This is a genomic window from Nakamurella sp. UYEF19 (genome assembly GCF_040546275.1).
Classification (GTDB): domain Bacteria; phylum Actinomycetota; class Actinomycetes; order Mycobacteriales; family Nakamurellaceae; genus Nakamurella.
Map to the genome: position 1 here is coordinate 1 of NZ_JBEPNO010000009.1, position 57,671 is coordinate 57,671.

Annotated in this window: 49 protein-coding genes, 1 tRNA gene and 2 pseudogenes (1 of these 52 running past the window's edge); 18 read left to right on the forward strand and 34 right to left on the reverse strand. The window is 68.2% G+C overall.

From position 1 onward, the window contains the following. From ABIB25_RS13905 to ABIB25_RS13920, 4 genes are all read right to left on the reverse strand, one after another. Positions 1-1,197 (reverse strand): DUF222 domain-containing protein (locus tag ABIB25_RS13905; protein ID WP_354529060.1); only part of this gene is annotated, 1,197 nt, incomplete at its 3' end. A gap of 491 nt (positions 1,198-1,688) precedes the next feature. Then, positions 1,689-2,663: a hypothetical protein gene (locus tag ABIB25_RS13910; RefSeq protein WP_354529061.1), complete on the reverse strand. Its 975-nt coding sequence runs from the start codon at positions 2,661-2,663 to the stop codon at positions 1,689-1,691. An 80-nt stretch (positions 2,664-2,743) separates the two neighbouring features. After that, positions 2,744-3,409 carry a MerR family transcriptional regulator gene (locus ABIB25_RS13915; protein ID WP_354529062.1) on the reverse strand — a complete coding sequence of 222 codons (666 nt, stop codon included), beginning with the start codon at positions 3,407-3,409 and terminating at the stop codon, positions 2,744-2,746. Positions 3,410-3,500: 91 nt separating this feature from the next. Continuing rightward, complete coding sequence (locus ABIB25_RS13920) at positions 3,501-5,471, reverse strand: M13 family metallopeptidase (RefSeq protein WP_354529063.1); 1,971 nt, start codon at positions 5,469-5,471, stop codon at positions 3,501-3,503. 64 nt (positions 5,472-5,535) lie between these two features. Between ABIB25_RS13920 and ABIB25_RS13925 the strand changes: the two genes are divergently transcribed. From ABIB25_RS13925 to ABIB25_RS13945, 5 genes are all read left to right on the forward strand, one after another. Continuing rightward, positions 5,536-6,396: an NAD-dependent epimerase/dehydratase family protein gene (locus ABIB25_RS13925; protein WP_354529064.1), complete on the forward strand. Its 861-nt coding sequence runs from the start codon at positions 5,536-5,538 to the stop codon at positions 6,394-6,396. A 50-nt stretch (positions 6,397-6,446) separates the two neighbouring features. Then, positions 6,447-7,541 carry a glutathione S-transferase family protein gene (locus ABIB25_RS13930; RefSeq protein WP_354529065.1) on the forward strand — a complete coding sequence of 365 codons (1,095 nt, stop codon included), beginning with the start codon at positions 6,447-6,449 and terminating at the stop codon, positions 7,539-7,541. Between the two features lie 9 nt (positions 7,542-7,550). Next, a complete protein-coding gene (locus tag ABIB25_RS13935; RefSeq protein ID WP_354529066.1) occupies positions 7,551-7,958 on the forward strand; it encodes a hypothetical protein in 408 nt (135 codons plus the stop codon). Continuing rightward, complete coding sequence (locus ABIB25_RS13940; RefSeq protein ID WP_354529067.1) at positions 7,959-9,260, forward strand: hypothetical protein; 1,302 nt, start codon at positions 7,959-7,961, stop codon at positions 9,258-9,260. Between the two features lie 162 nt (positions 9,261-9,422). After that, entirely contained in the window at positions 9,423-12,077 is a 2,655-nt protein-coding gene (locus ABIB25_RS13945) for an MGH1-like glycoside hydrolase domain-containing protein (protein WP_354529243.1), read from the forward strand. Between the two features lies 1 nt (position 12,078). On the opposite strand, the gene ABIB25_RS13950 is transcribed toward ABIB25_RS13945, so the two are convergent. The 4 genes from ABIB25_RS13950 to ABIB25_RS13965 all read right to left on the reverse strand — a co-directional run bounded on the left by ABIB25_RS13950 (position 12,079) and on the right by ABIB25_RS13965 (position 16,521). Beyond that, the gene (locus ABIB25_RS13950) at positions 12,079-13,575 is read right to left on the reverse strand and encodes a dihydrolipoyl dehydrogenase family protein (protein WP_354529068.1); all 1,497 of its coding nucleotides are present in this window, start codon (positions 13,573-13,575) and stop codon (positions 12,079-12,081) included. A 73-nt stretch (positions 13,576-13,648) separates the two neighbouring features. After that, positions 13,649-14,563 (reverse strand): NADP-dependent oxidoreductase, encoded by a 915-nt coding sequence (locus tag ABIB25_RS13955; protein WP_354529069.1) that lies wholly within the window; start codon positions 14,561-14,563, stop codon positions 13,649-13,651. Then, the gene (locus ABIB25_RS13960; RefSeq protein WP_354529070.1) at positions 14,563-15,573 is read right to left on the reverse strand and encodes an aldo/keto reductase family protein; all 1,011 of its coding nucleotides are present in this window, start codon (positions 15,571-15,573) and stop codon (positions 14,563-14,565) included. The genes ABIB25_RS13955 and ABIB25_RS13960 overlap by 1 nt, the downstream gene beginning before the upstream one ends. 45 nt (positions 15,574-15,618) lie before the next feature. Continuing rightward, on the reverse strand, positions 15,619-16,521 hold the full coding sequence (locus tag ABIB25_RS13965) for an LLM class F420-dependent oxidoreductase (protein ID WP_354529071.1): 903 nt from the start codon (positions 16,519-16,521) through the stop codon (positions 15,619-15,621). 140 nt (positions 16,522-16,661) lie between these two features. On the opposite strand from ABIB25_RS13965, the gene ABIB25_RS13970 reads away from it, so the two are divergent. After that, positions 16,662-17,918 carry a YncE family protein gene (locus ABIB25_RS13970; protein WP_354529072.1) on the forward strand — a complete coding sequence of 419 codons (1,257 nt, stop codon included), beginning with the start codon at positions 16,662-16,664 and terminating at the stop codon, positions 17,916-17,918. Here ABIB25_RS13970 and ABIB25_RS13975 read toward each other — a convergent pair. The 17 genes from ABIB25_RS13975 to ABIB25_RS14055 form a co-directional block, all read right to left on the reverse strand. Next, positions 17,884-18,753, reverse strand: a complete 870-nt coding sequence (locus tag ABIB25_RS13975) for an LLM class flavin-dependent oxidoreductase (protein WP_354529073.1) — start codon at positions 18,751-18,753, stop codon at positions 17,884-17,886. The genes ABIB25_RS13970 and ABIB25_RS13975 overlap by 35 nt on opposite strands. Then, positions 18,750-19,628, reverse strand: a complete 879-nt coding sequence (locus ABIB25_RS13980; protein WP_354529074.1) for a DUF4438 family protein — start codon at positions 19,626-19,628, stop codon at positions 18,750-18,752. Before ABIB25_RS13980 ends, ABIB25_RS13975 begins: the two co-directional genes overlap by 4 nt. Beyond that, positions 19,625-20,500 carry a DUF4438 family protein gene (locus tag ABIB25_RS13985; RefSeq protein ID WP_354529075.1) on the reverse strand — a complete coding sequence of 292 codons (876 nt, stop codon included), beginning with the start codon at positions 20,498-20,500 and terminating at the stop codon, positions 19,625-19,627. The genes ABIB25_RS13980 and ABIB25_RS13985 overlap by 4 nt, the downstream gene beginning before the upstream one ends. After that, positions 20,497-21,936, reverse strand: a complete 1,440-nt coding sequence (locus tag ABIB25_RS13990) for a TldD/PmbA family protein (protein WP_354529076.1) — start codon at positions 21,934-21,936, stop codon at positions 20,497-20,499. Before ABIB25_RS13990 ends, ABIB25_RS13985 begins: the two co-directional genes overlap by 4 nt. Further along, positions 21,936-23,465, reverse strand: a complete 1,530-nt coding sequence (locus ABIB25_RS13995) for a TldD/PmbA family protein (RefSeq protein WP_354529077.1) — start codon at positions 23,463-23,465, stop codon at positions 21,936-21,938. Before ABIB25_RS13995 ends, ABIB25_RS13990 begins: the two co-directional genes overlap by 1 nt. Further along, positions 23,462-24,646: a pyridoxal phosphate-dependent aminotransferase gene (locus ABIB25_RS14000; protein ID WP_354529078.1), complete on the reverse strand. Its 1,185-nt coding sequence runs from the start codon at positions 24,644-24,646 to the stop codon at positions 23,462-23,464. The genes ABIB25_RS13995 and ABIB25_RS14000 overlap by 4 nt, the downstream gene beginning before the upstream one ends. Continuing rightward, positions 24,643-25,419, reverse strand: coding sequence for an SDR family oxidoreductase (locus tag ABIB25_RS14005; protein WP_354529079.1), 777 nt, complete (start codon positions 25,417-25,419; stop codon positions 24,643-24,645). The genes ABIB25_RS14000 and ABIB25_RS14005 overlap by 4 nt, the downstream gene beginning before the upstream one ends. Then, a complete protein-coding gene (locus ABIB25_RS14010; protein WP_354529080.1) occupies positions 25,416-26,408 on the reverse strand; it encodes a dihydrodipicolinate synthase family protein in 993 nt (330 codons plus the stop codon). The genes ABIB25_RS14005 and ABIB25_RS14010 overlap by 4 nt, the downstream gene beginning before the upstream one ends. Positions 26,409-26,451: 43 nt before the next feature. Further along, positions 26,452-27,480, reverse strand: coding sequence for a D-2-hydroxyacid dehydrogenase (locus ABIB25_RS14015; RefSeq protein WP_354529081.1), 1,029 nt, complete (start codon positions 27,478-27,480; stop codon positions 26,452-26,454). Next, positions 27,477-28,463, reverse strand: a complete 987-nt coding sequence (locus tag ABIB25_RS14020; RefSeq protein ID WP_354529082.1) for a Gfo/Idh/MocA family protein — start codon at positions 28,461-28,463, stop codon at positions 27,477-27,479. Before ABIB25_RS14020 ends, ABIB25_RS14015 begins: the two co-directional genes overlap by 4 nt. Continuing rightward, positions 28,456-29,103 carry a GntR family transcriptional regulator gene (locus ABIB25_RS14025; protein WP_354529083.1) on the reverse strand — a complete coding sequence of 216 codons (648 nt, stop codon included), beginning with the start codon at positions 29,101-29,103 and terminating at the stop codon, positions 28,456-28,458. The genes ABIB25_RS14020 and ABIB25_RS14025 overlap by 8 nt, the downstream gene beginning before the upstream one ends. A 64-nt stretch (positions 29,104-29,167) precedes the next feature. Further along, positions 29,168-30,295: a Gfo/Idh/MocA family protein gene (locus tag ABIB25_RS14030; protein ID WP_354529084.1), complete on the reverse strand. Its 1,128-nt coding sequence runs from the start codon at positions 30,293-30,295 to the stop codon at positions 29,168-29,170. Between the two features lie 71 nt (positions 30,296-30,366). Continuing rightward, the gene (locus tag ABIB25_RS14035; protein WP_354529085.1) at positions 30,367-31,452 is read right to left on the reverse strand and encodes an ABC transporter ATP-binding protein; all 1,086 of its coding nucleotides are present in this window, start codon (positions 31,450-31,452) and stop codon (positions 30,367-30,369) included. Further along, positions 31,449-32,330, reverse strand: coding sequence for an ABC transporter permease (locus tag ABIB25_RS14040; RefSeq protein ID WP_354529086.1), 882 nt, complete (start codon positions 32,328-32,330; stop codon positions 31,449-31,451). The genes ABIB25_RS14035 and ABIB25_RS14040 overlap by 4 nt, the downstream gene beginning before the upstream one ends. Positions 32,331-32,344: 14 nt before the next feature. Then, positions 32,345-33,286, reverse strand: a complete 942-nt coding sequence (locus ABIB25_RS14045) for an ABC transporter permease (RefSeq protein ID WP_354529087.1) — start codon at positions 33,284-33,286, stop codon at positions 32,345-32,347. Between the two features lie 70 nt (positions 33,287-33,356). Beyond that, positions 33,357-35,069: an ABC transporter substrate-binding protein gene (locus tag ABIB25_RS14050; protein WP_354529088.1), complete on the reverse strand. Its 1,713-nt coding sequence runs from the start codon at positions 35,067-35,069 to the stop codon at positions 33,357-33,359. Continuing rightward, the gene (locus ABIB25_RS14055; protein ID WP_354529089.1) at positions 35,066-36,079 is read right to left on the reverse strand and encodes an ABC transporter ATP-binding protein; all 1,014 of its coding nucleotides are present in this window, start codon (positions 36,077-36,079) and stop codon (positions 35,066-35,068) included. The genes ABIB25_RS14050 and ABIB25_RS14055 overlap by 4 nt, the downstream gene beginning before the upstream one ends. A 432-nt stretch (positions 36,080-36,511) precedes the next feature. Between ABIB25_RS14055 and ABIB25_RS14060 the strand changes: the two genes are divergently transcribed. Beyond that, a complete protein-coding gene (locus ABIB25_RS14060; RefSeq protein ID WP_354529090.1) occupies positions 36,512-37,333 on the forward strand; it encodes an SDR family NAD(P)-dependent oxidoreductase in 822 nt (273 codons plus the stop codon). Between the two features lie 129 nt (positions 37,334-37,462). Here ABIB25_RS14060 and ABIB25_RS14065 read toward each other — a convergent pair whose 3' ends face one another. Then, complete coding sequence (locus ABIB25_RS14065) at positions 37,463-38,266, reverse strand: SDR family NAD(P)-dependent oxidoreductase (RefSeq protein WP_354529091.1); 804 nt, start codon at positions 38,264-38,266, stop codon at positions 37,463-37,465. 188 nt (positions 38,267-38,454) lie between these two features. Between ABIB25_RS14065 and ABIB25_RS14070 the strand changes: the two genes are divergently transcribed. The 3 genes from ABIB25_RS14070 to ABIB25_RS14080 all read left to right on the forward strand — a co-directional run bounded on the left by ABIB25_RS14070 (position 38,455) and on the right by ABIB25_RS14080 (position 41,465). After that, entirely contained in the window at positions 38,455-39,093 is a 639-nt protein-coding gene (locus tag ABIB25_RS14070) for a TetR/AcrR family transcriptional regulator (RefSeq protein ID WP_354529092.1), read from the forward strand. A gap of 10 nt (positions 39,094-39,103) precedes the next feature. Next, positions 39,104-40,555, forward strand: a complete 1,452-nt coding sequence (locus ABIB25_RS14075; RefSeq protein WP_354529093.1) for a DUF2079 domain-containing protein — start codon at positions 39,104-39,106, stop codon at positions 40,553-40,555. Between the two features lie 349 nt (positions 40,556-40,904). Next, positions 40,905-41,465 carry a hypothetical protein gene (locus tag ABIB25_RS14080; protein ID WP_354529094.1) on the forward strand — a complete coding sequence of 187 codons (561 nt, stop codon included), beginning with the start codon at positions 40,905-40,907 and terminating at the stop codon, positions 41,463-41,465. 29 nt (positions 41,466-41,494) lie between these two features. Here the strand turns inward: ABIB25_RS14080 and ABIB25_RS14085 are convergent, their stop codons facing one another. Then, entirely contained in the window at positions 41,495-41,986 is a 492-nt protein-coding gene (locus ABIB25_RS14085; RefSeq protein WP_354529095.1) for a MarR family winged helix-turn-helix transcriptional regulator, read from the reverse strand. A gap of 518 nt (positions 41,987-42,504) precedes the next feature. Here ABIB25_RS14085 and ABIB25_RS14090 point away from each other — a divergent pair. After that, positions 42,505-43,140 carry an RNase H family protein gene (locus ABIB25_RS14090; protein ID WP_354529096.1) on the forward strand — a complete coding sequence of 212 codons (636 nt, stop codon included), beginning with the start codon at positions 42,505-42,507 and terminating at the stop codon, positions 43,138-43,140. A gap of 231 nt (positions 43,141-43,371) precedes the next feature. Here the strand turns inward: ABIB25_RS14090 and ABIB25_RS14095 are convergent, their stop codons facing one another. From ABIB25_RS14095 to ABIB25_RS14125, 7 genes and pseudogenes are all read right to left on the reverse strand, one after another. Beyond that, positions 43,372-44,097 carry a DUF4232 domain-containing protein gene (locus ABIB25_RS14095; protein WP_354529097.1) on the reverse strand — a complete coding sequence of 242 codons (726 nt, stop codon included), beginning with the start codon at positions 44,095-44,097 and terminating at the stop codon, positions 43,372-43,374. A gap of 430 nt (positions 44,098-44,527) precedes the next feature. After that, a pseudogene (locus tag ABIB25_RS14100) lies at positions 44,528-45,649 on the reverse strand (alpha-L-arabinofuranosidase C-terminal domain-containing protein); the annotation flags it as partial. Continuing rightward, entirely contained in the window at positions 45,650-45,901 is a 252-nt protein-coding gene (locus ABIB25_RS14105) for a type 2 periplasmic-binding domain-containing protein (RefSeq protein ID WP_354529252.1), read from the reverse strand. Positions 45,902-45,981: 80 nt separating this feature from the next. Continuing rightward, a pseudogene (locus ABIB25_RS14110) lies at positions 45,982-46,089 on the reverse strand (hypothetical protein); the annotation flags it as partial. A 17-nt stretch (positions 46,090-46,106) separates the two neighbouring features. After that, positions 46,107-46,490, reverse strand: coding sequence for an extracellular solute-binding protein (locus ABIB25_RS14115; RefSeq protein WP_354529098.1), 384 nt, complete (start codon positions 46,488-46,490; stop codon positions 46,107-46,109). A 232-nt stretch (positions 46,491-46,722) separates the two neighbouring features. Beyond that, positions 46,723-47,757 (reverse strand): LacI family DNA-binding transcriptional regulator, encoded by a 1,035-nt coding sequence (locus ABIB25_RS14120; RefSeq protein WP_354529099.1) that lies wholly within the window; start codon positions 47,755-47,757, stop codon positions 46,723-46,725. Positions 47,758-48,051: 294 nt separating this feature from the next. Then, positions 48,052-48,134, reverse strand: a tRNA-Leu gene (locus tag ABIB25_RS14125). Between the two features lie 254 nt (positions 48,135-48,388). On the opposite strand from ABIB25_RS14125, the gene ABIB25_RS14130 reads away from it, so the two are divergent. The 7 genes from ABIB25_RS14130 to pknB all read left to right on the forward strand — a co-directional run. Further along, a complete protein-coding gene (locus ABIB25_RS14130; RefSeq protein WP_354529100.1) occupies positions 48,389-49,672 on the forward strand; it encodes an FhaA domain-containing protein in 1,284 nt (427 codons plus the stop codon). A 12-nt stretch (positions 49,673-49,684) separates the two neighbouring features. Next, positions 49,685-50,167, forward strand: coding sequence for an FHA domain-containing protein FhaB/FipA (locus tag ABIB25_RS14135; RefSeq protein WP_354529101.1), 483 nt, complete (start codon positions 49,685-49,687; stop codon positions 50,165-50,167). A gap of 193 nt (positions 50,168-50,360) precedes the next feature. Then, positions 50,361-52,577 (forward strand): PP2C family protein-serine/threonine phosphatase, encoded by a 2,217-nt coding sequence (locus ABIB25_RS14140; protein WP_354529102.1) that lies wholly within the window; start codon positions 50,361-50,363, stop codon positions 52,575-52,577. Then, complete coding sequence (locus ABIB25_RS14145; RefSeq protein ID WP_354529103.1) at positions 52,574-54,049, forward strand: FtsW/RodA/SpoVE family cell cycle protein; 1,476 nt, start codon at positions 52,574-52,576, stop codon at positions 54,047-54,049. Before ABIB25_RS14140 ends, ABIB25_RS14145 begins: the two co-directional genes overlap by 4 nt. Before the next feature lie 16 nt (positions 54,050-54,065). Continuing rightward, positions 54,066-55,550 carry a penicillin-binding transpeptidase domain-containing protein gene (locus ABIB25_RS14150; RefSeq protein ID WP_354529104.1) on the forward strand — a complete coding sequence of 495 codons (1,485 nt, stop codon included), beginning with the start codon at positions 54,066-54,068 and terminating at the stop codon, positions 55,548-55,550. A gap of 7 nt (positions 55,551-55,557) precedes the next feature. Next, a complete protein-coding gene (locus tag ABIB25_RS14155) occupies positions 55,558-56,940 on the forward strand; it encodes a serine/threonine-protein kinase (RefSeq protein ID WP_354529105.1) in 1,383 nt (460 codons plus the stop codon). Then, positions 56,937-57,671, forward strand: the beginning of a protein-coding gene (pknB, locus tag ABIB25_RS14160) for a Stk1 family PASTA domain-containing Ser/Thr kinase (protein WP_354529106.1). The gene runs 1,632 nt beyond the window's last position; only the first 735 of its 2,367 coding nucleotides appear in the window; its start codon is at positions 56,937-56,939; its stop codon lies beyond the right edge, outside the window. Before ABIB25_RS14155 ends, pknB begins: the two co-directional genes overlap by 4 nt.

Genomic DNA, 57,671 nt, shown 5'->3' on the forward strand with positions numbered 1-57,671 from the left:
CGCGGTCGGTGCCGCGGTCGGGGACGGGGCGAGTGTCACAGCTCCGGATGGCGCGGCGGGGATGGTCGGGGTGGTGGTGTCCCGAACGGCCAGGTCGGCTGCCACATCCCGGTCCACATCCTTCGCCGGTTCGGCTGTGTCTGCTCCGTCGCCGGTGTTGGTGTTCGTGTTCGGAGCGGCGGGGTCTGTGGCCTGGGTGTCGGGGACGCCGCGGTGGGTGTCGGGGTGGGTGTTGTCGGGGTGGTGGGGGTGGGTGCGGGCGATCAACCCGTCGAGGTCCAGGTAGCCGTGGGTGAGTAGTTCCTCGGCGATGTCGGCCAGGACGTCGGCGCGGCGTTGGTCGATGCTGCGGCCGTCCAAACCTTGGTGGGCTTGGGCGATCAAATCGATGAGGGTGAACACCAGGACGGCGGATTCGGCGGGCAGCAGCGCGGTGATGACGCCCATGCCGTCCTTGTCGGGGCGGTGCCCCACCGAGCGGCCTTTCACGGCGTGGATCCGCCGGTTCTCCGCCGCGGCGGGGTCGGCGGCGATCACTTCCCGGTCGACCAACGTTTCCAACTGTCCCAGGGACCGGCCCTTGGCCCAGTTGAGGATGCGCCGTTCCACCCGGCCGCACTGCGGCAAGGTCAGGACGGCGGTGCGGTCGGTGATCATCCGGGCCCGGCCCACATCCACGCGGCCCTGCCGAAGGGCGGCGGCGGTGGCGGGGAGTGCGGTGAGCATGCGGGTGGCCTGGTTGATGCGGATTTTCGCGGTGATCGGTGACCAGTCCAGCACGGCGGCCACTTCCGCGGCGGCGACCCGCACCGCGCAGTCGGCGGTGACTTCGGCGACCTCCGCGGCATCCACCTCCCCGTCCGCCGCCCCATCGCCGCGACGACCGCGGCCACCTTTGTCGACCAAAGCGTTGACGAGGTCCGACACGTCGCCGCAGCGGCCGGGCACACCCAGTTCGGCCAACAACGAAAGTTGCCGGGCGTGCAGGTGGGCCAGCAACCGTTCGGAGCAGATGATCGCATCGACCAACTCCGGCGGCGTCAGCGCGGCCAGGTCGTTGTCGGTGGTGGCGAGGAAGGTGAGGGTGTCGACGCCGGGCAGCGCTGCCGCCGCGGCCGCGGCCGGGGTCGCAGCGGCCGGGGCAGGGGCGAGGGCGACGTCGGCAGCTGATGGGACGTGACTATCGCTGGTGTCCATGCTGCCCTCCCCCTGATTCCGAACGTGTGTTCCTAGTGTATTGGCCCGGTTTGGTTGTGTCTGCCGCCGAATGGGGGGATTTGACAGGTGTTGGTGCGGGTCATCCGAGGCGGGGCCCGTCGAGGCGCCCATGCCCGCCCGCGCTCGGCTCGAGGGTGCTGTGGGTGGCTCACAGGTGACGCCAACGGCACCGGTATGACGGCGTCGACGACCGGTATGACGCAGGCTGCACCGGTATGACGGCGCGCGGTACTACCGGTGCGGGCTGCGTCATACCGGTGCACGCGAGAGGTCGGCCAGGTCATACCGGTGGACGCAAGGGGTCGGCCAGGTCATACCGGCCGCCACCGCACGTCGGCCAGGTTCTACCGCTGGACGCAAGGGGTCGGACAGGTCATACCGGTGGACGGGAGGGGTCGGCCAAGTCATACCGGTCGCCACCGCATGTCGGCCAGGTCACTTCATACAAGTCGCGCACGCGTGGACGCTGGTCACCGACCGGCGGCAACGCGGGCGGCAGGAGCATCACCGGCAGGACCGCGGAGCGACACCACAACACCGGCGAGCACGAGCAGCAGGAACACAGCAAGAGCCAAGCCGGTCAGGGCATCCCGGCGCACGACCGACTGGCCGCGCAGGGCCTGCCAGGTGAGAATCCCCAGCAGCGCGAGGTATCCGACAGCGAACGTCATCACCAGGCGCGAGCGCACGGCGACCGACCGCAGCAACACGAATCGGCGCGAGGCCAACTCCAGCAGGATCAGGAGAATCGGGATCGCCTGCAGCGCATGCATTCCGATGAAGTGCGGGATCCGAAGGTCCCCACCGACGGTGCTCCAGCCGAAGAACGGCAACCCGGGGCCGCCGTCGGCCAGGCCGACCGAATGCGACCCGACAATCGTCAGGCCGTCGGTGATCTGACGCGCACTGGGAATCGTCATCAGGAACCCGAGAGCCATTCCGATGACGGCCACCACGGCGCCCGAGCGGATGGCCAGGTTACGGGCCCGGTCAGCGACCGGATTCTTGAAGAGCAGCGCCGAGACCACCAGGGTGGCGATCCAGACCACACCGATCGAGCCCGCCATCACCGCCCACATCACCCTGTTGAAGGGTGTCGAGACATTGAAATGACTGGTGGTACCGCGGATCACGTCGCCCACGATGATCACCTGCTCGATGACGAGGCAGAACACCGAGACCGTCCCGGCCCACCACGCGAGCCGGCGGAATCGGGCGAGCTGGTTGATGAGCCACGCCCAGGTCACCGCATAGATGCCGATGGACAGCGAGAATTTCAGCGGCTTCAGCCAGATGGGTTGTCCCGTCAGCACTCTGGGGTCCAAGACGAGCCCGACCAGGCAGACCAGGGCACACAGGATCATCGCCCCGGCCAGCACCATCAGCGGTCGGTGCCACGAGAGAACAGGAACTTTCGGGCGCGCGGGAGCAACAATCGTCGTCATCGAAAATCTCCAGGCGAGTGGGTGGCAGCCACCAGGGAGGCGGCAAGAAGCACAACAGGGCAGAACAGCGGATGGAGCGCCTACAGCGAGACGCGGTCACAATCGTCGACGAAGCCCGGCTCCGTCGGGTACTGCTTGGTGGAAATGCTCTCCTGTGCCAGGCGGCGCAGGGCCATCAGCATCACATCGCCGAGAACGGTTCCCACGACCACTGTCTCGACCATGGCCGGTCGGTCACGGTCCCGGGCGACGGCCTCCAGATCACCCTCGGCTGCAACCTGGGCGGCCGCCGCCCAGGAATCGATCAATGCAGCGTCTGTCCGGCCCAGTGCACGAAACGTGGCCAGGACGTCCGCAGCGATGTGACGGCCGGGGTTGTCGACCGACACGGACCAGCCGTGCTTGACGATCAGATCGTCGATCTGCGCCAGACCGAGCTGGCGGTCCAGCGGACCGGCCCGGTCCGCCGCCACCGCAGTCACCGACTGCTGGCTGGTGCCCAGCAGGTAGTTCGGCGAAACCGCCGGATCATCCATCGCTGCAAGGACTTCCGCCGTCCTGGCGACCGAGAGTCCACCGATGTCGATCAGCGCACGGATCAAACCGAGTCGCCGCACGTGCGACTCGTCGTACTGCGACTGCGTGGCACTGGTCCGCTCCCCGGAATGGAGCAGACCTTCCCGCAGGTAGTACTTGATGGTGGCAACCGTCGTGCCCGACGTCTGACTGAGCTCGGCCATCCTCATCTGGATACTGTAACTATCGATAGTTGAGCTGTCTAGTCTTCATCCAAACCAGGATCGGGCACGACGATCCGTCCGGGAACAACCGCCGCCGCTACCAGATGCGCACGCGTTCCGAGGGGTCCAGCCACATCTCGTCGGACTCGGTCACGCCGAACGCCTCGTAGAACTCGTCGAGGTTGCGCACCACCTGGTTGCAGCGGAACTCCGGCGGCGAATGCGGGTCCAAGGTGAGCCGGCGCTGCACCTCGGCCGGCCGGGTCTGGGTCCGCCAGGCCCTGGCCCAATTCAGGAACAGCCGCTGCGCACCGGTCTCCCCGTCGATGGTCTCCGGCTCCCGACCGTTCAACGACAGCAACCACGCCTGGTAGGCGATGCCGAGACCACCTAGATCGCCGATGTTCTCGCCGATCGTCAGGGCCCCATTGACCGTCTTGCCGTCAGCGCCCTCGGGCGAGAGGGTGGAGTACTGGTCGATCAACCGGCCGGTCAGCGCCTCGAACGCCGCCTTGTCGTCCGCCGTCCACCAGTCCTTGAGAGACCCGGTGCCGTCGTACTTCGCTCCCTGATCGTCGAACCCGTGACCGATCTCGTGCCCGATGACCGCGCCGATGGCGCCGAAGTTCGTCGCATCGTCGACCGCCGGATCGAAGAAGGGCGGGCGCAAAATGGCTGCCGGGAAGACGATCTCGTTCATCCCGGGGTTGTAGTAGGCGTTGACGGTCTGGGGCGTCATGAACCACTCGTCACGGTCGACCGCTGCCCCGATCTTCGCGAATTCGCGGTCCAGTTCCAGGGCCGCGGATCGCCGGGCGTTGCCGACCAGGTCGTCGCGGGAGATCATCAGCCCGGCGTAGTCCCGGAACCTCGGCGGGTACCCCACCTTGGGCGAGAACGCCAAGAGCTTTTCCAGGGCACGGACTTTCGTGGCCTCCCCCATCCAGGACAGCTGGGAGATGTTGATCCGGTAGGCCTCCAGCAGGTAGGCGACCAGTTCGTCCATGCGCTGCTTGGACTCCGGCGGGAAGGTCCGCTCGATGTAGATCTGACCGAGCGCCTCGCCGACCGCCGACTCCACCATGCTGATGCCCCGCTTCCAGCGCGGCCGCAGCTCCGGCGTACCCGAGAGGGTCCGGCCGTAGAAGTCGAAATTCTCCTCCACCAGCGCCTGGCTCGACAGCGGCGCAGCACTGCGCACCACCCGCCAGGTCAGCCAGTCCTTCCACTGATCGAGGCGGTCCGCTTCCAGCAGACCGCCGAGCTCCGTCAGGAAGGGCGGTTGCCGGACGACGACGTGCTCCAGGATGTCCGCCGGAGCATCCATGCCCGCCAGCCACGCCGTCCAGATCTCGGTCGGAAGCAGTTCCGCCAGACCGGCCGCGTCCATCGGATTGTGCGTCAGCGTCCGATCCCGATTCCGAACTCGATCCCAATGATGTTGCGCCAAAAGGGTTTCAAGCGCGATGGCGGAATCGGCACAGCGCTCCGGCTCCTCGACACCCGTCAGCGTGAGCATCTTCACCACGTGTTCGCGGTACGCCGCACGGATCGTCGCGTAGCTGTCCTCGCGGTAGAACGACTCGTCCGGCAGGCCCAGACCGCCCTGGAAGAAGACCATCGTGTAGCGATCCGGCTGATCCGGGTCGGTATCCACCCCGAACGCGAACATCCCCTGGATCCCGTCGCGGTGCAGTCGCCCGAGCAGCGTGGCGAACGAAACGAGGTCCGTCACGTCCTGGATCTGCCGGATGTGTTGCCACGCCGGCTCGGACCCCAGCGCCTCGATGGTTTCGACGTCCATGAAGCTGGTAAACAAGTCACCGATGAACTGCTCAGGTGTTCCCGGGAGGCCGGAGGCAGCCGCGGCCTCCTCGACGATCTCGCGGCACGCCGCCTCGGACTGGTCACGCATCTCCTGGAACGCACCGTGGATGGACTGGTCCGGCGGGATCGAATCCTCGCCCAGCCACTCCCCGTTGACGTGGCGGAAGAGATCGTCGGCCGCCCGCGGCGTCCCGCCGTCGGGAGCGGCGTCGGGCCGCGAAAGGTCTGCGTGAGTGGTCATCGTCCAGGATCTCCTTGCACTAGCAGTCCAGCAGAACGTTACCCAACAGCGAGAAGGAGCAGACATGAAGCGCATCGCAGTCACCGGAGGAAGCGGCAAGCTGGGCCGGGCGGTGGTCACCGACCTGCTCGACCACGACTACGAGGTCGTCAACCTGGACCGGACGCCGTCGCCGGAGTCGAGGGCGACGTACGTGAAGGTCGACTTCACCGACTACGGCCAGACCTTCGAGGCGCTCCACGCCATCGAGGACCGTTACAGCAGCATCGATGGCGTCGTGCACCTCGCGGCCATCCCCGCGCCCGGGTTGATCACCAACGCCGCGACCTTCGACAACAACATCGTCAGCACCTATCACGTGTTCTCCGCGGCGAAGGCGGCCGGCATCAAGCGGGTGGTGTGGGCGTCCAGCGAGACCGTCCTCGGACTCCCGATGGGCCCGGACAGCCCGCCGCCGTATCTGCCCGTCGACGAGGAGTACCACCCGCGTCCGGAGTCGTCGTACTCGCTGTCCAAGACGCTCGAGGAGGAGATGGCACTGCAGTTCTGTCGCTGGGATCCGGCGCTGACCATGGTCGGGCTGCGATTCTCGAACGTGATGGCGCCGGCCGACTACGCGTCATTCCCCGGCTTCGATGCCAACCCGGCCGACCGTCAATGGAACGCCTGGGGCTACATCGACGCCCGCGACGGGGCGCAGGCCGTCCGGCTGGGTCTGGAGAGTGCGATCACCGGGCGCGAGATCTTCGTCATCGCCAACTCCGACACGGTGATGTCCCGCTCCAGCACGTCGCTGGCGACCGAGTGGTTCCCCGGCGTCGAGGTTCGCAAGGAACTGGGCGAGCACGAAACCCTGCTCTCGATCGACAAGGCCCGCCGGGTGCTGGGTTTCGAGCCGCGGTTCAGCTGGCGCAACGAGGTCTGAGCTCATTGGCGGGAAGATCGGGAGAAAATGCGCGCGCATACAGCGGAGGAATGACGGTCGTGGAGACGAACGGGAACGACGGCAGCACGCACAGCACGAAGGGTGCGTACGTCTCCGATGGCCAGGAGTTCAAGCGGGACACCGCCTACATCACGACGAGGATCATCGCGGGCGATACCAGCAACTCCACCGCGAGCGGCGACGACTATCCCGTCGAAGCCGGTCGATACCGGCTGGTGGTGGCCAGGGCCTGCCCGTGGGCGAACCGGGCGATCATCGTCCGCCGACTGCTCGGGCTGGAGGACGTGCTGTCCATGGGGATCTGCGGGCCGACGCACGACCGGCGGAGCTGGACCTTCGACCTCGATCCCGGCGGGGTCGACCCGGTGCTGGGCATCGAGCGGGTCCAGGACGCCTACTTCGCCCGCTTCCCGGACTACCCCCGCGGCATCACCGTTCCGGCCATCGTCGACATCCCGACCGGCAAGGTGGTCACCAACGATTTCCCGCAGATGACGTTGGACCTGTCGACCCAGTGGAAGCAGTTCCACCGGGAGGGCGCACCCGACCTGTACGCGGAGCACCTGCGGGCCGAGATCGACGAGGTCAACAAGCGGGTGTTCACCGAGGTCAACAACGGCGTCTACCGCTGCGGTTTCGCCGGCAGCCAGGAGGCCTACGACAAGGCCTACGACCGGTTGTTCACTGCTCTCGACTGGCTCTCCGAACGCCTGGCCACCCAACGGTTCCTGGTGGGCGACACCATCACCGAGGCGGACGTCCGGCTGTTCACGACGCTGGCCCGGTTTGACGCCGTCTACCACGGCCACTTCAAGTGCAACCGCCAGAAGCTGACCGAGATGCCCGTGCTCTGGGCGTATGCCCGAGACCTGTTCCAGACTCCCGGATTCGGCGACACCACGGATTTCGACCACATCAAGAAGCACTACTACATCGTCCACGTCGACATCAATCCGACGCAGATCGTGCCGGACGGACCGGATCTGACGAGCTGGCTCGACCCGCACGACCGAGAAGCGCTCGGCGGACGCCCGTTCGGCGACGGCACCCCTCCGGGACCGCCGCTTCCGGCCGAGGTCGTGCCGGCGGCGCATACCGCGGCTGGAGCGGTCGCCGCAGGGTAACCTCCCCCGGTGTCGATGCCGGGGACAGCACAGCCGACTATCGGCAGCAACACCCGGCTGCCCGGAAACTCCTGGTGGTCCAGACTTCCGGTACCCGCGCTCGTCGTCTGGATGCTGGGCGCCGCCTTCTTCTTCCGGCAACCGCTGTTCACCGGCTTCGACTCGATCACCGGCGACAGTGGTGATGCGCGCCTGATCATCTATCTGCACGAACACTGGGTGCAGGTGTTGCAGGCCAACGCTTCCTGGCGCGACCCGGCCTTCTTCTTCCCCGCCCGCGGCGTCTTCGGGTACTCCGACACGTTCGTCCTGAACGAGGTCTTCTACGCACCGCTCCGGCTGATCGGTCTCGACCAGTTCGTGGCCTACGAGTGGACGCTGGTCCTGCTCACCCTCGTCGGCTGCCTCGGCGCGTAGGTGCTCTGCCTCCGGATCCTGCGGGACCATCGCATCCTCTGCGCCCTGCTGGCGGCCACCTCTGCGTTCTCGAACATGCTCTACGTCCAGGCCGGTCACTCCCAGCTCTACTCGGTCCACTGGCTACCGCTGATCCTGCTGCTGGTGATCCGTGCCGCGGAAGGCCGTCGTGCACCACGGCTTCAGGCCCTCCTGGCCGGCCTGCTCACCGGGCTGCTGTTCCTGTCCACGTACTACGTGGCGTGGTTCGCGGTGCTGTGCAGCGTCATCGCTCTGATCCTGTTCGGGTGGCTGGGCGGCACCCTTCGCGCGGGACTCGCCGCCTGGCGGACGACCCTGGCCCGCTCCCTGTCCCGCCTGACGTGGGGAGCGGTGGGCCTGCTGCTGGGACCCGTCCCGTTCGCGGTGCTGTACCTGCCCACGCTCGGATCAGCCGGACGGTCCCTAGGCGGCGTCCTGCAGAACGCGCCGGAACCGATCGACATCCTCAACACGGGCCAACGGAACTTCGTGTGGGGCCCGCTTACCCGCACCGTGTTCGACGGCTCCCCCAGGCTGTCGAACGGCGAACTCGGCTTCGGTCTGACGCCGATCGCGCTGGCCCTGCTGGTGACGGCGACGATCCGGTTCTGCCTCCGCACCCGGGCAGCACGCTCCCGGTGGAACCGCGCGGCGCTGACCACCTCGCTGGTCGCCTGCACCGCGATCCTGCTGCCGATGAAGATCTTCTCCGTGGTGTCGGCCTGGATCCTGGTCTGGTTCCTGGTGCCGGGCTCTTACGCGATCAGGGCCAACGACCGGATCGGGGTGATCGCCGGGCTCGCCCTGCCGCTGGTGGTTGCCTTCCTGCTGGCCGACGTGCTGCGCAAGACCGTCCGTCATCCGAGTTGGCGACCCCGGGTGATCGCCGCCGCCACGGCCGTCCTGATGCTGCTGGCGCTGGAGCAGGCCAACGTCGGGCGCAACGCCGGTATCGACCGGCCGGCCGAACTCGCCGCCCTGGCCGCCGTTCCGGTACAACCGCCAGGATGTCGGACCTTCTTCCTGACGGTCCATCGTCTGCCCGCGCAGCCGGCCTACGAGTCGAGCATCGACGCGATGCTGATCTCCCAACACCTCGGCCTGCCGACCATCAACGGCTTCTCCGGACAGTTCCCCGCGGGCTACGGGTCGGTCGCCGACCCCTCGGCCCCTGACTACGCGGCCGGCGTCGCGCGGTGGATCGACGACAACGGCCTCGTCTCCGGGGTCTGCCGCTACGACGAAACCGCACACACCTGGGCGAAGGTCGCCGGTCGGTAAGCTGCCTGTCATCACCCGGGAATTCATCACCCGGGAATTCATCACCCGGAAATACGGTGGGACAAAGCTCAGGGAGTGAACAGTGCCGAGTCGGATGCCGTGAAGCCGGTCGAGCCCACCCCATCGACACCCGAGCCGGACGACCAGTTCGGCGAGGAGCGGATGCGTCTCGCCCAGTCGACGGCCACCGGAAGTCCGTGGCGGTTATGGGGTCCGTACCTGTCGGGACGGCAGTGGGGCACCGTCCGCGAGGACTACTCCGAGAACGGCGACGCCTGGTCGTCCTTCCCGTTCGACCAGGCCTACGCCCGCGCCTACCGGTGGGGCGAAGATGGACTCGGCGGCATCTGCGACCGCTTCGGTTTCCTGAACTTCTCGGTCGCCCTCTGGAACCACCGGGATCCGATCCTCAAGGAACGACTCTTCGGCCTGACCAACGGCGAGGGCAACCACGGCGAGGACGCCACGGAGTACTGGTGGGCCGTCGACGGGACGCCGACCCACAGCTGGATGCAGTGGCTCTACCGCTACCCGCAGGCCGAGTACCCCTACCAGCAGCTCCGCGACGAGAATGCCCGTCGCGGCCGGCACGAGCGTGAGTACGAGCTCGGCGACACCGGCATCCTGGACGACAACAAGTTCTTCGACGTCCAGATGACGTACGCCAAGGCCGGTCCCGACGACCTCTGCATCACCATCTCGGTCACCAACCAGGGACCCGAGGCCGCCGAGATCGACGTGCTGCCGCAGATCTGGCTGCGCAACACCTGGGCCTGGGGACGAGATCGCCGTCGCAGCACCATCAATCAGGTGCTGCCGCCGACCCTGACGGTTGCCGGACTCGAGGCCGTCGAGGTGGAGCAGGGCTACCTCGGGCACTACTACCTGGCCGCCCAGGGCAGCCCCGAGGTGCTGTTCTGCGAGAACGAGACCAATGCGATATCCCTGTTCGGCGCCACCAGCAACGAGACCCGGTTCACCAAGGACGGCATCAACAACCGGGTGGTGAAGGGTGACCGCAAGGCGGTCAATCCGGCCCTCGAGGGAACGAAAGCTGCCTTCTGGTACCGGTTCCCGAGTATTGCGGCGGGTGCGACGGTCGAGGTCAGGCTCCGCCTGTCGATGAAACCGCCGAGCCGGGAGACCTTCTCGGATTCGTTCGACACCACCAACACCGACCGGTTGACCGAGGCGGATGAGTTCTACGCCGGCGTGATCAACCAGGACATCTCACTGGCGGACCGGCATGTCGCGAGACGTGCCTACGCCGGATTGTTGTGGGGCAAACAGCTGTACCGGTACGACGTCGACCAATGGATGAAGGGCGATCCGAACGCACCGGCACCGTCGTCCCGTCAGGGCCAGAACGCGAGAAATACGCACTGGAGCCAGATGTCGCTGGCCGACATCATCTCGATGCCGGACGAGTGGGAGTATCCCTGGTTCGCCGCCTGGGATCTCGCGTTCCACACGATCCCGCTGGCCCACGTCGACCCGGCCTTCGCAAAGGAACAACTGGTGCTGATGTGCCGGGAATGGTCGATGCACCCCAACGGCCAGCTACCGGCCTACGAATGGGAGTTCGGCGACGTCAACCCGCCCGTCCACGCCTGGGCGGCCTGGCACGTCTACCGGATCGACGGCTACCGCGACCGCGAGTTCCTGGTCCGGGTGTTCACCAAGCTGCTGCTGAATTTCTCCTGGTGGGTGAACCGCAAGGACTCGACCGGCTCCAACATCTTCGAGGGTGGATTCCTCGGGATGGACAACATCGGCCTCTTCGACCGCTCGGCGCCGCTGCCCCCGGGTTACCGCCTCGAGCAGTCGGACGCGACCAGCTGGATGGCGTTCTACTGCCAGCAGATGTTCAAGATCGCCCTCGAGCTCTCCCGCTACGACAAATCCTGGGACGACGTCGCGACCAAGTTCCTCGAGCACTTCCTGTCGATCGCGAAGGCGATGAACTCCTTCGGTTCCCGGAACATCTCGCTCTGGCACGAGGACGACGGATTCTTCTACGACGTGCTGGTGCAACCGGACGGGACGGCGCCGCACATGCGGGTCCGCTCCATGGTCGGCCTGCTGCCGATCCTCGGCGCGACGGAGGTGCCGGCCTGGATCACCGACGACTGCCCGGATGTCACCGCCCGGCTGCGCTGGCTGCAGCGCCGCCGACCCGAACTCGTCGGTCCGCTGCTGACCAGATCGGCCGATGGCGGCCGGAAGATGCTGCTGTCCCTGGTTGACCCGGAACGGCTCCGGCGGATCCTCGAGCGGATGTTCGACACCGACGAATTCCTGTCGCCGTACGGCATCCGCTCGTTGTCGGCGGCGGCCAAGGACGTCATCACCGCCGAGATCGGCGGGCGTCAGGTGTCGATCGAGTACGAACCCGGCGAGTCGAAGACCGGGATGTTCGGCGGCAACTCCAACTGGCGCGGGCCGATCTGGTTTCCCGTCAACGTGCTGCTGGCCGACAAGCTGCGCACCTACGGCCGTCACTTCGGTGACTCATTCCAGATCGAGATCCCCACCGGCTCCGGCAATCTCAAGACGCTGATCGAGGCGGCCGACGTCGTCGACGGCGGACTCACCGCGCTGTTCCGGCCGGTCGACGGTCACCGGCCGGCCGACGGCGACCGGATCGAAGGCAGCGACAACCCGCTCTGGCAGGCACATCCCACGTTCAGCGAGTACTTCGACGGCGACACCGGCGAAGGACTCGGCGCCACCCACCAGACCGGCTGGACGGCCCTCGTCGCCCACCTCGTCAATCCCCGCCTGCCCCCCGATCCGCGCTCCAGAGGCTGGGGCTGAGTCAGGACGGGTTGAAGTAGGTCTCCAACAACCTCAACCAGATCTCGCTGACCGTCGGGTAGGACGGGACGGCGTGCCAGAGTTGTTCCAGCGGAACCTTCCCGACGACGGCCACGGTCGCGGCGTGCAGCAGGTCCGACACGTCGGGCCCGACGAAGGTGGCACCGAGGATGGTGTGCGTCGCCTCGTCGATGACGAGCTTCGCGTTGCCCTTGTAGTTGTCCCGCTGCAGCGAGGTCCCGGCGAGCCACGCCAGGTTGTACTCGACAACCTTGACATCGAAACCCTTCTCGCGGGCCTCTGCCTCGGTCGGCCCGACCGAGGCCACCTCGGGATCGGTGAACGTGACCTGCGGAACGATGCCATGGTCGGCGAGATCGGTGGTCCAGGGCGTGTCCACCGAACGACCCTCGGCCCGCGCGGCGATGATGGCGCCGCAGATCCGGGCCTGGTACTTGCCCATGTGGGTCAGCAGCGCCCGGCCGTTGAGATCGCCGATGGCATAGAGCCATTCACCGTCGACCCCCTCGACGGTGAAGTGGTCGTCCACCTTCACGTAGCCATGATTGGCAGCGACTGCATCGGCCAACGATCCGATCGACTCCAGGCCGATGTCGTGGCTGGCCGGCACCCGACCGGTGGCGACCAGCACCTCGTCGACCGTCACGGACCGGTCGCCGAACGACACGGTCACCTCGCCGCCGTGGATGTTGCCCTCGCCGGTGGTCTGCGGATCTGCGCGGTGCACCGCGTCGACCCGCGCGTTCAGGTGGACCGTGACACCGTTCTCGCGGAACTTCTCGACGACGTGTTCGCCGGCGAAATCCTCGTTGCGGGCCAACAGCTTCGGTGCGGATCCGATGATCGTCAGCTCGTCGACCCCGAGACCGTTGAGCCAGGAGGCCGCCTCGCACGCGACGACACCGCCACCGATGACGGCGGCACGGCGCGGAATCTGGTGGATGTTGGTGACGTCACGGGAAATCCATGGAAGGGCCTCCCGCAGACCGGGAATCGGCGGAACCGCTGCGGTGGTGCCGGTGTCCAGCACGACCGCGAGCCGGGCGTGGATGGTCCGGACCGAACCGTCCGGAAGAGTCACCTCAACAGTCTTCGCACCGGCAACTCGACCGTGACCGCGGACCACGTCGATGCCGACGCTGGTCGCCCAGTCCACCTGCGAGGTGTCGTCGTGGTGGTGGACGATCTCGTCCCGACGCTTCAGAACGGCAGCGGCGTCGAGAGAGTGGTCACCGACGATGCTCTGGACACCGGGCAGGTTGCGGGCGTTGTCCAGCACCGAGATCGGCCGCAGCAGCGCCTTGCTCGGCATGCACGCCCAGAACGAGCACTCGCCGCCGACCAGCTCCTTCTCGACGATCACTGCGGTGCGATCACTGCCCTGGGTCGCGTACTGGGCGACGTTCTCGCCGGGGGGTGCACCGCCGATGATGACGACGTCCCAGGTGTCCTGCTGCACTGCATCGGTGTCGGGCATGGACGAACGGTAGCCCGGCGGCCCGGTGGTCACACCCCCGGGCAGCCGGGCCATTCCAAGCAGAGCGGTGAAATCAGGCGATCGTCAGGACGATCTTCCCGCGCACGTGTCCGCCTTCGGAGAGCCGGTAGGCGTCGGCGGCCTGCTCCAGGGGGAACGTCTTCTCGATCTCGATCTTCACCGTGCCATGCTCGACGGCCTTGACCGCCTCCCGCAGGGAGTCCTCGAACCCGGGCTCGCTGCCATCGGTGGCGATGACATTCGGTCCGGTGGCCGAGAAGTCGGCGATCGTCACGATCGGACCGCCGGGCACCACCAGTTCGAGCGAGCCGGGGATGACACCGGCCCCGGAGCAGTCGATGACGGAGTCGATCGGAGCGGTGGCCACTGCCCGGACCCGATCCTCCCAACCGTCGCCATAGAGCACCGGGATGGCGCCGAGCGAGGCCAGGAAGTGCTGGTTCGCCGCACCGGCGGTGCCGATGACCCTGGCATCGCGTGCCCTGGCCAGCTGGGTCACGAACAACCCGACCCCGCCGGTCGCTGCGTGGAGCAGCAACGTCTGGCTCTCGCGGACGCCGGCCATCGTCAGCACCCTGATGGCCGTCGTACCGGCGACCTTGATCGCCGCGCCGGTGATGAAGTCGATCGAATCGGGCAGGGCCACGATCTGGTCGGTCTGCGCCAGGACGAACTCCGCCGAGGCACCGCCAACCCCACCGACAACCCGGTCACCGACCGCGAAGTCGGTCACGCCGTCACCGAGAGCGTCCACCACACCGGCCATCTCGAGCCCGACCAGCGACGGACCGTCGAGCGGCTTGCCGCCGGACATGTAGCCGCGCCGGATCTTCCAGTCCAGCGGGTTCACCCCGATTGCGTGCACCTTGACCCGCACCTGGCCGGCGCCCGGCTCGACCAACGGGATGTCGGTCAACTTCAGGACGTCGGCGTCCCCGTACTCGGAGTACTGGATCGCCTTCGGCATCAGGCCGGGCGCTTCTGCGGGGAGGTCTTCGTCGTCATCGCCGGGTCACGGACGACGACGTCGCCGAGCGCCTCGTCGATCCTGGCCAGCACCGCGGCGTCGAGCGAGACGCCAGCGGCCTTGACGTTCTCGTGCACCTGCTCCGGGCGGGAGGCGCCGACGAGTGCGGCCGCCACGTTGTCGTTGCTCAGCACCCAGGCCACCGCGAGCTGGGACATGGTCAGATCGAGCTCGGCAGCGATCGGTGCCAGTGCCTGCACCTTGGTCAGCACGTCGTCCGTCATGAATCGTTTGATGGAGTCGGCGCCGCCCTTCTCGTCGGTGGCACGCGAGCCCTCCGGCAGCGGCTGGCCCGGCTTGTACTTGCCGGTCAGCACGCCCTGGGCGATCGGCGACCAGACGATCTGCGAGACACCGAGCTCACGGGAGGTCGGGACGACCTCGTCCTCGATGACGCGCCACAGCATGGAGTACTGCGGCTGGCTGGAGATCAGCTGGATGCCGAGTTCGGTGGCCAGCGCGTGCCCGGCCCTGATCTGCTCGGCCGTCCACTCGCTGACCCCGATGTACAGCGCCTTGCCCTGGGCGATGACCTGCGCGAACGCCTGCATCGTCTCTTCCAGCGGCGTCTCGGTGTCGAACCGGTGCGCCTGGTAGAGGTCGACGTAGTCGGTCTGCAGTCGGGTCAGGGAGAGGTTGATGGACTCCGCGATGTGCTTCCGCGACAGCCCGACGTCGTTGTGCCCAGCGGGCCCGGTCGGCCAGTAGACCTTCGTGAAGATCTCCAGCGATTCGCGGCGCTCGCCTTTGAGGGCTTCGCCGAGGACGGTTTCGGCCTTGCCGTTGGCGTAGACGTCAGCGGTGTCGAAGGTGGTGATGCCCGCGTCGAGTGCCGCGCGGACGCACTGCGCGGCGACGTCGTTCTCCACCTGCGATCCGTGGGTGAGCCAGTTGCCGTAGGTGATGGCCGAGATCTTGAGCCCGGACTTGCCGAGGTATCTGAATTCCATTCCGTCCACGTTAAACCTCCCCCCGGGCCGGGGGGCAAACCGGGGTCAGCGACCGGCCGGGGTGATCTTCCCGACGGCCTCGACGAGTTCGGCCATCACCTCGAAGGCATCGGGGGTGTACGGATTCGGGAAGCCGACGAGGGCCTGATCGATGCCGATGGAGGCCAGCTGGCCGAACCGGTCGATCGCCTGCTCCAGGCTCTGGCTACCGTCGGCACCGTCGCGGGTGAACCGGCCCATCCCCAGCGTGGTCTTCTCGATCTCGGCGTAGTCGCGGCCTAGCCGGCTGCAATGGTCCTGCAGCACATCGAGTTTGCCCTTGATCCCGGGCAGCGGCATCTCGAAGATGTTGCAGGCGTCGGCATACTGGGCGACCATCCGGAGAGTTTTCTTCTCGCCCGTACCGCCGATCAGGATCGGCGGGTGCGGTGTACTGACCGCCTGCGGGTGGTTCAGCGGCCGCTGCAGGTCGAAATGCGTTCCGACGAAGGGTGAGTCGTCGTCCTTCCACATCTGGTGCGCGAGCTGCAGTACCTCCTCGAGGTATTCGAAGCGCTCCTTCAGCGGCGGGTACGGGACCCCGAGGCCGACGTGCTCCTCCTCGTTCCAGGCCGCGCCGATGCCGAGGTAGGCCCGGCCACCCGACAGCACGTCGAGCGTGGTGGCGGTCTTGATCAGCACCCCGGGATGACGGTAGGTGACACCGGTGACCATGGTGCCCAACTTGATCTTCTCGGTGACACCGGCGGCGAAGGCCAGCGCCGACCAGCCTTCGAGCATGTCCTCCTCGGGCGCGCCGACCATCTCGATCTGGAAGAAGTGGTCCATCACCCAGAGGCTGGCGATGCCGGCCTGCTCGGCGTCGATCGCCACACTCTTGAAGGTGCTGCCGGTGGACTGCGGCGCACCGGGGAAGTTGAAGGCGTTGACCTGGAGACCCAGCTGCATGAGGTTGATCCTTGCTCGCTCGAACTTGTTGCGGCCGACGGTACCGCCTGCAATCCAACGTAGACCGGAACAGGGCCCGGCCGGCGAGCAGGTTCGGCGAACCATGGGTGGGCACGGAGTCCCGCCGTTAACATCAGGCGATGGGGCGGGTAAAGACATCATCAAGACAGGCGCTGCTGACGCTCTGCGTGGCCGGCGTCGTCACGGCCGGCGGGGTGTTGACGGGTTGCTCGAGCACGCAACCCGGGGACCCGGTGATCGCCCCGTACACCGCACCGTCCGTCGAAAGCCTGACGGCAACGTCCCTGGGTGCGCCGAAAGCCGCACGTGTCGCTGCGATCTCGCCCGATGGCAAGACTGCCGCCGTGCTGGCCGGCCAGCGGCTCTGCCTGGTCCCGACGGCAATGGCCGACACGCCGGCGAGCGGACGCTGCCTGGACGACAAGGGGATCGGCAACGCCAGCAACCTGGTCAGCTTCTCCGGGAACGGGGCCACCGTCATGGTGATGCCGAACGTCCAGACGCTGTCCTCGGTCCCGCTGTACCTGGTGTCCACCAGCACCGCGACGGCCATCGCTGTCGCGGCGCCGACCTCCCCGTCCGCGACAACCTCGAGCCCGAGCACGTCGTCCGCGAAGACCACGTCGACGACGAAGTCGTCGACGCCCGGCTCGCTGTGGTTCAGCGGGAACTGGAACGAGAGCACCGGGCGGTTGATCGCCATCACGCTGCCGGCCGGCAACACCCAGGCCATGCAGGTCGTCGAGATCGACCCGGCGACCGGGAAGGTCACCGTGCTCGGCCCGGCCGCAGACCCGAAGGACTACCTCTCGGGACCTCCGGTGGTCGGCGGCTCGGTGCTGCTGTACCCGATCGTCAACACTTCCTCCAGCCGTCGATCCAACCTGATCGTGTTCGACCTGACCACCCACCAGCGGCGTGAGCTGGTCGACGTCACACCGGTCGGAGTCGGGACGATGCGGGTGGTCCTGAGTCCGGTGGTCATCTCGCCCGACGGGACGAGGGCTCTCGTGGCCGTGCAAGGGGGGTCGGCGAATGCCCGGTACCCGGCGCAGGTGCTCGACCTGACGACCGGCGTGTTCACCGCCCTGCCCGGCAACACGTTGCCGCAGGCCGCGGCCTACTCACCGGACGGCCGGCTGCTCGCGGTGCTCCAGCTGAACGGACGGAGTTCCGAGCTCGCCATCACCGCGACGAGCGTCGGCGACGCTGGCGCGAAGGGCAGTACCGACACGACCGACCGCGTCGTCTCCACCGTCACCGGAACCAGCACCCTCGGCCCGGCGTCGATGCGATGGTCGCGGACGAACGTGCTGAGCCTGAGTTCGCTCGGCTACACCCTCAGGGGCGAGCTGGCCGGCTGGACGCTGCGGTAGTGATCCTGGTCCTGAGCCCCTCGAGCCACCCCGGCTCTGGTTTGGCCGTCTCGATCCACCAGGTGGCTCCCGCTTCGGCGTAACCCGGCAGCTCCGCCGCCACCTCGTCCGGATGCTCGGCGACCTCGGCCCAGACCGCGAGGTCGAACCCGTCGAGTCGACCGCGTTCGGCAAGTACCTGGTCGCGGACGCCGGCGATCTCCTCGGCACTCGGGCGGGACAGCCGTCCGTCGGCCCAGGTGATGGGCACGGCGCCGTCCCAACGGGCTGCGCGACTCATCGGTCTGCGCCGGGGCAGGGTGCCACCGACCCAGACCGGAATGCGTGGCCGTTGTACCGGCCGTGGCTGGAAGGTCACCCCGGAGACCTGGTAGTGCCGACCCTGGAAGTCGACCCGCTCTCCGCTCCACAGTCGGTCGAGGACATCCAGTCCCTCGTCGAGCATCTCGGCCCGGAGCACGGCATCGGTTTCATCGCCGAACAGGCCGAAATCGCCCTGGGCCGGGGATCCGATGCCCACTCCGAGGATCAGCCGGCCGTTGCTGAGCAGGTCGAGGGTCGTGGTCTGCCGGGCCAGGACCGCGGGGCGCCGCCGGGACACCGGCGTGATCATCGTGCCGATCCGGATGTGTTCGGTGCGGGCCGCGATCAGGGCGAGCAGCAACCAGGGGTCGATGATCGGCGGACCGTTGCCGTCGTTGGCGAACATCAGGTGGTCCCAGAGGAAGAACCCGTCGAAACCTGCTTCCTCGGCAGCGATCCCGAGCTCGACCAGCTCATACGGATCCTCCGCGAAACACGGTGCGGCCAGTGCCCGCTTGATACCGGCGGTCATCTCACGCCTCCCCACTGCGCCAGCAGCGCAGCGGTGACGCCGACGTGGTCGTCCGGCGCCGACGTGACCTCGATGACCTGCTGCGGGACGCACATGATCGGCATCAGTCCCGGGCCGAGCCCCGCGCGGGGGCTGGTGGTGGTCACGACCACCCCGACGGTGACCCAGCCGCGCCGATATCCGGCGTTGTGCCGGACGTCGAGGTCGTCCACCGCGACCAGATCCCCGAGCCGCAGACCCTCGAGCCCGACGGCGGCCGCCGTGGTCGCGTCCACCTGGAGGTCGAGGTCCCACTGGTGCGCGGGACGCCCGATGCCGTTGCCGATGAGCTTGGACGGAACGCGGCCGCGCACCCCCGCGGTGATGCCGGCGCCGTCGATGACGACCGAGAGTGTCGGCAGCACAGCGGGATCGACGTTGAGCAGCTGACCGCCGAGCGCAGCGATCGGGTCCGGGAGCCGGGAGCCCTGACCGAGGGCGCGGACCACCATCACGTCACCGGGTACCAGTTGCGCGAGCACGTCCGGCGGGAACCAGGCGAGCACCCGACCCTGCTCGCCCCGCTTGCCCAGGACGGCGCCCACCGCACCCGCGGCCGCACCGGCCCGCACGGTCACCCGGTTACCGAGGCAGGCGAAGGCGGTCAGGGCATGTCGCGCGGCCTGTTCCGGATGGATCAACGAGACCGCCGGGCTGGCGTGGTCGGCGTCGAAGCCGAAGACGCTGTCGCCCAGGTGAAGTCCGAGCACCACCCCACCCTCGCCGGTCGGCACGTAGGGCCGCCCGTCGGCGTCCGTCAGGTACGGGTTCCCGTCGAGACCGGGATGCTCGACGATGCCGAGGGCATTGATGGCGAGCAAGGTAGGGGCATTCATGCGGACACTCCCATGGCGGCAAAGGCGTTGCTGAGGTTGGCCCCCGGGTCGTCGACCACGTCGAAGGCGGACGTCGGGCCGGACAGCAGGGTGCTCGGTCCCGGGCCGTGCCCGAAGAGGCGGCAGTGCCCGGTGCTGATCACCCCGATCGTCGTGTAGCCGGGCCGATAACCCCGGCCATAGCGGTGATCCTGATCCTCGAGCACGACGACGTCGCCGATCCGCAGCACCTCCAACCCGAGCGAGAGATCCTCACCCTGGCCGGCGTAGGCACCCATCAGATCGGTGTTGGCGTACTCGGAGTACATCCCGGTCCCGGCGCCGACGGCCTCCGCGGGCACCCGGGCCGCTACCGGGACCCGTAGCCGGCCGTCTGCCCCGGTGGTGATGCCCAACCCGTCGAGCAGGTCGGGATCGGCGTTCTTGACGACGATCTCGCGATGATCGGTCAGTTTCAGTCCCTGCCCGTAGGCGTGCACCACCACCTGGTCGCCGGTGCACATCTGCTGCAGGTCCGACTCGGCGAAATCCGTCAGGACGTAGGCATGCTGCCCGATGACGCGACCGGCGGCACCGGCGACGGGTCCGGTGCGCACGGTGACCACGTTGCCCACACACGTCAGGAACTGCAGCGCCATGTTGGCCCGCTCCTCGCGGTGCCGGATGGACAGGCCGGGTTCGAGATGATCTGCGGCGTAGCCGGTTGCGTCGTCACCAGGGTGGACGCCGAGGGTCACTCCGCCCATCCCGGGGAGAACGAATGGGGCGCCGTCGGCGTCGGTGCGGTAGGCGTGCCGATCGCCCAGGGCGGGCCAGACCTCACCGGTCAGGATCTGCATCAGCAGGCGATTCCGATTGGTGGACAACGTCATGCCGTCATTCCTTCTCTCTTCATGAGGATCGGAGCGGCGCCGAGCCGGAATCCGTTGGCCCGGATGGCCGGGGCGGTGGTGGCGCCGTTCCAGACGTTCATCACCGGGACGGTCCTGGCGACGTCGGCGACCCCGTCGACCCCGTCGAGGAGCGCGAGAACCGATTGGGTGAAACGTATCCCGGCCAACGGACGGCCCAACCGGCCGTTCACGATCTCGAAGCAGGCATCGCGGGTGACCCCGGTGATGGTACCGGCGGTACGGTCGACCAGTCGGGTGTACCAGAAGCGTTGCAGGTACACGCCGCGTTCCACCCCGGCGATCAGCTCGGCCTCGGTCGACGTGCCGGTCCGCATGACGATGTTGGCGGCCCGGGTCTCCGGAACCTCCTCCCGCGCGATGTGGGCGTGCCCGCTGGACCGGACCCCCAGCTGGGCAGCGGTTCTCAGGTCGGTGACCGGCGAGCCGACGACACCGGCCCCGAAGAAGGGCACCCGCCTCTTGGGTACACCCTCGATGTCGAAGCCGATGGGCAGGCCCAGATCGACGAGGGCGTCGTCGGCGACGTCGACCAGTTCGCCGGCCACCTTCCGGCCGGCGGACGTGGACCACAGTCCGACGCCGGCCGCGGCCAGCTCACCGGAGAATCCGAGGCCGGGCAGGAACTCGAGCAGTTCCGCCGTCGCCTCGGGACCGAGGACAACGGTGTACTCACCTGACGTCGGCTCGCCGCGGCCGCGGCCGGCCACCGCCTGTGCCACGGTGTCGGAGACGGCCCGGCCCAGGTGCAGGCGGTCGGCACTCCGGCCGAGATCGATGAAGTGCGAGGTGCTGTCGTCGACGGCGACGGTCAACCCGGCCATCGCCTCGGTGGCCGCCGTCGCCCGGGCGATCCCGTCGCTGGTGACCACCACCAGCTGGTTCAGGGCCCGGCCGATCATGCCGGCGGCCGAACCACCGGCCGCCGCAGCCGAGTCGATGGCATCGCGGACGACCGCCACCCTGGCCCCTTCGTCGAACGCGGCAGTACTGCTGTGCCGCAACAACTCTGCGGGTAACGCTGGCGTATCGGGATGGTCCGTGACCGAGGCCACCACCGCCCGGCCGGGCGACGAGGCAGTGGCCGCCAGGGATCTGGCCATCCGGATGGCCTCGATGGCTGCCCGTTCCAACCCGCGCAGGCTGCTGGTGGCGGCGCGGGCGGCGTGGCCGTCGACCACCGCCCGCACCATCACCTGGAGTTCGGTGATGTCCTGGGGCTGGTGGATCCGGCCGTCGGCGAAGCGGGTGTACTCGCCCGTGCGACCCAACACGAATGCGTCCATCGCGTCGGCGCCGCCGCCGTTGACCACAGCGGCGAGACGTTCCAACGCTTCGTCCCGGTCGACCGCGGGAGCAAAGGCGCCCGATGCGAAAGCATCTGCAGGCGTCGACATCACGCCACCCCGATCCGCTGCTGACGGACCAGCACGGGCGCGGCGCCGTGGGAAAGGAAGCCCCACTGCTTGGGTTCGCCCTTGCCGCAGGGATACCCGAAGTTCCGGACCTCGTCCGGTCCGGCCACCGCCTCCACCGCACCCCAGAACTGCGGGGTGACCCCACCGTAGGAGAAGTTCTTCAGCAGGCGCCCGCGGCGGCCACGCTTGACCTCGTAGGCGATCTCGCTCCCGAACTGGAAGTTCAGCCGACGATTGTCGATGGACCAGCTCCGGTTGTCGTCGAGGTAGTAGCCGTCGCCGAGCCGATCCAGCAGTTCGTCCAGGGTGCCCTCGCCGGGTTCCAGGTGGACGTGGGTGGAGAAGCACACGGGCAGGTAGGCCCAGCCGTCACTGCGGGCGGCACCGGTGACCGGCAGACCGGCGCGGGCCGCGGAGTCCCGCGAGGACAACGTGTTCCGCACGATGCCCTCGACGATCAGCGGGGTGCGGACCGCCGGAGTGCCCTCGTCGTCGAAGGCGAACGTGCCGCGGGTGCCCGGGACGGTCGGATCGGACGTGATGTTGACCGCGGGCGATCCGTAGCCGAATCGCCCGACATCGGCCACCGACAGGAACGAGGTGCCCGCGAAGTTCTGTTCGTCGCCGAGCATCCGGTCCAGTTCCAGCGCGTGGCCACAGGACTCGTGGATCTGTAGCGACACCTGCTGCGCCCCGATCACCAGGTCGGCGGTGCCGGCCGGGGCCACCGGAGCGGTCAGCAGGGCGACCGCCTCCTCGCCCACCCGCACCGCGTTCCCTGGCATGTCAAGGCCGAGCACGAACTCCCAGCCGGCGCCACCGGTGTTGCCGTGGAACGAGTTCGGGAAGCTCCGGCGTTGCACGTCGTGGCCGTCGGCGGCGGTGGCCACCATCATCGCACCGGACTCCAGCAGATGCTGGTGCTGCCGCGAACCCTCCGTGTCCGCATAGTGGCGATGCTGACGTTTGGCATTGACACCGGCCTGCGCATCCCGCACGGCCGAAGGTCCCGTCATCCCGGAGAGCAGGTCTGCCAGCAGCGCATGGCGCTCGGCGTCGCTCACCGCGAACGGATCGGTGAGCACCGCAGTGCGGTACCCACCCGAAGTCCCTGCCCTCGCCGGAAGCCGGACCGGCGGGCCGAGTCCGACACCGGCCCTGGCCACGGCCACCGCGCGACGAGCGGTGGCGACCGCGTCGCCGTCGCCGATCAGCGGGCGGGAGGCGAAACCCCAGGCCCCGTCGACCAGGACCCGCACCCCGATGCCCAGATTGTGCTCGACCCGCTCGTCCGGATCCGCGCCGCTGCGGTGGTAGAGGCGCAGTTCCTCGGCCTCGATCAACCGGACGTCGGCGAAGTCCACGTCGCCACCGAGGGCGGACAGGGCCTGCTCCAGCACCTTTGCCGCGCCCGCATCGTCGGCCATGTCGCCCCAGGCGTTGGCCGCGCCGTCCGGCTGGCCGATCGACTCCGGTCGGTCGGAGATCGGTGTCGTGGTGTGCGTCATGGCCTTGGCTGCCCTTCGAGGGAGTCGGTGGTGAGGAAGCCGGCGATCTCGGTGAGTCCACGTTCGATGTCGGACGGCGCCGCGGCCAACGAGATCCGCAGATGGCCCTCACCGGCCGGCCCGAATGCGGACCCCGGCGCGGCGGCGATCCCGCGCTGCGCCAACAGGTCCAGTGCGAACCGCACGCTGTCGGCCACCCTGCCCGGCAGCGTCAACCACAGGTAGAAGGCTCCCGACGGGACGGCGTGTTCGAGCCCCAGCGACGTGGCGGTCGCGACCGCCGCGTCCCGCCGGGACCGGTAGGAATCGCGCATGGTCCCGACCTCGTGCTGGGCCCCACCCAACGCTTCCACCGCGGCCCACTGCACCGGTGTGTTCACCGAACTGGCGATGGTTTCCTGCACTCTGGTCATCCGGGCGATCAGCTCCGGCGACCCCACCGAGTAGCCCACCCGCCAGCCGGTCATCGCGTAGCTCTTGGACAGCGAGAAGGCCGTCACGCAGGGCACTCCGGGAGCCGTGAGCGCGAAGGTGGTGTTCGGGCGGTCGAACCACAGCTGGTCGTAGCACTCGTCGGAGATCACCCAGATCCCCCTGGCCGCCGCCCATTCGCCGAGGGCGGCCTGCTGCGCGTCGGTGAAGACGGCGCCGGTGGGGTTGGACGGCGTGTTGAGGACGATCGCCCTGGTCCGGGAGGTCACCACCGCATCGAGGCTCGCGGGGCCGGCGAACGAGCCGCTGACCGGATCGAGCCGGTACCGGACGGGACGTGCCCCCACGGCCAACGCGAGCGAAGCCAGGTTGGGCCAGCCCGGGTCCGGTACCAGGACGTCGTCGCCGGAGTCCAGGATCGATCGGTAGGCACTGTGCAGTCCGCCAACGCCGCCGGCCGTCACCAGCACCTGGGCGGGGTCAACTCCCTCCCAGTGGTTGTCACGGGACAGCTTGTGGCAGATCACTTCCCGCAGCTGCGGGAGCCCGGCGCTGGGCGCATACCGGGTCAGACCCCGCCGTGCGGCACGATCCGCTGCCCGGACGATCCGCTCCGGCGTCGGGAAATCCGGCTCGCCGAGCTGCAGATGCACAGCACCCGGTGTGGCCCATGCTGCGGTGGCCAGCGCCCGGATGCCCGACGGCGGAATCGATGCCGACTCCAGCCCGAGCGCCGGCAGCGCGCTCACCAGGTGCCCCTCGCCTGGCCGCCGTCACAACTCAAAAAGCTGCCGGTGACGTAAGAGCCGGACTCGGACGCGAGGAACAGTGCCACCGCGGCGAACTCGCGTGGATCGCCGTAGCGGCCGGCCGGGATGCCGGCCGCACTCGACGCACGAACCTCTTCGACCGACCGCCCCTCGCGCTGCGCCCGTGCAGCGTCGAGGGTGGCGACCCTCGCCGTGTCGATCCGGCCCGGCAGCACACCGTTGACGGTGACACCGTCGGGGGCGACGGTGGCCGAGACCGTCTTGAGCCACGCAGTCAGCGCCGACCGGCCGCCGTTGGAATACGCCAGCTCGGGCAGGGGCTCCCGTACCCCGGAGGACAGCACCGCGACGACGCGGCCCCAGCCCTGCGCGCGCATCCCGGGCAGCAGCCGGGTGGCCAGGTCGATCGGGGTGACCGCCAGCAGCTGCAGCGCGTTGCGCCATCCCTGCGCGTCGGTCCGATCCGGCGGGCACGGCGGTGGGCCGCCGGCGTTCAGGATCAGCACGTCGACGCCGCCCATCATCGCCGTGGCGGCCTCGGCGATCTGCTCGGCGGCAGCGGGGTCGGCCGCGTCGGCGGCCGCAACGTGCACCGCGGCATCGGGATGTTCGAGGCGGATGCGGGCCGCGGCCTCCTCCAGGCGGTCCCGGTTCCTGGCCCACAGCAACAACTCCGCCCCCCTGGCGGCGAACCCTTCGGCGATGGCCAGCCCGAGACCGGAACTCCCGCCCCCGACGACGACGCGCGTCATGCCGACACCGTCGACTGTGCCGACACTCCCGACACGGTGGGCACCGTCAATGCGGCCCGGGACGGCGTCAGATCGACCCGGCGAAGGACCTCGTCCAGTTCGGCCAGGGTGATCCCGTCGAGATCCGGACGCAGATTGCGCGTCCGCGCGCAGGTGATCACACCGCGACGGCGCAGCACCTCCTTGCGGATGCCGAGGCCGACGACCGGCTGTCCCTCGAAGGAGATGTACGGCAGGTAGCGATCGAAAAGAGCTGCTGCCACCGTGAGATCACCGGCTTCCACCGCCAGCCGAAGGGCCCGCAGGATCTCCGGGAAGGCGAACCCGGTCATGGTGCCCGATGCCCCGCGCCGCAGCTCCGCGTAGGCGCTGACGCCGCCGAGGCCCCCGAAGACCATCAGGTCGGGGCGGGCCGCGAGCAGCCTGGTGATCTTGGGTGGGGTGGGCGGGTCTTCGAGCTTGACGGTGGTGCTGCCGGTGGCGTCCAACGCGGCGAGCAGCGCTGAGACCGGCAGTGGCACACCGGTGGCGGCCGGTTCGTCCTGCACGATGACGGGCACACCGGCGCCGGCGCAGGCCGCCCGGTAGAACCCGGCGATCTGGTCGGTGTCCTTGAGCAGGGTCGGCGCCGACACCATCACGGCCGAGGCTCCAAGTGATACGGCACGCGAGATACGTTGCGCCGTCAAGCTGGCCGACGGTGACGAGCAGCCGACTGCGACCGGGATCCGTCCGGCAGCCGCGCGCAGGATGCCGGTCAGCACGTCGTCGCGCTCGACGTCGGACAGTGCCGAGACCTCGCCCATCACACCGAGCACGGTGATGCCGTCCACGCCCCAGTCGGACGTTGCCTCGACGATGCCGGCCAGGCCCGCGGGGTCGACGGACCCGTCCGGGGTGAACGGCGTCGGGCTGACGAACCACGTCCCGGACAGCGCATCCATCTCGCCGGGCTCGGTCACGCTGGTGGGTAGAGGTGTCGATGACATCGTCGGTGCTCCCATTCGGTCTGGCTCGTCATCAGGAGGGAGGTCAGTAGCCACGGTCTGACCCGTACACGTTGCGCAGCGGCTCTCCGGCCAGGTAGCGGCTAAGGTTGTCGATGAAAAGTTCAGTGAGAACTGCGTTCTCGTCGGCGGCGGTGGAGGCCGAGTGCGGAGAGACCAGCACGTTCGGCAGGTCCCAGAGCGACGAGTCCCCGGGCAGGGGCTCCTCCATGAAGACGTCCAGTGCCGCACCGGCCAGGTGCCCCGCGGAGAGGGCCGCCGTCAGTGCCGACTCGTCGATCACCTGCCCCCGGGCGATGTTGACGACGATGGCGCCGGCCGGTAGAAGGCCGACCCGGTCGGCGTTGATCAGGTTGTTCGTCCCGGGCGTCAGCGGGCAGGTCAGCACCAGGATCTCGCTGTCGGGCAGTACCGCATCGAGGTCGTCCGTGCTGACGACCCGACCCGGGATGCCGTAGGTCCCGCCCGGTCGGCCGACCCCGGTCACGTGGACCCCGAGCATCGAGAAGAGCTCGGCCACCCGATGGCCGATCGAGCCCAACCCGACGACGGTCGCCCGCCGCCCGGACAGTTGGCCCGAGACATGGCGCTCCCAATGGTGTTCCCGCTGCGCGGACAGCAGACCCGGGACGTCCTTGACGAAGTGCATCGCGCCGGCCACCGCGAACTCGGCCAGCGGCGTGGCGTGCGTTCCGGCGGCGGTGGTGAGGATCAGGGCACCGGCGTCGAGCTGGTACCGCTGCACGAACCCGCCGATCCCCGCGCTGGTGGCCTGCACCCACCGGAGCTTCGGGGCAGACGTGAGCAGTTCTCCCGGTGCGCGCCAGTCGAAGTCGAACGCGATGTCGGCGACGGCCAGCATCGATGACCAGCGGGCGTCCTGTTCCGGGGTCAGCGTGGGCCGGATTCCGCCATGGTCGTTGCCATACCGGGTGGTGGGCAGCAGTTCCGGGTCGTAGAGCACTTCGCAGGGGACTGCCGCGGCGATCCTCTCGACGTGCTGCGGCTCGAGGTAGGTGGAGATGAGGATCTTCGGGTGGGACGGGATGGTCAAGACGAGAGCCTGTCTGTGATGGAAGCGCGCACCAGATCCATGGCGAGCGCCTGGGCCAGCGCGTCGCCGGTGGCGAGGTGCTGCGGCGCGACGCTGCCGGTGATGACGGACTGGATGTGGGTGATGGCGTGCTGGAACGCCGAACCGGCTGCGGCAGGCCAGGAATCCTCCTGGACGCCGTCCGCCCAGAGCTCGACGGTGTCGAAGCCGCGCGGGTGGAACGGGTTGCTGACCCGCAGCTCGCCGGCGGTGCCGATGATGCGGGTGAAGGTCGAGGCCGGGCGATGCAGACCGGCCGAGAGAATCAACCGTCCGACGGGGAAGTCCACCACGGCGGCCATGTCGCGATCGACCCCGTCGAATACCGCGTTCCCGCTGGCCCGCACCGGCTCCGCACCGAAGAGCAGCCGTCCGAGCCGCAGCGGGTAGCAGCCGACGTCGTACAGCGCTCCACCGCCCCGTGCGACGTCGAGGCGGATGTTGGCCGACGAGCCGACCTGGAAGTGGAACTCGGAGATGATCTCGGACAGGTCACCGATCCGGCCGTCGGCGATCAGTCCGGAGATCAGCGCGGTCTGGGGGTGGAACGGGAAGACGAATGATTCCCAGAGCAGTCCACCCACGGGTACCGCGGCCAGCAGACGCTGCGCCTGCGCACCGTCCAGTGCCATCGGCTTCTCGCACAGCACCACCTTGCCGGCGGCCAGCGCCGCCGCCGCCCACTGCGTGTGCTGGTCGTTGGGCAGCGCAAGGTAGACGGCCTGCACCTCGGGGTCGCCCAGGACCGCGTCGTAGGAAGAAGAACGCTCGACCTGGTGCTGGGCCGCCCACTCCGCACCCCGGACGTCGGATCGGGAACCGACCACCACCGCCCGACCACCGGCCCCCCGGAGAGCCGGCAGGAACGCGCGGGCGGCGATGTTCGCCGTGCCCAGGATGCCCCACCCGACCACCGGGCCGACGCCCGCCGAGACCTCAACCATGAGTGGGGTCCAGGTAGTGCAGGCGGAGGGCGGCCAGCGCCACTGCCGAGTCCTTGCGCTTGAAGGCGGTGATCAGCTTGGTGTGCCGACGCACGGCCTCCACCATGTCGATGCCCTGGCGATCCAGCGACGATCGCATCAGTGCTCCCATCTGACCGTTGAGCGTCGACCACATCTCGACGATGCGGGGGTGGTTCCCGGCCTCCACGATGACGCGGTGGAAAGCGGTGTCGGCCACGACGATCCCGGCCAGATCCTCCTTGTCGCAGGCCAACTGCATCACCCGGACCGCCTCCGTCATGTCGACCACCAGCGCTGCCCTGGCGCTCTCCCAGACCTCGGCGAGCCCGGCCGATTCCAGGACGAACCGGGCGTAGCAGGCTTCGGTGACGTCCTCGGCCGACATCCGGGTGACGAAGGTGCCGCGGCGCGGCAGCACCTCGATGAGTCGTTCGGTCTGCAGCTCGCGCAGCGCCGCCCGCACCGTCGTGCGGCTGACCCCGAACTCCTCGGCCAGCGGGATCTCGACCAGCGGGGTACCGGCCGGCAGGTCGTTGTTGAGGATCCGGGAACGCAGCACCTCGTGGACCGATTCGGGCAGGGAGAGGTGCCGGAAGCCCTGGCTTGCGTTCTTGATCATCTGGTCCCCGTTCATCGGTGCGGTCGGCCACGTTCTGCACGCCGATTTTCGCATTCCATGGCCGTCAGGCCGACGACTCCAGCGGGAAGTCGACCCAGGCCCGGGTGCGGTGGGCACGCTCGAAGGCGTTGATCGTCTGCTGCACCAAGGCGCCCTGGCGGAAGTCACCCTGGTTGGTCGGGCCGCCGCTGAGGATCTCGTCGGTGAAGTCCCGCAGCACGTTGGAGTAGAACAGGAACGGCCACGGCTCGGTGGAACTGCCGCCGGCCGGGAAGAACCGTTGCGGGATATCGAGTTCGACGAACTCGACGGAGTCCTTCTTCGCCGCCTTGATCGTCTGGCAGATGCCGAACTCCTCCACCAACCGGACGATGATCGCCCCTTCGGACCCGTAGATCCGGACCTCGATGCCGGGGTAGTTCCCGACCGTCACGAACGACGACTGCACGGAGGCCAGCCGGCCGTGGCCGAACTCGGCGATCCACATGTCGCCGTCATCGATGTTGACGCGCGTCATCTCGCCGGTCTCCCGGACGATCCGGTTCGGTACGAAATTGCGCATCGTTCCCACGACGGACTGGAGCGGCGCGTCCATCCACCAGTGCATGATGTCGATCACCGGAGCGCCGTAGCCCTCGATGGAGGAGACCTGGATGACGTCGGGATCGGACGTGTCGCGCAGTTGCCGCAGCGGCGTCTGGGGATCGAGCCACTGGCTGTTCTGCTCGAAAGCGTTGAGCATGTATGGCTCGCCGATGTAGCCCTGCGAGATCAGCTCCGCGGCATACATCGTCGCCGGCGCGTAGCGGAAAGTGAAGCCCAGCTTGGTCTTCAGGCCCTTGCTCTCGGCCAGGTCGGCCGCGGCGATGACCTGGTGGTAGTCCGAGTGGACCGGCTTCTCGCACAGCACGTGCTTGCCGGCTTCCAGCGCGGCCCAGGACACCTCGAAGTGCATCCTGTCGCCGGTGACGACATCGATCACGTCGATGTCGGGATCCTCGATGAGCTTGCGGTAGTCGGTCTCCAGTCGCTTGATGCCGAACTCGGCGCCGGCGGCGGCCAGGGCCTGCTCGTCCGTGTCGGCCAGCGCGACGACCTCGACCCGCGGGTCACGCTGCCACCCGGGGATGTGCGAGCGGATGGCCCAACGACCGGCGCCGACGACGCCGACCCTCAACTTGTCCTGCGGCACAGTATTTCTCCTGTCGATGGTGCGCCGCAGACCGCGGCGTCTTCGTTGTTCCAGCGATTGCAAGCGGGGCGTCAGTGCGCGTGCACACCGACGATCGGGAGGGACGGTCCGGCGGCTGCAGGCACCGGCGCCAGGCCGGCCGCCAGGTCGAGTTCGTCATGTCGGCGACAGCGGACCCGGCCCGTGTCGCCGGTGTGCAGCAGGTCGGTCGGCCACGTCCCGCACGCGTCCTCTGCGAACGGGCAACGCGGCTGGAACCGACAGGTCTGCGGCAGGTCGACCAGCCGCGGCGGAGAGCCGGTGATGGTGGTCAGCGGCTGATCTCTGGCCACAGCGCCGGGCAGGGATTTCAGCAGGGCTGCGGTGTAGGGGTGCTGCGGGCGACGCAGGATGTCCTGTGTCGCAGCCATTTCCACCAGCTGTCCGGCGTACATCACGCCGACCCGGTCGCAGATCTGCGCGATCACCGACAGGTCGTGGCTGACCAGGACGAGGCTCATCCCGATGTCGCGCTGCAGGTCGATCAGCAGCGAGAGGATCTGGTCCTGGATGATCACGTCCAGCGCGGTGGTCGGCTCGTCGGCGATCAGCACCTTCGGGTTACCGGCCAACGCGATCGCGATCAGCGTGCGCTGCAGCATGCCACCGCTGAACTGGTGCGGGTAGTCGCGAAGGCGCTTCTCCGGCACCGGGATGCCGACCCGGCTCATCAGTTCGATCACGCGTTCCGCGGTGGCGCCCTTGGACAGCTTCTGATGTGCGGTCACCGCCTCGGCGATCTGATCCCCGATGCGCTGCACCGGGTTCAGCGACGTCATCGGATTCTGCGGGATCATCGAGATGTACCGACCCCAGTGCTTGCGCATGCCGCGCCGGCCGAGGTCGAGGGCGTTCCCGTCCAGCACGCCCGGGTACCGGACCGAGCCGGTGTGCGATGCCTGTCCGGACGGCATCAGCCCGAGCAGGGACCGGCACGTCACCGTCTTGCCGGAGCCGGTCTCCCCGACGATGCCGAGCACCTCGCCCTGCCGCAGTTGCAGCGAGACGTGGTCCACCGGTGTCACCACCCCCGACGAAGTCCTGATGGTGACGCAGATGTCGTCGGCCTCGAGCACGACTGGTCGGACCCGTCCGGTCAACGGGGCAAGCGAGCTCATCGGTTCGTCCTCAGCATGTCGGCCAACCCGTCACCGATCAGGCTCAGCGCCACGCCGAGCACCACCAGCGCCGCTCCGGGCATGATCGAGAGGTACCAGTTGGACAGGATGAAGTTCTGCCCCTCGGCGATCATCGAGCCCCACTCCGGGGTGGGCTGCGGGATGCCGACCCCCAGGAAGCCGAGAGAGGCGCCCAGCAGCACGTTTCCGACCGCGTCGACCATTGCGAAGATGATCACGCCGGGCAGGACGCTCGGCAGGATGTGGGCGAACATGATGCGCAGGTTCGAGAAGCCGAGGGCCGTGGCCGCGACGACGTAGCCGTACCGCTTGGCCGACAACGTCTGTCCGTGCGAGATCCGCGCGTAGCTGACCCAGCTCACCACCCAGAGGGCGATGAACAGGTTGATCAGGCTCGAGCCGAGGCTGGCGATGATCGCGATCACCAGGACGATGAACGGGAAGGCGAAGAACAGGTCGACGATCCGCATGATGATCGTCTCGGTCCGCCCACCGACATGCCCGGCGATCAGACCCATCAGCGTGCCGACGACCAGGGTGACGAAGGTTGCGGCGAAGGCGATCGCCAGGTCGTAGCGGCCGCCGTAGAGCACCCGGGCGAAGACATCCCGGCCGAATTCGTCGGTCCCGAACAGGTGCCCGGGCGAGAACATCGGGAGAAGCGGGTTGAGCGCGTCGATCTCGATCGGGTCGTATCTGGTGAACAGCGGCGCCCCGACGCACAGCACGATCATGATCAACAGGAGGAACGAGCCGAACAGCAGCGAGAACCGGCCGCGCAGCCGTCTGGGCATCGGAATGCGACGGCGGGTGCCGGTCTTGGCGATACGGGTCGCCGGGCGGGCCAGGATGGACATCTTCTCCCCCCTTCTCAGGCCACCGCGAGGCGCGGGTCGATGGCGACGTGGACCATGTCGGTGAGCAGGTTGACGAGCAGCACGAACACCGCGAAGACCAGGGTCAGGCCCTGCACCACCGGGTAGTCCCTGGTGGACACCGAACTCACCAGCAACGAACCGATACCGGGGACGGAGAAGACGTTCTCGATGACGACGGTGCCGCCGACCAGGAACGCCAGGTTGACGCCGAACACCACCACCACCGACATGCCGGCATTGCGCAGGATGTGCCTGGACACCACCCGGTGCCACGGAATGCCCTTGAGCAGAGCGGTTGTCACGTAGTCGGCCGTCATCGCCTCGATCACGCTGGCCCGCAGCGAGCGGACCAGCACCGCCGAGAACGGGACGGCCAGGGTGATCGACGGCAGGATCAGGTGTTGGATGTGGCCGAGGAATCCGTCGCCGAACCCGTTGATCGGCAGGATCGGGATCTTCACCCCGAACACCAGGATCAGCAGCACGCCGAGCAGGAAGCCGGGCAGGGCGTAGCCGACCAGCAGCAGCACCCTGGTGGTCTGGTCGAAGATGCGGCCGCGGTGCAGGCCGGCGTACAGGCCGACCGGGATGGCCAGGGCCGCGGTGAAGATCCCGGCCATCACGATCAGGAACAACGTCCGGCCCAGACCCTGCCAGATCAGATGCCCGACCGAATCGCCGATCGAGTACGAGTGCCCGAACGAGCCACTCAACGCACTCTTCACGAAAACCCAGTACTGGTAGAGGATTCCGCGATTCAGACCGAGGTTGGTGTTGATCGCGGCCGCCGCTTCCGGCGTGTAGTGGTTGCCCAGGATCAACGTCGCCGGGTCGCCCGGCACGATCCGGATCAGGACGAAGGACACGATGGTGATGCCGATGATGATCGGGATCATCTGGACCAGCCGGCGCCCGAGACCTGCGAATCCAGCCATCATGTCCTCCGTCCTGGTCCGAGATGGGTTACTACCGAATGGAAGTGGTTTCAGTGCTGACCAGTGCTCGTCAGTGCTTGTCCACGGTGAGCGTCAGCAGCGAGTCGTTGTAGTTGCCGAGCGGGGAGACGTTGAAGCCGGTGACCCACTTGCCGGTGGCGTAGCGGTAGGGCGGGTAGTTGATCGGCAGATAGGGCGTCTGGTCCCAGACGATCTGCTGGATCTGCTTGTACATCGCGGCCCGCTTGACCGGATCGGTCTCGGACCGGGCGTCGTTGGTCAGCTTGGTGGCGGTGGCGTCGCTCCAGTAGGTGTCGAACGAGCTCGACCCGGCCTTCACGTCGACGCCGAAGGTGACAACCTCGTCAGGATCGATGATGTCGTTCGTCCAGTAGCGCTCGCCGATGCCGTAGTCGCCGGTCTTCTCCTTGCCGTAGGCCGTGACCAACTCGTAGGACTCGATGTTCACCGTGATGCCGATCTTGGACAGCGAGTCCTTGATGACGACCGCCTCGGCCTGCCCGGCCGCGTCACCGCTGACCGTGATCAGGTTGGTGGTGAAACCGTTCGGGAAACCGGCCTCGGTCAGCAGGGCCTTGGCCTTGGTCAGATCGACTGCGGGCTTCGGCAGGGAATCGTTCCAGTACAACATCTTGTAGGGCATGAACGAGGTGGCCGGAGTGCCGGCGCCCTGGTAGGCGAGCTTGTTGATCTGGTCGAGATCGACCGCGTAGCGGACCGCCTGGCGGACCTTCACGTTGGAGAAGTACTTGTTCTTGGTCGAGAGCTGGATGAAGTCGACGCGGGTGGACGGGAACAGATTGACCTGGAGCTTCGGGTTGGCGTTGATCTGGGCGGTCAGGTTGCCCGGCGGGTTCTCGATGACGTCGACGGCGCCGCTCTGCAGGTCCAGCACCCGGGTGTTGTCATTGGTGACGATCTTGATCTTCACGTTCGTGATCTTGGGCTTGGTGCCGTAGTAGTTGTCGTTGCGCTTGAGGTCGACCTCGGTGTCCGGGGCGTAGGCGCTGACGACGAATGGACCACTGCCGACCGGGTGCGTGAAGAAGGCGTCACCCTGGGCCTCGACCAGCTTCTGCGGCAACGCGGCGAAGGCATACATGGCCAGGTCGGCCAGCAGCGGCGCGTGCGGCTTGGACAGCTTGACGACCACCGTCTTGGGGTCGGGAGCGGTGACACCGGTGACTGCCGTGATCAGGAAACCCCAACCGCCGTCGTACTTCTTGGACCGGTTGATCGACCAGGCCACGTCGGAGGCCAGCACCGGCGAGCCGTCGGAGAACTTCGCGTCCCGGAGGTGGAACGTGTAGGTCAGCCCGTCCTTGGCGATGTCCCAGGAGGTCGCCAGGTCCGGGACGATCTTGGTGCCGGTCGGGTCGGCCTGCACCAGCCGGCTGTACAGGGTCTGATCCAGCCAGATCGACTCGTTGACCGAGCTGACCTGCGGATCCAGCGTGTCGACCTTGACCGGGTTGGCGATGATCAGGGTGTCGACTGCGGAGGCCGCCGCCGTGGCCGGGGCGACCGCGCTGCCGGCCGGACCGGCCGCGCTCGTCGCGGAACTGCCCGCTGCCCCGGTGGCACCGGCGGCTGCAGAACTGGGCGAGGTGGCAGCCGTACTGCTGCTGGAACTGCAGGCGCTGAGCACCAGGGACCCGGTGACCAGACCGGTCAGGGCGACCAGGCCGAGCCTCCGGGCCGGGCGCCGGAACAGGCGGCCGTGGTGCGCGCCGCCCGTCGAAGCCGGTGAAACTGCAGTCATGACTTGTTCTCCCTCGAACTTGGTGGGGACATGGGCGTTGGCGGGACATTCGAAGAAGGCAGAGCCGGTGGGCTCGGCTCCGCAGGCGGGCCGCTGTGCAGGTGGCAGGCCACGGTTCGACCGGCCAGGGGACGGATGGTGAGAGGGACCTCGCGGCGGCAGATGTCCATGGCCTGCGGGCAACGGGGGTGGAACACACAACCAGGGGGCGGTGAGATCGGATTGGGCATGTCGCCGCCGAGCGCGGCCTGCCGCGGGATCTTGCGCAGGTGCAACTCGGGTGCGGCTTCCAGCAGCGCCTTGCTGTACGGGTGCAGCGGGCGGGTGAACAGGTCGACGGTACTCGCCTGCTCGACGACGCGCCCCAGGTACATGACGGCGATCTGGTCCGAGAGTCGTTGCACCACAGCCAGATCGTGGGTGATGAAGACGTAGGTGAGACCGAGGTCGCGCCGCAGATCGGAGAACAGGTTGAGCACCTGCGCCTGTACCGAGACGTCGAGGGCCGACACCGGCTCGTCCGCGACGATCAGCCGCGGCCTGACGGCCAGGGCCCGCGCGATGCTGACCCGCTGCCGGCCACCGCCGGAGAGCTGGTCCGGACGCTGATCGATCAACTCGGCCGGGAACCCGACGGTGCCGAGCAGCCGCTGCGTCTCCTGCTTGCGCTCCCTGGGTGACGAAGTGCCGTGCACGGCCAGCACTTCTTCGATGGACGAGCCGACCGAGCGGTAGGGGTTCAGCGTCGAATACGGGTCCTGCAGGATGATCTGGATCTTCTGCCGCAGTTCCTTCGACCGGGCACCCGAGGCGCTGAAGATGTCCTGACCCTCGAACGCGATGGCGCCCGACGTTGGTTTCTCCAGCCGCAGCATCAGGCGGCCGAGGGTGCTCTTGCCGGAGCCGGTCTCGCCGACGACGCCGAGGGTCTGGCCCTGGCGAACCTCGAGACTGACCCCGTCGACCGCCTTCAGCGACGTCCCGGCTTCGTTGCGGAGCCGCGCCCCCATGCTGCGGCGGACCTCGAAGTGCTTGGACAGGCCGGTGGTACGCAGCAGAACCGGTGCGGTGTCCTCGGTTGTACTCAGCGGACCTGCCTCCGGGTGGATGTGGCGTTTCGGATCTTGATGGCACTTCGTGGGCCGATGGCCGGGCTCTTCCAGGTGCGACCGGACGGGCCGGTGCGGCGATGGATGTGAACGTAGGTCTTCTGTCGACAATTGGTCAATGGGTTCAGTGGAAGTTTTTCTGCGCGAAACATTCAGCTGCCGTGAGTGGCAAACGGGTGACCCTACCGCGTTTCGTACGAATGACTTTGCGACACAGCGCTTCCAGAGCAAGGTGCCGCTGATCCTGCAAACGTTGTCAAGGCTGCCGCTCTTGTCTGATTGTCGACAATGCGTCTAGTGTCGTCCCATCGCTCCCGAGGAACAGAGGCTGACGTGAACGTTGCTTACGACTTCTCCGGCAAGGTCGCCGTGGTCACCGGCGCCGCCCGCGGCGTGGGACGGGAGATCGTCGGAGCCTTCGTGAAGGCTGGCGCACAGGTGGTCGCCGCCGACCGTGACGCGGAGGGCCTCGCCGTCACCTGTTCGCCGTTCGGCGATGCCGTGGTGTCGGTGGTCGGTGACGTGAGCACGGCGGAAGGGGCGCTCTCGATCGTTTCTGCCGTAGAGGCGTTCGGCCGGTTGGACTTCTGCGTCAACAACGCTGCTGTCGCACCGCATGCGAGCCTCCTCGAGGAACGCGCGGAGGTCTGGGACATGGTGTACGCGGTCAACTGCCGCGGTACCTTCCTGATGACGCAGGCGGCCGCGCGCGTGATGATCGAGCAGGGTGAAGGCGGTCGGATCGTCAACTTCTCGTCCGGGGTCAGCAACCGCGGATCGGCGGGGGCCGCCGCCTACGCCAGCAGCCGCGCTGCCACCGAGAGCTTCAGCCGAGTGGCCGCCATCGAGCTCGCTCCCCACGAGATCCTGGTCAACTGCGTCAGTCCCGGGCTCATCGACACCCAGCCGAAGCCGCTACCGCCCTCGATGGCGCAGAGCCTCGCCGCCCGCATCCCGGCCCTCCCCCTGGCGAGGGCCGGGAAGCCGGAGGAGGTGGCGAACCTGGTGCTGTGGCTGTGTTCCGACGGGGCCGCCTACATCACCGGCGGGCTCTACAGCGTGGACGGCGGCGCCGGCGTCGGCGGCCGGGCCGGTGCGCCGATCGTCGACGAGGACATCCGCTACGACTGGGTCACCGGCCGCATCCGTCCCTGAATGCGCCGAGGGACCTGGCGATCAGGACTCGGAACGCAACACGACCACGCCGCTGCCTTGGATGCCGCCCGGACAGGGCAGTTCGAGTGCTTCCCGCCTTGTCAGTTACTCGGTCAGGCTCACGCCGGACTACATCCCCATCCCGCCGTCGACGGCCAGGCCGGTCCCGGTGATGAATTTGGCACCGTCGGAGGCGAGGAAGACGACGGCATCGGCCATGTCGTCGACCTGGCCCAGTCGGCCGAGCGGAGTCGCCGCGATGACGTCGCCGGCGGCCGCCTCCGGGGAGGGCGCGAGGCCCATGGCCGCATGCGCGACCGCGAGGTTCTGGCCCATCTCGGTCGGGACGAGGCCTGGATAGATGCAGTTGACCCGCACGCCGTAGCCGAGCTTGCCTGCCTCGAACGCGGCGACCCTCGTCAGGCGATCGACGCCGGACTTGGTCGCGGAGTAGACCGAGATACCCGGGAACGCGATGGTGGCGGCCACCGAGGCGATGTTGATGACAGCTCCGCCGTTGCCCGCGGCCCCGCCCGGCTTCATCGCCAGGAAGGCGTGCTTGAGGCCGAGCATGGTGCCGAGAAGGTTGACGTCGAGCATCTTGTGGATGTCCGCGGGGTCGAGATCGATGATCAGGCTTGAGATCTCGAGACCGGCGTTGTTGACCAGGATGTCCAGTCCACCGATCTGGTCGATGGTGCCGGTGATGGCCTCGCCCCACCTGTGCTCGTCGGTGACATCCAGGTGGACGAAGCCGGCAGTTGCCCCGGTGGCCGAGATGGCATCCGCCGTGGCCTTTCCGGCCTCGATCTGCAGATCACCGATCACCACGGAGGCGCCGGCGGCGGCGAGGGCCTGCGCCATGCCGGCCCCCAACCCCTGGGCTCCACCTGTGACAAGGGCCTTGCGCCCGGTCAGGTCGTACACGCTCATGGACAACTCCTTTTCCTTCGTCTTCGTTGACGTGATGCAGGTCATGATGCAACCATCTCTGGACAGTCGTCAAGGATTTCCTTGACAGTTGGCCAGATAAATCGCCGTGAACGGGGTACTGCCGTCTACGGTCGGTTGATCCACAGCCAGGGGTGGGACAGCCACGGGTAGGACAGGAGGCGGTGCGCGTGACGCAGGTGGTGCATGCCGGTCGCGCGCGGGTCACCCGCCGCCAGATCGACAAGTTCGCCGAACGGCGCGATCAGCTGGCCGACTCGGCCCTGCTCACTCTCTCCGAACTGGGCTACGCGCGCACCAGCCTTCGTGAGATCGCCCAGAACTCGAACTTCTCGCACGGAGTGCTGCACTACTACTTCAGCGACAAGGTCGAACTGATCCTGCACTGCGTGCGCAGGTACAAGACCGAGTGCGTGACGAGGTACGACGAGATCGTCGCCTGCGCAGCAACTCCCGGCGAGCTGGCCGCCGGTTTCGGCGAGGCGATGGCCGCCACCCTGCGCAACGAGGCCCACCTGCACCGGCTCTGGTACGACATGCGGTCGCAGAGCCTGTTCGAGCCGTCGTTCCGCACCGACATCCTGGAGCTCGATCACGGTCTCGAGCAGATGATCTGGCGCATCGTGCTGAGGTATTCCGAGCTGGCCGGGCGGCCGCTCGCGGTGTCGCGGTCGATCGCGTACGCGGTGTTCGACGGGCTGTTCCAGCAGGGCTTGCTCAAACACCTGTGCGGCGACGAGCAGGCGGTCCAGGACCTGGCCTCCAGCGTGGAAAACGTGCTACTCGGCCTGGTGCTGGTTCCCCGATAACCTTCAGGACATGTCCGAGACGCCCGAGCTGACCAGCACCCGCCCCCAGCGGGCCGTCTCGCGCCTTTCGAAGTCGGGCGCTCCTGCAAGGTCTCGATCAACGGCGTCGGACGCAGCGGAACCCGCCACTTCGCGGCTGCAGGCCGTACTGCCATGGGCGGTGGCCGCCGCGTTGACGGTCTTCTATGCTGCCGTCTCTATCCGGCGGCACGCGCAGCTGCTGACCAGTGCCTACGACCTGGGCATCTACGACCAGGCGGTCCGCTCGTACTCGCACTGGGGCCTACCGTACAACTCCATCCAGGGCCCGCACTTTCTCGTCCTTGGTGACCACTTCTCCCCGGTGCTGGCGCTGCTCGCCCCCCTGTACTGGATTCACGACTCACCCGCCACGCTGCTGGCCGCCCAGGGCTGCCTGATCGCGATCGGTGTGGTGCCGCTGATGAAGTGGGCGCACCGCTCCGTCGGGCTGGGCGCGGCACTCGTCGTCGGATTCGGTTACGGGTTCAGCTTCGGCGTGGCCAACGCGGTGACCTTCGACTTCCACGAGGTGGCTTTCGCGGCACCGCTTCTCGCGTTTGCCGCGGTAGCGTTCGGTGACGGCCGGCTGACAGCCGCAGTGGTCTGGGCGGCCCCGCTCGTCTTCGTCAAAGAGGATCTCGGCCTGACCGTGGCCGTGCTCGGCCTGCTGGTCGCCTGGCGGGGGCGCCGGTTGCTCGGTCTGCTCACCACCATCGGCGGTGGACTGGCTTCGGCGTTGGCGGTCCTCGTCATCATCCCGGCGTTCAATCCGTTGGGACACAACACCAAGACGTCGAAGTTCGGCACGTCGATCGTCCACCAGGCCGCAACGTTGCTGACCCCGGACATCAAGATCGTCACGCTGGTCCTGCTCCTGGCGCCGACCGTCTTCCTCGCCGTGCGATCGCCGATCATCGTCCTGGCCGTGCCGACCATCCTGTGGCGGTTCCTCGCCACCGACCAGGCGTACTGGGGCGTGCAGTACCACTACGGTCTGGTGCTCATGCCGATCGTGTTCGCCGCCTTCGTCGACGTGCTGAGACGCCGCGAGTCGGGCATCCGGTGGATCCTGGCGGCGAGCGCTGCCGTCACCCTGTACCTGGTCCCGCAGAACGGATTCGCGCCGGCCTTCACCTCGACCCTGTGGACGACGAACCCCGCGACGGCCGCCACCCACGCCCTGCTGCAGCGGATCCCCGATGGGACAACCGTCGCAGCGTCCAACCAGCTCGTCCCGCAGCTCACCGACCGCGAGCACGTGACGCTGATCGGCCGGACGCTGCTGTCGGTCTCGCAGCCCGAGTACATCGTCTCCGAGACCGCCAACCTGGGCTTCCCGCTGGGGACGGACGGACAACTGGCCTGGCTCGCCGACGCCAGGAACCACGGCTACGTGGACATCGGGTCTGCCGGGACCGTGGTTCTGCTGCACCGGGGGTGAGACGATTGCAGTTCAACGGTCGTGTTGAAGGAAGAACGTCGTATCAATCATGCGAACTGGCGACTCAACGGCCGCGTTGAAATCCAGACCGGCTTGGCATATAAAGCGGGCGGCGCACAGGCCCATTGATTCTTACCCTGTTCACCAGCCCTGTGTTCGACTTCTGCGACACTTTGTCTCATAGATTCTCGATTTTTTGCATAGATTGGATCGTGAGGAACGCTGTGCGGCCGTCATTCTCCCGGCGTACGTTCTCGATCGACGGACCGCCGGAGTCTCCGTCCCCCACGCGGGAGCCTATGACGTGATACCGCTCGTTCCTGGACATGCCGATGAGTCGGGTGTTGCCGTGCCCTCCGTCGTCGGACCGCGCCTCAGCCAGCCAGCGGCAGAAGTACTCGTGCGCTCGGTGGCGGCATCGATGGCCGACCGCATGACGGCGTGGGCGGCGGCTCCCGTCGATGCGGCCGATGCCGTCGGAGCGAAGACCACGCTGGATTGGACCGAACTGCTGCGTGCACTGGACGACGATGCCCGACAGGAGCTGGCCCGACACGCCCTCGACGCGGCCTTGGAAGTTCTCGATGCGGACCCGGCCGTCGCGACGACCTTGCTACCGGGCACCACGGCAGCCGTCCGGGCCGAGATCGCCCAGGGGTGTCTGGCCGTTCAAGAGCTGCGAGACTGCGGATTCATGGTGGCGGAGGTGCAGATCCCGGTCTGGGAGCGCCTCCTCGATGCAGAGCGACGTGCGGTCCCGATGACGTCGCTCGAGGACGACGAGGCAGTGGAACGACGACGGGTCGTCCTGTCCGAGCTCGGACTCACCGAGCGAGAACTACCCCGATACCGGAACGACCTGAGGGTGTCCGCCGTTCCCGCTCTCGGTGACGACGTCCTGGCCCGGTAGGCGTGCCGATCCGGCCGGAAACGCCAGGGTCAGCCGCGACCCTGCGCCTTGCGGACCGGCGCGCCCGCCTGAACCTTGCCGAGCAGACGTTTGAGTTCTGCCTGCTCAGCGACGTTGAGTGCGGCCATCATGGTGGCTTCCACGCGCTGGTGGGCGGCGGCGAGACGTGCCTTCTTCCGCTTCACCGCAGGGGTCGGGGAGACGAAGCTCTGTCGACCGTCGGACGGGTCGGCGACCCGGGCGATCAAGCCGTCGCGCTCCATCCGCCGAAGGGTGGCGGCCATCGTCGGCTGCTCGACCCCGACCGACCGGGCGATGTCCGCCTGCGTCGCCGACCCGCCGCTGCCGAACAGGAAGTCGATGACGGCGAACTGTGCCGGCGTCAGACCCAGCGGGGCCAGCTGACTGGCGAACTCGAAGGCCGTGCGTCTGGCCAGCTGCGCCATGAGCTCCATGGCCATGTCGGCGGCATCGGCCTGCGGTTCGGCCGAGCGGCGAGCCGCTCGAGTGGTCACTGCCATGAAATCCGATCCCTCCACACTTTCGCCTACCGCAAAGGCACGTCCCACCCCTCGGGCACGAGGAGCGTAAAGCACGAGACCGTGACCCAGCGCGATGGCCTTGCTACAACTGTCGCCGCAACGGTGCGGAGTCCTGTGGAATTCAACCATCAAGTCCACATCGAAGCCAGGATCTACCTATGCAAGCACTCTGTTGGGCACGACCTATTCGCTGCGAATGCCCTGCCTGCGTGACTGGAGCCGCTGCCACGCCGAGCTGCTCCGACCCACATCCGAGAGTCGGTGACCCTGGCGCATCCCTACCCGCGTCGATGGGCACACCATTGTGCCGAATAGATATTCGTTCATTGGAAACGTTTGTATGGAGCATCGTCATTCATCGATGACGCCCGTCCGCCGTTCGTCGTGAATTCGGCTATGAATGGTCTGCCCGGCCGACGGTATTGATCGGCCCGCCAATCAACGCGCCGACGTCCTCCGACTTCTGACGGACGCCCGCGGTGTGACAGCCTGAAGTCATGGGTATCGAACCGACACTGACCTTCGGCACCGACGGCTCGTGCCTGCGCAACCCCGACGGGCCGACCGGGTGGAGCTACGTCTGCCACGACGGCCGGTACTCCTTCGGCGGCCGCCCGTCCGGGACGAACCAGGTCGGCGAGTTGATGGCGATCCTGACCGTGCTGAGGGACTTCCCCGAGCACCCGCTGGAGATCCAGTCCGACTCCGCCTACGCCATCGGCTGCTCGTCGACGTGGAAGGCCGGCTGGCAGCGCGCCGGGTACGTGCGCAGGACCGGACCGCTCGCCAACCTGGACATCATCCGCGAGATCCACCGGCTGATCGACGGGCGCCGGGACCCGGTCGAGTTCGTGAAGGTGAAGGCCCACCTCCGCGACGAGACCGTGCATCCCCTCAACGTCAGGGCGGACGAACTCGCCGGCCGTGGCGCCCGCGCCGCCGCGGAGCGCCGTGCCGAGTTCACCGAACACGGCACCTGGCCTCTCTCGGCCGACGAACCGATGCCTGACGCATCGAATGGCCAGGCCTATCAACCCGCTGATCGGCCCGGGTCTCCGGCCGTACCGACCCGCGCATCTGTGCAGCCCACCCCCCGAACGCCGGAGCCCGCGGAAACCGGCCTCCTCTTCTGACCAGACCCCGTTCGACAAGGTCTGCATCCCTTCGGCGCGTCCTGGCAGCGTCCGCCGGGTCCTCGCAGCGCCCGCGGACCCTGCCAGGTAGGGGCAGACCTTGCCAGCCCCGGTGGATCTCAGCGCCGGCGGACGCCAGGGTCGCTGGCTGGCGGCCGCGGAAGCCCGTGGCAACCTCGGCCAGCACGGGTCCGGTCGGCACCGGGTTGGTCGGCAGGCTCTGTGCACCGATCAACCCGCCTGCCCCCACGGCCCGACCCGTACGGTCGTCTCCGGACCGATGTCGACGCGTTCGTCCGGGTCGAGAAGGGCCACTGCAGGGTCGCCGTCCACAGTGAACTGCACCGCGATCAGCGACACCGGCTCGTCCCGGACTCCGGCGAGCGCCCCGGTCCACTCGAACTCGGCGGCGGCTCGGCCCCCCGGAGCCATCGTCACCGCGGTGGCGGCATCTGCGGGAGGCACGCCGATCCGGTCAACACCGATCGTGCTGCGCTCGACGACGGTGGCAAACGCGGTTCCCCATGCCCCGCGCAGTCCCAATCCCGGCCAGCCGACCAACGTGCAGGTTCTGCCGGAGGTGTTCGCCGCGATCAGTTGGGCGTACCGGTGTCCTGCCGCGGCTTCGCTCCCGGACAGCGCCACGCTCACGTCGCGGGCGGAGCAGCGGTCGGTGGCCGCCCCGGCGGATGCCGGAGTGCCGATCAATGCCTTGAGTTCATCGGCGGAGAGCTTGCGATCGGGAGTCGGCGCCGCACCGTCCGGACGGTCGGCGCCGGAGGGCGGTTCGACCCGGGTACTGGGGACGACCCCCGGCCGCATGCCGTTGGCGTCGGTCACCTCGACGGGTCGCTGTGTCTGGTCCGAGGTCGCTGACGTGGCGGTCGCGGGACCGGGCTCGCCGCATCCGGCCACTGCGACGGCGACGGCGGCCACCATTGCGAACGTTGTTGCCATCGACCGAAGGTTCATGTCCCGTCAGGTTAGAGGACCGCGCCGGCCCGAGTGTCCGCCCGGCTCGTGACGTGACGGACGGCAGGAACGGTACGCGTCCGGCGGTGACGACCCGCCGATCTTGAGTTTTGGCCGGTCGGTTACCTGTGCGGCAGACCCCGGACGACCGCGGTCGACGATTTCACCGCAGCACGAGGCAACGCTGCCCTGCCGGGTGAATGGGGGGTGAGATCACCGGACGTTCAACCCAGTGGGCCGACACAGACCAACAGGTACAGGCGATGAAGGTAGCGAGCACAACCAAGTTGCCGACGATTGCATCATGCCGCGTCGCCGGGGGCCACGAGGGCGAATCTGACGGTGCTGTCGGCGTTGGTGATGTTGCCGACCTTGCGGCCGCCCGCGTCGGGCTGGGTGACCAGCGCGACATCGGTCAAGGGGCTCCGTTGCCGGTGGTGACCGCGAAGGCCGGACCGGCCGGCGCGATCGTGCCAGGACGGCGGCGACCAGGAACGCCGACAGTCGGCCAGGTCCGCGCCCTGGGCGTCTGGGCCGTAGCGGGGCGGACACTCTCGCGTTCATTCGGTTCTCCTCGTCGAGAGCTGGTGTCGTCGCTCAGCATGCTGGCCTCGAGCACCGAGACGCCACCCAGGGCCGAGAGGTCGATGGTGACGGCGGCGTCCTCGTCCTGACTGCGGTTGACCAGGAACACCGCGCTGCGCCCGGTCGCGCTGTCGTGGGTGGCGACCGCATCCACCACCGCAACCACCCCGTAGACGTCGGTCTGGTGAGTATCGGATTCCAGGTGCACGGACAGCGCCGACCCGATGGCCAAGCGGGCGGTGAGGGCGAAGGGGTAGAACGTCGTCTGCCGCCAGGCCGGCCCGCCGGGCTCGGTCATGATCGGGGCGATGACGTTGACCAGTTGGGCCAGCGAGGCACTGGTCACCCGATCGGCGTGGGTGAGCAGCGTGATCAGCAGGCTGCCCACGACGACGGCGTCGGCGACGCTGTAGTGGTCCTCCAGCAGTCGCGGTGCCTGCGGCCAGTTGTCGGTGCCCTGGATCTTGTCGACGTCGCCGAACCGATCCAGATACCGGACATTCCATTCGTCGAACGACAGATTGACGGTCTTGTCGCTGTCGAACGACAGATTGACGGTCTTGTCGCTGCCGCGGACTGCCTTGACGTGATCTGCAGTGGCCACGACAGCCTCGATGAACCGGTCCATGTCCGTCGCGGAGGCCAGAAAACTGGCCAGGTCGCCGTTTCGTTCCTGGTAGTAGGCGTGGCAGGAGATGTAGTCGACATGGTCGTAGGTGTGGGTCAGCACGACGCGTTCCCATTCACCGAAGGTCGGCATGTCGGCGCTGGAGGACCCGCAGACCACCAACTCCAGTTCCGGATCGAATTGCCGCATGGCACTGGCGGTCCGGGCAGCCAGCTTGCCGTAGTCGTCGGCGGAGCGGTGGCCGATCTGCCACGGTCCGTCCATTTCGTTGCCAAGGCACCACATCTTGACCGCGAATGGATCGGTGTGTCCGTTGTCGATGCGCTAGGCCATCCACGGTCCGCCGATCTCCATGGCCGCCTTGCCCGAGCTGAACAGCTTGTCGGCGCCCACGCCGTCGACACCCTTGGGCGAGATGTGCTTGTCATCGATCGCCGCCGACCAATACTTCAACGTGGCCTGGTTCGCGGGCGAGTCCAGCACGGCCTTTCCGCCCGACACGATGTCGCCGCCGTTGCCGTAGAACAGGCTGGCCCAGACGCCGTTGCCGACGGTGGCGTGATCGGGGAGCACCATGCGTACTGCTCCGGGGTGCCGTCGTTGTTCTTGTCGACAGTGAGCTCCTGCGCGTCGGCGACCCACTGGTCCCAGGTGGTGGGGAAGGCGGTGATACCGGCCGCCTTGAACATCGCCTTGTTGTAGAACACCGACAGCGGAACGAAACCTGTTGGTATGCCGTACTTCACGCCGTTGACGACTTCCATCTTCACGGCCTGCGGGTTCAGCGCGCCGGTGTTGCTGTCGGCGGCTGCGTAGAATTGTCCAGCGAGGCGAACGCACCCTTGGCCGCGTACACCGGCAGCTGCTCGGCCGGCATCGCCACGATGTCGGGGCCCTTGCTCGCCGACAACGCCGGCAGCAGGGTGTCACCGATGACGGCCCAGGTCTTGACCTGGGTGGTGATCTTGATGCCCGTCTGGGAAGCGTTGAACTGGTCGACGATCTTCTTGAGCACCCCACCGTCGGCCTCGGTGTACCCGTGCCAGAACGTCAACGCCACCGGCCCGGACGCTGCGGACGGCGCCGCACTGCTGGAGCTGGAACAGCCGCTGATGCACATCGTCGCAGCCACGACCGCGGCAAGCGCCGCCAGAGTTTTCTTCATGTTCTTCAAGGCCTCTTTCTCCTCGCCGGCATCGCTGCCGGGCGAGCTCGACTTCGTCGTCGGCCGAATGTCGGGCGCGGCATCGGCTCCGCTGACCTGGGCTCGACCGCCAGGTAAACGTTGTAGTAAACGTTGTAGGGCGAGAATGGACCGTTGAGCGCGGACTGTCAAGACCGAGTTTTCGAACGGCGTCGTGCCGCGTGCTCCACGCCCTGAGCGCGGCAGATCCCGCTCAGGAGGACGCGGTCACCGTGTCGCGCACCGCGGTGGATTCGCGTCGGATGAGCTGGAACTGCGCGAGCAGTTCGCGCGGCTCCGTCGGTCCGGCCGCGCCGGCGATCCGGTCGGCCAGCAGCTGTACCGCTATCTCGGCGATCTCCGGGCGGCCCGGATCGATGGTGCTCAGACTGGGCAGCGAGAACTGCGCCTCGTCGATGTTGTCGAACCCGATCACGGCGACGTCATCGGGAACTTTCAGGTCATGTTCTTGCAGGACCCGTAGCGCGCCCAGCGTCAGGGTGTCGTTCAACCCGAACAGGGCGTCGAACGGTACTCCGCGAGCAAGGAGTTCACGCATCCCAGCTGCACCGTTGCCTCGGTTCCACAGCTGAGCCAGAACGACCAGATCCGGGTCGAACCGGATGTCGGCCTCCTCGAGCGCGGACCGATAGCCGCGAAGCCGCAATCCCGCGGATCCGATGACGGCGCCGTCGCGGGCGCCGATCACCGCGATGCGGCGACGCCCGCACTCGATCAGATGCGCCGTGGCGGCATGCGCGGCCTGCTCGTTGCGCATGCTGACGTGATCGGTGGGACCGGTCAGGATTCGTTCTCCCAGCAGCACCAAGGGGTAGGTGACGTTCAAGGTCGCTGCGTCGTCGTCGGTCATCCCCAACGGACTGAACAGGAGACCATCGGTCAGCTTCAACCGCGGACTGTTCAGCATCGCGAGCTCTCGGCTTCGATCCCCGTTGGTCTGTTCGATCAGCACCACCAGCCCACGGCGTTCGGCCGCGCGGATGACCGCATCGGCCAACTCGGCGAAGTACGGCAGACTGAGTTCCGGCAGGGCCAGCCCGATCGTGCCGGTCCGACCCGAGCGCAGACTCCGAGCGGCCAGATTCGGTTGATAACCCAGCTCGGCAATCGCGGCCTGCACCTTGGCCCTGGTCGCGGGCCGGATGTTCGGAAAGTTGTTGACCACATTGGACACCGTCTTGATCGACACACCGGCGATCGCCGCCACATCGTGCACCGTAGCCGCCACCGCCACCCCTCCCCCGATCCATCCCGGGTGTCACCGTGCCGAAAAGGCTACAACGTTGTACTGGAGTGACCCGGCGCCCCCGCCCCACCCGGCCGTCGTCGAAGCTGAACTCGGGGTGAGTCACCCGGTCGTCCCCCTGCAGCACGTCTCGGCAACGTCCGCAGGGTCCTCGCAGCACCCGCGGACCCTGCCGGGTCGGGGCGGACCTTGCCAGGACAAAGCCCACGGGAACGAGAACGGCCCCAGCGGCGATTTCTCGCCGGCCGGGGCCGTTGTCGTCTGTCTCAACCAGAGTGGGCGAGAAGGGAGTTGAACCCTCACCCCGTTTCCAGGACACGGACCTGAACCGTGCGCGTCTGCCATTTCGCCACTCGCCCGAGCAACGCGGATGAGATTAACACGCAGGGACGACCCGCCAGAAATCTGCGGAGCAGGGCCCGTTGTGCCCACCAGGGAGCCCGGCAAACCCGAGAAAAGGCCCATGACAGCGCGCGACAGGCCCGGCCGGGCGCGCGGGAACCTGCCCAAGGCAGGGACGTCCTCTACTACGCACCATTACGATCAGTGCGGAGATCAGTGCGGACGACGATCCGGTGCGACGCATGCACCCGAGCAACGGGAGGAGGTGACGATGGGCGTCATCGGAAGTTTCGAACGGAAACTGCAGGGGGCGGTCGCCGGCACCTTCGCGCGGCTGTTCGGCGGATCCGTGCATCCGGCCGAGGTCGCGGATGCCCTCCAGTCGGAGGCGGCCGGTCATCTGCAGCACCAGGGCGGCCGCACCATCGCCCCGAATCGCTACACCGTCAGGCTCGGTCCGTCCGACAAGGACGACGTCGGCCAGGACGAAGATCGGGTCGCCTCGGCGTTGTCCACCATGATCAGGGAGTATCTGGACGAGCAGGGATGGCAGACCTTCGGTGACGTAGCCGTCACACTGGAGGAATCCGATGTACTGCACACCGGACAGTTCCGCATCAGCTCGCTCGTCGACCCGGACGTCGGCCGGCGCAGTGCCCATCGAAGCGCAGGAGTGCGATCCATGACCCAGCAGCCCGAGGACGGTCGCCCGCCGGCCAACCAGCCACCCAGCGGTGCCCAGCAGCAGGCGTATCCGCCGGGCCAGCCACCCGCCGGCTGGGGGCAGCAGCCTGATCCTGCCTACGGGCAGCCCTACCCCCCGGCGGGTCAGCCCGTCTCGGGCCAGCAGCCGGCTGTCCAGCCGCCGGCGCCCGGGTACGGCGCTCCGGCAGGTTACGGTCCACCGCCCGGTTACGGACCGCCGCCCGGTTACGGGCAGCCCAACGCTCCCTACCCGCCCTCCGGGCAGCAGCCTGCCTACGACCCGGCCTACGGGCAGGGTTACGGACAACAGCCGCAGCAGCCGCCGGCCGGGTACGGACAGCCGGGGCAGTACGGCGCGCCCGTCTCCAATCCCTATGGCCAGCCGGCGCAGCCGCCCGCCCCGGACTACAACCAGGGCTACGGGCAGCCGCAGCAGTATGGTCAGCCGCCGGTCCAGCCCGACTACCACCAGGGCTACGCCCAGCCGCCCCAGCAGTACGGACAGCCGGACTACGGCCAGGGCTACGCCCAGCCGCCGCAGTACGGACAGCCGCAGGCGGACCTGCAGGCGATGCTCAGCGTCGACGACGGGTCGCACCGGACCTACGCGCTGCAGCGCGGGTCCAACATCATCGGCCGTGGCCAGGACGCGTCCTTCCGGCTCCCCGACACGTCGGTCTCCCGTCGGCATGTCGACATCTACTTCGACGGTCAGGTCGCGGTGATGCACGACCTCGGCTCGACGAACGGCACCTCGGTCAACGGATCGACCGTGCAGACCTGGCAGCTCGCCGACGGCGACGTCATCCGGGTCGGTCACTCCACCGTCGTGTTCAACACCCAACGGTAGCCACCACCAGCCATGCCTGCGCTGATCCTCCAGCTGACCAGAGTGGGATTCCTGATCCTGCTCTGGCTCTTCGTGCTGGCTGCGGTCAGGGTCGTGCGGGCCGATCTCAAGCTGGCCGCGGATCCTCGGCCCTCCGACGGTCGCGCGCAGCGGCCCCGTCGGCGGGACGCCCGCGGTCCGGCTCCGCTCTCGCCGGGTTCCCTGGTGCCGGCGATCCTCGTCGTGACGGCCGGTTCGCTGGCCGGCACCCGGCTGCGGCTGGGCAGCGGCACCATCCTGATCGGCCGCGCGGAGGATTCCACCCTGGTTCTCGACGACGACTACGCGTCCACCCGGCACGCGCGGATCGTGCAGCAGGGGCACGGGTATGCGCTCGAGGATCTCGGTTCGACCAACGGGACCTACCTGGACCGCGCCCGCATCACCGCACCGACGCCCGTCCCGGTCGGCGTGCCGATACGCATCGGCCGCACCGTCATCGAGTTGCGCCCATGATCCGCGCATACCGAAGTGCGCGGCGCATACGTTCTGACCCGTTTCGAGCCCGAATTGGTCTGGAATCGGCCGTTCCGTATGCGCAGGGCCGTTCTGTATGCGCCGACGGGGACGCGCTCCGATGCGCCGACAGCGACGCGCTCCTCGGCGCGGATGACGGTTCAATGCTCGCCGATGGCGGTGAATCCCGCCGATGACCCATGTTCTGCGGTACGCCGCGCGTACCGATCGGGGTCTGCTGCGGGCGAACAACCAGGATTCGGTGTTCGCGGGTGACCGACTGCTGGTGATCGCCGACGGCATGGGCGGGCACGCCGCCGGTGACGTCGCCTCCCGGCTGGTGGTGGCGGCCTTCGTCGATCTGGACGAGCTGGCCCTGGGCAGCGACATGGTGCGACCGCTCACCGACGCCACCCGCGAGGGCAACTCCGCGATCGCCGAGATGGTCGACGAGAATCCCGAGCTCGACGGCATGGGGACCACGCTCACGGCCCTGCTGTTCGACGGACCGGTCGTCGCGCTCGCCCACGTCGGGGATTCCCGCGCCTATCTGTACCGCAACGGTGTGCTGCACCAGATCAGCCACGACGACACCTTCGTCCAGTCCCTGGTCGACGACGGCCGGATCACCGCCGACGAGGCCGCCCACCACCCCCAGCGATCGCTGCTGCTCCGCGCCCTCAACGGCACTGCGATGGACCCGTCGATCACGATGCGCGAGACCTCGCCCGGCGACCGGTTCCTGATCTGCAGCGACGGCCTGTCCGACGTGGTCTCGCCGGAGTCGATCGCCGACGCACTCGGCGGCCCCGATCCGGACCAGGTCGCCGACACCTTGATCCAGCTCGCCCTGGTCGGCGGTGGTCCGGACAACGTCACGGTGATCGTCGCCGACGTGGTGGAGACCGGCGGGGCGACCACCGGGCTGCCGGCCGGCGGGATCGATCCCGAGGCGACCGGCCCGATGCAGGCGATCCACCTCACCCAGAAGATGCCGCGGGTGCCGCTGCCGCCAATCCCGGAGGACGTGCCGGCCAAGCCGGAGTACGCCTCGATCGAGGAGGGTCCGCAGCCGCACGACGACGAATTCCAGGACGACGACGAATTCGACGATGACGACGAATTCGAGGAGCAGGACGCTGCGGGCTACCGGTCGAACTCCGATGACGACGCCGGCGTGGCGTTCGCCCCCGACGGAAAGCCGGCGACCGCGACCGGCGACCGGACCATGCTCGTCGCGCCCCCACGGCGGCGGTGGCACCGCCGGTGGGCGTTCGGGCTGGCTCTCGTCGTACTCGTCGGAGTCGGCCTGACGGGTTCCTACCTCTGGGCGAGCACCAAGTACTACGTCGGCGACAACGAAGACCAGGTCGCGGTCTTCAAGGGCGTCAACGGATCACTGCTCGGCTGGAAGTTCGCCTCGGTGCAGGAGAACTCGTGCGCGGCTGCGGCGACGCCCTGCACCCCACTGAAGATCACCGACCTGGTGCAGTCGGCGCGTGACCAGGTCGCGGCCGGCATCCCGGTCGGCACCCTGACCGACGCGAGGGCCGTGATGACGCGGCTCACGTCCGAACTGCTGCCGCCGTGCCCGACGAACGCCGGCGGCGTCACCGGAACGGCCAGTTCCGGTGCTGCCAGTTCCAGCGCGACCAGTTCCGGCGCAGGCAGTTCAGGTGGGGTGAGCTCGGGGCCGGCACCATCCTCCGGTGGAGCGCTGCCGAGCAGTGCACCGTCGTTCCCGTCACCGACGTCCCTGCCGCCGACCGCGGCGCCGCCCACCACGTCGTCCAGGGTGACCACCCTCGCCAAGACGACCCCGGCCAGGACCACCGCCGGGAGGACCACGCCGGCCAGGACGACGGTGAAGGTGACTCCCAAGATCCCACCGGCCCGGACCACCCCCGCCCGCACCACCGCGAAGACCACGCCCGCCCGGACCACGCCCGCCCGGACCACCCCCGCCCGGACCACCCCGGCCACCACCGCGCCCCGGACGACCGCACCCCGCACCCTCACCACCATCACGCTGACGCCGCCAACTCCCGTCACGACGACCGTCACCGTCACGGTGGACCAGTCGCCGACGAGCGGATCCGGGACGGCCGACAGCGGGCAGCGTCTCCGCGCGGGCAACCTTCTCACCCTGGTCGCCAGGGCCGCTGCCACCGGCACACCGGCGGCATCCGGAACGGCGGCGTCGAAGCCGGCGGTATCGGGACCGGTGGTGTCCGGCGCCGTGACGATCGGCCCGGTGACCAGGGCGGGCGCCCCCGGCGCCACCCCGACGGTGACCGTCTTCACCACGGTGACCAACACGGCGCCGGCCAGCAGCGGGTCGAGTTCGACCGGTGCCCCGCTGGTCAGCCCGGTCGCGCAACCGGGCATCACCTGTCGGCTGGTCTCGTGAGCCGCTCCACCGCTCCACCCGCCGTCTCACCCCCAGCGGGCGCAACGTCCGGGGACACCGCGCCGGGACGGGGCCGACGGACCGGTCGCAGCGCCGAACTCTGGATGCTGATCTTCGCCGCCGTCATCGTCACGGCCGCGTTGGTGATCGTCGAACTGAACCAGGGCAAGGGCCTGACCTTCCACCTCGCCTACTACGGCGGCGGCTACCTCTTGGCGCTGACCTTCGCGCACCTGATGATCCGGAAGTTCGCCCCCTATGCCGACCCGGTGCTGCTGCCGCTGGTTGCGCTGCTCAACGGCGTCGGCCTGGTGATGATCTACCGGCTGGACCTGGCGGCTGCGGTGAAGGCGGCGGCCGCTGGCCAGGAAGCGCCGACGGCGCAGGCCCCGGCCCAGTTGCTGTGGACGGGCGTCGCGTTGCTGCTCTTCCTGGGCGTGCTGGTGATCATCCGCGACCACACCGTGCTGGCGAAGTACTCGTACACGCTGCTGCTGCTGGGGCTGGTGTTCCTGGCCCTGCCGGGGGTGCTGCCGGCGAAGTACTCGGCCGTCAACGGCGCCCAGATCTGGATCAAGATCCCGCACCTGTTCTCCATCCAGCCCAGCGAGTTCGCCAAGATCGCCCTGATGATCTTCACCGCCGCCTTCCTCGCCTCCAAGCAGAACCTGCTGGCCAACGCGGGCAAGAAAATCTTCGGATTGGTCCTGCCGCGCGCCCGCGACCTCGGGCCGCTGCTGCTCGCCCTGCTGATCTGTCTCGCCGTGCTGGTCCGCGGCAACGACCTCGGCACTTCCCTGCTCATCTTCGGTGTGCTGCTGATGATGATCTACGTGGCGACGTCGAGGGTGTCGTGGCTGCTCATCGGTCTGATCGGCTTCTCCGGTGGCGCGTTCGTCGCGTACAAGCTGTTCGCCCACGTCCGGGTGCGGGTGGACATCTGGCTGCACCCGTTCGCCGACCCGCAGAACACCGGGTACCAGCTGGTGCAGTCGCTCTTCGGGCTCGGTACCGGCGGCATCTTCGGCACCGGGCTCGGCAACGGCCGGCCGGACCTCGTGCCGTTCGCCTCCACCGACTTCATCTCGGCCGCCCTCGGAGAGGAACTCGGCCTGGTCGGGCTGTCGGCCATCCTGGTCTGCTACCTGCTGATCGGCGGCCGCGGTCTGCGGGCGGCGATCGCGGTCAAGGACCGCTTCGGGTCGCTGCTGGCCGGCGGGCTCTCGTTCTGCCTGGTGTTCCAGATGTTCATCGTGGTCGGCGGCGTCACCCGGCTCATCCCGCTGACCGGCCTGACCACGCCGTTCCTGTCCTACGGAGGCTCCTCCCTGCTGGCGAACTACATCATCCTGGCGCTCCTGATCCGGATCTCGGACTCGTCCCGTCGCCCGCCGGCGCCCCGGCCCGTCAAGAAGACGCCACTGCTGGAGGCGAAGACCGAGATGGTCCCCGTCGCCAAGGCCGACGCGTGATCAACCAGGTCAGCCGATGAAACGACCCCTGCGCCGGGTCGGCACCGCGATCACCGTGCTGATCCTGTTGCTGCTGGCCAACATCACCTACATCCAGGTGGTCAAGGCCTCCGCCTACCGCGCCGATCCGAACAACAAGCGCACCGCGCAGGAGGAGTTCCGGCAGCCCCGCGGCCAGATCACCACGGCCAAGGGCACGGTGCTGGCCCAATCCGTCCCTAGCAACGACAGCTTCAAGTACCAGCGCAAGTACCCACTCGGGGCGACCTACGGGGCCGTCACCGGCTACTTCTCCTCGTTGTACGGCACCGGCACCTCCGGGATCGAGCACAGTGAGAACTCGATCCTCTCCGGCGACGACCAGAACCTGATCGGCGACCGCTTCTCCGACCTCATCACCGGGCGGGACCCGCGCGGCGGCAACGTCCAGCTGACGATCGTCGACGCCGTGCAACAGGCGGCCTACAACGGTCTGACCAACAAGAAGTTCATCGGCGCCGTCGTCGCCATCAAACCGAGCACCGGCGCGATCCTGGCCCTGGCCACCTCGCCCGCGTACGACCCGACCCCGCTGGCCAGCCACTCCGAGGCCGTGCAGCGGGCCGAGTCGGCACGGATCAACTCCGTGACGCCGTCGGTCCGCCTGAATCGAGCAACCGGGACGGTGTATCCCCCGGGCTCCACCTTCAAGCTCGTCGTCTCCGGCGCCGCACTGCAGAACGGCTACACCCCGCTGTCCAACGTCACCGGGGTCGCCAAGATGGCGCTCCCCGGCACCGGCGGCGCGACCCTCTCCAATTTCGAGGGCGAGACCTGCGGTGCCGGCGGCGGTGCCGACGTCACGCTGACCGAAGCCCTCGCGCACTCCTGCAACACCGCATTCGCGACGGTCGGGATCGCCCTCGGTGGCGACCGGATCCGTGCTCAGGCAACAGCTCTCGGTATCGACCCGGCCGGGTCCGACATCGGGTTGCCGGTCGTCGGGTCCAGGGTCGGTCCGATGACGGACTCGGCAGCTGTCGCCCAGAGCAGCATCGGTCAGCGTGACGTCGCGCTGACGCCGCTGGCCGACGCGGTCATCACGGCGACCATCGCCAACCAGGGCAAACGGATGGCGCCGTACCTGGTGGACAAGACGACCAAACCCGACCTCTCGCTGATCGCCCAGACCCAGCCGACGACGGTCAACCAGGCCATGCCGACCGCCGTGGCCAACCAGATCCGCGACATGATGGTCCAGTCGGAGAAGGACTCCACCGGTGGAAACCCGTTCCAGGGCATCGTGATCGCCTCCAAGACCGGCACCGCCGAGCACGGTACCGACCCCAAGAACACGCCGCCGGACTGCTGGTACGTCGCCTTCGCACCGGCGCAGAATCCCCAGGTGGCGGTAGCCGTCCTGGTCGAGAACGGCGGCGACCTCGGCCTCAAGGCCACCGGCGGCGCTGTCGCCGGTCCGATCGGGCGCGCCGTGATCAGCGCTGCTCTTACTGGATCATGAAGACCTGATGGCGCTGACCCCCGGGCTCCTGCTCTCCGACCGCTACCGGCTGACCCACCGCATCGCGGTCGGCGGCATGGGTGAGGTCTGGGGCGCCGACGACACCCGTCTGGCGCGGAGCGTCGCAGTCAAGATCCTCAAGTCGGAGCTGACGAGCGACCCCGAGTTCGTCGACCGCTTCCGCGCCGAGGCGCGGATCACCGCCTCGCTCAACCACTCCGGCATCGCCGCCGTCTACGACTACGGCGAGGTCGCCTCCATCGCCGGCGGGCCGCGGGACACTGCGTTCCTGGTGATGGAACTCGTGACGGGGGAACCACTCTCGGCCGTGCTGGCCCGGACGCCCCGGCTCTCCGTTCCCCGCGTCCTCGACGTGGTGGAGCAGTCGGGCCGGGCCCTGCAGGTCGCCCACGCCCGGGCGCTCGTGCACCGGGACATCAAGCCCGGCAACATCCTGATCACCCCCACCGGCCAGGTGAAGATCACCGACTTCGGCATCGCCAAGGTCGCGCACCAGGTCCCGGTGACCAGGGGCGGCATGGTGATGGGCACCGCGCAGTACCTCTCGCCGGAACAGGCCGCCGGCAGCAAGTCCTTCCCGCCGTCCGACGTCTACGCACTCGGTGTGGTCGCGTACGAGTGCCTGGCCGGCGTCCGGCCGTTCAACGGCGAGAACCCGATCGCCGTGGCGATGGCCCATGTCCGTGACGAGCCGCCGCCGCTGCCTCCGGACATCCCGCCGCCGGTGGCCGCATTGGTGATGCGGATGCTGGCCAAGGATCCGGCCCGCCGTTTCCCCGACGGAGCCTCCGTGGCCCGTGCGGTCGCGGCGGTACGCGGCGGAGGGCGGCCCGGCTTCCCGATCCCACCGGCCGGCCCGTTCCCGTCGGGTGCGATCAACACCGGCACCGGCGGTATGGCCGGTATGACGGCGGCCGGTCAGCTCCGGCCAGCCGGATCACCCAGTACCGGTACGGGAGCGCCGAGGTCCGCGGCGAGTGGCGCGGTCGCCGGCTACGCACCCCCCACCTACGCTCCGCCGGTGCGGGCGATGGCTCCGGTTCCGCTCCGTGCACCGGCCGCCTACCCGCCACCGGTCAACCGGCGGACGGGCCTCGCGATCCTGGTGGCCGTGCTGGTGCTGGTGCTCGTCGGAGTGGTCTCGCTGATCATCCTGACCCGCACCGGTACGCCCGGGAGCCTGGAAACTTCGAGCGCCGAGGCAACTCATGCGGCGCCGGTGCGTCCTGCCACTGGTATGCCGGTCAGGTATGCCCGCTCGGCCGTGCCGTCAGGCACCGCAGAGGCGTGTCCGGATGGGACAATGCGCAAGGCGCCGGACGACCCGTTCGCGGGTTGCCGACTACACGATGACGAAGGACGGCGATGACGGGACATCTGTTCGGCGACCGGTACCAGGTCGGCGACACCCTCGGCTTCGGCGGTATGTCGGAGGTCCACCGCGGGCGCGACCTCCGGCTCGGCCGGGACGTGGCGATCAAGGTGCTCCGCGCCGATCTGGCCCGCGACCCGTCCTTCCAGACCCGGTTCCGGCGCGAGGCGCAGAACGCCGCCTCCCTGAACCACCCGGCCATCGTCGCCGTCTACGACACCGGCGAGACACCCGGCGAGACCGGCACGATTCCGTACATCGTCATGGAGTACGTCGACGGCGAGACCCTCCGCGACCTGCTCAAGCGCGAGGGATCGTTGGTTCCCAAGCGCGCCATGGAGATCATGGCCGACGTCTGTGCCGCCCTCGACTTCTCCCACCGCCACGGCATCGTGCACCGCGACATCAAGCCGGCCAACGTGATGCTGACCAGGGCCGGCGCCGTCAAGGTGATGGACTTCGGCATCGCCAGGGCCGTCGCCGACGGCCAGGCCACCATGACGGCCACCGCCGCGGTGATCGGCACTGCGCAGTACCTCTCCCCCGAGCAGGCGCGCGGCGAGGCCGTCGACGCCCGCTCCGACGTCTACGCCACCGGCTGCGTGCTGTTCGAGCTGCTGGTCGGCGCTCCGCCGTTCACCGGCGACTCGCCCGTCGCGGTCGCCTACCAGCACGTCCGCGAAGACCCGAAGGCGCCCAGCGAGGTCAAGCCGGGGCTTCCGCGCGAA

Bases quoted from the DNA above. Each gene is read 5' to 3' on its own strand.
- ABIB25_RS13910 (WP_354529061.1), bottom strand. From the start codon at position 2,663: ATGACGACGATTGTTGCTCCCGCGCGCCCGAAAGTTCCTGTTCTCTCG.
- ABIB25_RS13915 (WP_354529062.1), bottom strand. From the start codon at position 3,409: ATGAGGATGGCCGAGCTCAGTCAGACGTCGGGCACGACGGTTGCCACC.
- ABIB25_RS13920 (WP_354529063.1), bottom strand. From the start codon at position 5,471: ATGACCACTCACGCAGACCTTTCGCGGCCCGACGCCGCTCCCGACGGC.
- ABIB25_RS13925 (WP_354529064.1), top strand. From the start codon at position 5,536: ATGAAGCGCATCGCAGTCACCGGAGGAAGCGGCAAGCTGGGCCGGGCG.
- ABIB25_RS13930 (WP_354529065.1), top strand. From the start codon at position 6,447: ATGACGGTCGTGGAGACGAACGGGAACGACGGCAGCACGCACAGCACG.
- ABIB25_RS13945 (WP_354529243.1), top strand. From the start codon at position 9,423: ATGCGTCTCGCCCAGTCGACGGCCACCGGAAGTCCGTGGCGGTTATGG.
- ABIB25_RS13950 (WP_354529068.1), bottom strand. From the start codon at position 13,575: ATGCCCGACACCGATGCAGTGCAGCAGGACACCTGGGACGTCGTCATC.
- ABIB25_RS13955 (WP_354529069.1), bottom strand. From the start codon at position 14,563: ATGCCGAAGGCGATCCAGTACTCCGAGTACGGGGACGCCGACGTCCTG.
- ABIB25_RS13960 (WP_354529070.1), bottom strand. From the start codon at position 15,573: ATGGAATTCAGATACCTCGGCAAGTCCGGGCTCAAGATCTCGGCCATC.
- ABIB25_RS13965 (WP_354529071.1), bottom strand. From the start codon at position 16,521: ATGCAGCTGGGTCTCCAGGTCAACGCCTTCAACTTCCCCGGTGCGCCG.
- ABIB25_RS13970 (WP_354529072.1), top strand. From the start codon at position 16,662: ATGGGGCGGGTAAAGACATCATCAAGACAGGCGCTGCTGACGCTCTGC.
- ABIB25_RS13975 (WP_354529073.1), bottom strand. From the start codon at position 18,753: ATGACCGCCGGTATCAAGCGGGCACTGGCCGCACCGTGTTTCGCGGAG.
- ABIB25_RS13980 (WP_354529074.1), bottom strand. From the start codon at position 19,628: ATGAATGCCCCTACCTTGCTCGCCATCAATGCCCTCGGCATCGTCGAG.
- ABIB25_RS13985 (WP_354529075.1), bottom strand. From the start codon at position 20,500: ATGACGTTGTCCACCAATCGGAATCGCCTGCTGATGCAGATCCTGACC.
- ABIB25_RS13990 (WP_354529076.1), bottom strand. From the start codon at position 21,936: ATGTCGACGCCTGCAGATGCTTTCGCATCGGGCGCCTTTGCTCCCGCG.
- ABIB25_RS13995 (WP_354529077.1), bottom strand. From the start codon at position 23,465: ATGACGCACACCACGACACCGATCTCCGACCGACCGGAGTCGATCGGC.
- ABIB25_RS14005 (WP_354529079.1), bottom strand. From the start codon at position 25,419: ATGACGCGCGTCGTCGTCGGGGGCGGGAGTTCCGGTCTCGGGCTGGCC.
- ABIB25_RS14010 (WP_354529080.1), bottom strand. From the start codon at position 26,408: ATGTCATCGACACCTCTACCCACCAGCGTGACCGAGCCCGGCGAGATG.
- ABIB25_RS14020 (WP_354529082.1), bottom strand. From the start codon at position 28,463: ATGGTTGAGGTCTCGGCGGGCGTCGGCCCGGTGGTCGGGTGGGGCATC.
- ABIB25_RS14025 (WP_354529083.1), bottom strand. From the start codon at position 29,103: ATGATCAAGAACGCAAGCCAGGGCTTCCGGCACCTCTCCCTGCCCGAA.
- ABIB25_RS14035 (WP_354529085.1), bottom strand. From the start codon at position 31,452: ATGAGCTCGCTTGCCCCGTTGACCGGACGGGTCCGACCAGTCGTGCTC.
- ABIB25_RS14040 (WP_354529086.1), bottom strand. From the start codon at position 32,330: ATGTCCATCCTGGCCCGCCCGGCGACCCGTATCGCCAAGACCGGCACC.
- ABIB25_RS14045 (WP_354529087.1), bottom strand. From the start codon at position 33,286: ATGGCTGGATTCGCAGGTCTCGGGCGCCGGCTGGTCCAGATGATCCCG.
- ABIB25_RS14050 (WP_354529088.1), bottom strand. From the start codon at position 35,069: ATGACTGCAGTTTCACCGGCTTCGACGGGCGGCGCGCACCACGGCCGC.
- ABIB25_RS14055 (WP_354529089.1), bottom strand. From the start codon at position 36,079: ATGGGGGCGCGGCTCCGCAACGAAGCCGGGACGTCGCTGAAGGCGGTC.
- ABIB25_RS14065 (WP_354529091.1), bottom strand. From the start codon at position 38,266: ATGAGCGTGTACGACCTGACCGGGCGCAAGGCCCTTGTCACAGGTGGA.
- ABIB25_RS14075 (WP_354529093.1), top strand. From the start codon at position 39,104: ATGTCCGAGACGCCCGAGCTGACCAGCACCCGCCCCCAGCGGGCCGTC.
- ABIB25_RS14085 (WP_354529095.1), bottom strand. From the start codon at position 41,986: ATGGCAGTGACCACTCGAGCGGCTCGCCGCTCGGCCGAACCGCAGGCC.
- ABIB25_RS14090 (WP_354529096.1), top strand. From the start codon at position 42,505: ATGGGTATCGAACCGACACTGACCTTCGGCACCGACGGCTCGTGCCTG.
- ABIB25_RS14095 (WP_354529097.1), bottom strand. From the start codon at position 44,097: ATGGCAACAACGTTCGCAATGGTGGCCGCCGTCGCCGTCGCAGTGGCC.
- ABIB25_RS14105 (WP_354529252.1), bottom strand. From the start codon at position 45,901: ATGGTGCTCCCCGATCACGCCACCGTCGGCAACGGCGTCTGGGCCAGC.
- ABIB25_RS14115 (WP_354529098.1), bottom strand. From the start codon at position 46,490: ATGAAGAAAACTCTGGCGGCGCTTGCCGCGGTCGTGGCTGCGACGATG.
- ABIB25_RS14130 (WP_354529100.1), top strand. From the start codon at position 48,389: ATGGGCGTCATCGGAAGTTTCGAACGGAAACTGCAGGGGGCGGTCGCC.
- ABIB25_RS14135 (WP_354529101.1), top strand. From the start codon at position 49,685: ATGCCTGCGCTGATCCTCCAGCTGACCAGAGTGGGATTCCTGATCCTG.
- ABIB25_RS14140 (WP_354529102.1), top strand. From the start codon at position 50,361: ATGACCCATGTTCTGCGGTACGCCGCGCGTACCGATCGGGGTCTGCTG.
- ABIB25_RS14150 (WP_354529104.1), top strand. From the start codon at position 54,066: ATGAAACGACCCCTGCGCCGGGTCGGCACCGCGATCACCGTGCTGATC.
- ABIB25_RS14155 (WP_354529105.1), top strand. From the start codon at position 55,558: ATGGCGCTGACCCCCGGGCTCCTGCTCTCCGACCGCTACCGGCTGACC.